Here is a 45,499-nt window from a genome sequence, read left to right as displayed (position 1 = left end):
CCTTCACGCCAACTCATGGTTTTTTTTTTCTTTTTTGCCCCCTCCCCCCCGGGGGACGGGTCTGTTTCTCCCCCCCCCCCCAGCCCGTTTCCCCGCTCCCCCGCGCCCGGGAATTCCCCGCGCCCGGACCGCGGGCGGACCGCGCGCAGGCGGACGCGGCGGAGTCGCTCGACCCCGCTGTCCGGCGCACGGAGCAGCCCTGCTGTCCGGACCCGTGCCTCGGTCCGGTCGGTCGGCCTTGTCGAGCGGTCCGAGCGTGCGGCTCTGTCAATCGGCGTGGTCGTGCGGCCCCGTCAGTCGGCGTGGTCGACCGGCCCCGTCAATCGGCTCCCTCAATCGGCGTCCGGGAAGTGGCAGGCGACCTGTCGGCGCGGCGGACCGGCCAGTTCGGGGCGGGTGACGCCGCAGATCTCCTGTGCTTTGTGGCAGCGCGGGTGAAAGGCGCAGCCCGACGGCGGCGCCGCGGGACTGGGCGGATCGCCGCGCAGCACGATCCGCTGCCGCACGCGTTCCACCGCCGGGTCGGGTACCGGCACCGCCGACAGCAGCGCCGCGGTGTACGGGTGCGCGGGGCGCTCGTACACCTGGGACTTGTCACCGATCTCGACGACACGGCCGAGGTACATCACCGCCACCCGGTCGCAGACCCGCTTGACGACCGAGAGATCGTGGGCCACGAACACGTAGGCCAGGCCGAGTTCGTCCTGGAGACGTTCCATCAGGTTGACGATCTGCGCCTGCACCGAGACGTCGAGCGCCGAGACGGGTTCGTCCGCGATGACCAGCCGCGGTTCGGTGGCCAGGGCGCGGGCGATGCCGATCCGCTGCGCCTGCCCGCCGGAGAACTCGTGCGGATACCTGTCGAGGTGTTCGGGCAACAGGCCGACGAGGTCGAGCAGTTCGGCGGCGCGGATCCTGGCCCGGCCGGCCGACGTGCCCTGCGCCAGGAGCGGGTCGGTGACGATACGGGCCACGGTCTGCCGAGGGTTGAGCGAGGAGTACGGGTCCTGGAAGACCATCTGGATGTGCCGCCGCAGCGGCCGGAGCCGCCGCTGGCCCAGATGCGTGATGTCCTGTCCCGCGAACCGGATACTGCCGGCCGTGGGTTCGAGCAGCCGCACCACCATCCGTCCGGTGGTGGACTTGCCGCATCCCGACTCGCCGACCAGCCCCAGCGTCTCACCGGCCGCCAGGTCGAAGCCGACCCCGTCCACCGCGCGCACCGGGGCCGTCGCCCTGCCCAGCCGCCGTCGTCCGGGAAAGGTCTTGACCAGGCCGCGGACCGACAGCAACGGCGGGTCGCCGCCCGGTTCCAGGGCGGGCGGCGGTCCGCCGTCCGCGGCGGCGACGGGTTCGAGGTGCCGTCGCCGGTCGGGGGCGGTCCCGGCGCGCTGTCCGTTCGTATCGGCGACGGCCGCCCCCGTACCGGGGCCTGATCCCGTCGCCGGTCGTGCTCGGTCCGTGCGCTTCATCGCGTTTCCTTGACGGTGAGGGGCGGCCCGCTCCGGGCGTCCGCGGGCGGATCGGCGGCGGACCGCGCCGCCGTCGTCAGATGACAGGCGGTCAGATGCGCCGGGCCGGGCGGGGCCGCGGCGGCCTCTCCCCCGTCGCCGGAGACCCGTGGGACCCCGGCGACCTCTCCCCCGCCGCCCTTCCCCGGCGGGGCCGACCCCGCGCCGCGCACCGCCTCCAGGGCCGGGCGCCGGGTGGCACACCGCTCCCGCTCCGGCTCGGACGCGACCGCCGCCCGGGGGCAGCGGGGCAGGAAGGCGCAGCCCTCGGACAGGCTGAGCAGCGAGGGCGGTGAGCCCGGGACGGTACGCAGCGGCGCGTCGTCCGCGTCGTCCAGCCGGGGCAGCGAGTCGAGCAGCCCGCGGGTGTACGGGTGGGCGGGCTCGGCGAACAGCGCGTCCACCGTGGCCTGTTCGGCCGCCCTGCCGCCGTACATCACCAGCACCTCGTGGGCGACGCGGGCCACCACTCCCAGGTCGTGGGTGATCATCACCACCCCCAGACCGCGTTCCTGCTGGATGCGGGCGATGAGTTCGAGGATCTGCGCCTGCACGGTGACGTCCAGCGCGGTGGTCGGCTCGTCGGCGATGAGCAGGTCCGGCTCGCAGGCCAGGGCCATGGCGATCATCACGCGCTGCCGCATGCCGCCGGAGAACTGGTGCGGGTACTCCGCGACCCGCCGGGCGGGTTCGGGGATGCCGACCTCGCCGAGCATCTCCACCGCGCGGCGCCGGGCGACCGCCCGGCCGGAGCGGAAGTGCCGCCGGTGCGCCTCGGCGATCTGCTCCCCCACCGTGTAGTAGGGGTGCAGGCTGGACAGCGGGTCCTGGAAGACCATCGCCATCCGGCGCCCGCGCAGCGCGCTCAGTTGCGCACCGCTCAGACCGGTCAGCTCCCGGCCGCCCAGCGCGATGGAACCGGTGACCTCGGCGTCCTCGTGCAGTCCCATGACCGCGAGCGAGGTGACGGACTTCCCGGAGCCCGACTCCCCGACCAGGCCGAGGGTCCGCCCCTGCTCGACGGTGAAGCCGATGCCGTCGACGGCCCGTACCGGACCGCGCTTGGTGCGGAAGGAGACGGTGAGGCCGTCCACGCGCAGCAGCGGCGGCGTGGCCGCATCGGCGGTGTCCTGGTCCATCTCAGTACCTCACCCTCGGGTCGATGACGGCGTAGAGCAGGTCCACGACGAGGTTCGCGCCGACGATGAAGAAGGCGGCCAGCAGCGTGACGCCGAGGATCACCGGCTGGTCGGAACGCCGGAGCGCGTCGAAGAAGAGCTGGCCGACACCGGGAATGCCGAAGATGCTCTCGGTGATCACGGCGCCCGCCAGCAGGCCGCCGAGGTCCATGCCGAAGAGGGTCAGGACCGGTGTCATCCCGGAGCGCAGCCCGTGCTTGAGCACGACCGTGCGCTCGGGCATGCCCTTGGCCCGCGCGGTCCTGATGTACGGCTGGGCCATCGCCTCGATCATCGAACTGCGGCTCTGGCGTGCGTACATGGCCGCGTACAGCAGGGCCAGGGCGATCCAGGGCAGCAGCAGGTTGGACGCCCAGTGCGCGGGGTCGCGGGTGAGGGCCACGTAGGACGGATAGGGCAGCACCCCGGCGATGCGGACCGCTCCCCAGATCAGCACCATGGCGGTGAAGTAGACGGGAAGCGAGGCGGTGGCGACCGCGCCGACCATCAGTCCGCGGTCGGTGAGCGACCCCTTCTTCAGGGCGGCGGTGACTCCCGCGCCCAGCCCGAGGACGAGCCACAGCACGGCCGAGCCGACCGCGAGCGAGACGGACACCGGCAGCCGGTCGGTGAGCAGGCTCCACACCGGCAGCGAGTTCTCGTAGGAGTAGCCGAAGCAGGGGAAGCCGCAGTGCACGGCGTGCGGGCCGCTGCCCAGGTCGCGGCCCGCGAAGATACCGGTGAGGTAGTCCGCGAACTGCCGCCAGACCGGCCGGTCGAGGCCCATCATGTGGCGGACCTGCTCGACGCGTTCGGTGCTGCAGGACTTTCCGCAGGCCGCCGTGGCCGGGTCGGCGGGCAGCAGATAGAAGATGGTGAAGGTGATGGCGCAGACGGCGAGCAGCACGCCCGTCACGCCGATCAGCCGGCGGATCACGTAGAGCGTCACGACCGCCCTCCCCGCGGGTCGAGGATGTCGCGCAGGGCGTCGCCCAGGACGGTGAAGGCGAGGACCGCCAGGAAGAGGAAGACGCTGGGGATCACGAAGAACATCGGGTCCGTGTCGTAGTAGACGACGGCCTGGGAGATCATCTGCCCCCAGGACGAGGTGGGGGGCCGCACACCCACACCCAGGAAGCTGAGCGCCGCCTCGGTGCTGATCATGCCGGGGACGAGCAGGGTGGTGTACGCGATGACCGGCCCCGACACGTTGGGCAGAACCTCGCGGGCCAGGATGCGCGGCGCCGTGGAGCCGCCGACCCGTGCCGCGTCGACGTACTCGCGGTGCCGGAGCGACAGCGTCTCGCCGCGGACGATGCGCGCGATACCGGGCCAGCCGAACAGGCCGATGACGCCGGTCATCAGCGCGACGCGGTTGACGTCCTGGGCCACCGACATCATGGCGATCATGAAGATGAGGGAGGGGAAGGACATGGTCAGGTCCATCAGCCTGCTCAGGACGCTGTCCACCCGCCCGCCGAAGTAACCGGCGGTGATGCCCGCGGCGGTGCCGACGACCACCACGATGGCCGTGGCGGCGAAGGCGATCATCAGCGACACCTGCGCGCCGTACACGACGCGGGCGAACAGGTCGCGTCCGGTGGCGGGTTCGACGCCCAGCCAGTGGTCGGCGCTCATCCCGCCGAACGAACCGCGGGGCATGCCGCCGAGGTAGGGGTCGATGGCGCTCTCGTCGAACTCGTCGGGGCGCCAACCGCCCAGTCGGGCCAGGAGCGGCGCCGCGACGGACACGACGACCAGCACGACGACCACGACGAGGGAGCAGCGGGCGGCGGGCTCGTGCCACAACTGCCGCCAGGCACGCCGCCACGGGCCGCCGCTGGTGTCAACTAAGCCGCCGGACAGGTGACGTGATGCTTCGTCAGATTCATTCGGATCGGTCGGATGGATCGGATTCGGCAGGTCGGTGGAGCCGCTGGGCCGCGACCGCCCGGCGCGCCGACGCCGGGCGGTCTTCCGCTCTGTGGTCATGCTGGTGGCGCCCTTCACCCCTGGCTCTTAGCGGGGTCCTTGAGACCGATGACCGCGAAGTCGAACTGCCCGGTCCACGCCGAGTGGCCGAACGCGCCCGCCACGTTGGTGCCGACCAGCAGCGGCTTGCGCTGCCACAGCAGCGGTACGGCGGGCGACTTGTGCATGATCGTCGCGTCGAGGCCGATCCAGGCGACCTTGGTCTGGTTGGCGTTGGACATCGCGGCGATCTGGTCCATCCGCCGCTCCACCGCGCTGTCGCGGAACTGCGAGAAGTTGCCCTGGTTGCCCTTGGCCTTGATGGTGCGCCCGTCGAACACGAAGGGCAGGAAGGTCGAACCCGAGGGGTAGTCGGGACACCAGCCGCTGAGCGTCATGTCGGGTGCGTGGGCGGTGTCACCGACCGTGTCGTAGAAGACGGACGGGTCCACGACGTCGATCCTCACCTTCACCCCGGCCTTGGACAGCGACGCCTGAAGCGCTTCGGCCCTGGTCTTGTCCCCGGTGGCGACGGTGAGCGTGGCGTCCAAGGACGGCTTGCCCGCCTTGGCCAGCAGCTCCTTGGCGCGCGCCGGGTCGCCGGACGGCGGCACGTTGTACACCGGGGCGACGAACCCGCCGGTCAGCAGCGGCGGCAGGTAGTGGGTGGCGATGTCGTTGAGCGCCGGTCCGCCGTCCGCGGTGACCTGCGCCGACCTGTCGACGGCGTACTGCATGGCCTCGCGGACGGTGGGATCGGTGAACGGCCCGCGCGCGGTGTTGAGATAGAGCATGTCCGTGCAGCCGGTCGGCTCGGCGGACAGCCGCTCCCGCACCGAGCGGTTCGGCAGCACCTTGGCGACGCTGGCCGCACTGAGATTGGCCCATTCGACGGCCGAGGCGTCCGCGCCCGAGCTCGCGATCAGCCGGTCGTCGATCTGTCCGCCCTGCAGACCCATCGTGACCACGATGCGGTCCGGGTACGCCTTGCGCACCTGGTCGGTCCCGGGGCTCCACCGCGCGTTGCGGACCAGCACCATCTCCTTGCCCCGCTTGTAGCTCTCGATCTTGTACGGGCCGGAGGAGAACGGCCGCAGGTCGTACCGCACCCCGGTCTCGCGGGCCTTCGGGACCGGCGAGAAGGTCGGCAGGGTGACGGTGTACGAGAATTCGGCGACCGGCCGCTTGAGGTGGAAGACGATGGTCCGGTCGTCCGGCGTCCGGATGGAGTCCAACTCCTTGCCGGTCAGCGGCCCGGTGTAGCCGTCGGTGTCCGCCAGGTACTGCCGGGCGTAGTCGGGGCCGCCGGTCAGGTCCGGCGAGAACGACCTCTCGACGTTGTACTTCACGTCCTGCGCCCTGATCGGGGTGCCGTCCTCGTACGTCAGGCCGGGTTTGAGGGTGAAGGTCCACACCCGCCCGTACTCCGAGGAGCGTCCGAGGTCGGTCGCGAGGTCCGGCACGATCGTGCCGCCGGCGGTTCCGGGCGCCGCCTTGAAGGTGGTGAGCGTCCGGTAGAGCAGCCGGGTGCCGAAGTCCATGGTCGGCATGACCCAGTTGCGGGCGGGGTCCAGGTGGTCGAAGTCCTGATTGGACAGCACGGTGAGGGTGCCGCCGCGCTCGGGAGTACCGCCGATGACGGTGCCGGTGGCCACTCCCGGGGCCTTGTGCTCTCCGTCCCTGCTCTTGGTGTCGGCCGAGCAGGACGTCGCGGCGAGGGCCAGCGAGGTCGTTATGCCGATCGCCAACGCGACGCTGATGCGCTTGGTCATGGTGTGTCACTCCGTTGTGAGTTCCCGGCACCGCGACCGCCTTCAAGGGGTGAGAAAAGGGCGGCCGCCAGGACACCTGTGCGATGTGACTCGTAACATAGTAATGTGACATTGCATTGACAAGCCGTCAGCTCTCTCGTTACCGATCCGTGCCTCACCCTCCTCGTTCGCCCTGTTCGGCCGCTTTCCCCGTTCGCGCACCGACCCGAAGGAGTCGCGCACCGATGACCGAACCCACCACCCCACCGCACACCGGCAGCCACGATCTGCCGGTGTCCTCCGCTCTGGGCGACTTCATGGCCACCGCCTGGGCGCCCAGCCCTCTCCCGCCGGAAACCCGGCTGCCCGCAGAGGAGTTGACGACCGGTCGCCGCGCCCGGCTGTCCGCCCGGTTCCCCGGCGAGCGGCTGATCATTCCGGCGGGACGGCTCGCCGTACGGTCCAACGACACCGACTACCGCTTCCGCCCGCACACGGCGTACGCCTGGCTGACCGGCTTCACCGGCGAGGACCAGCCGGGGAACGTCCTGCTGATGGAGCCGGCGGGCAGCGGCCATCAGGCCGTGCTGTACCTGCGGCCCCGCTCGCCCCGTACCGGCCAGGAGTTCTACCGGGACCGCCGTTACGGCGAGTTCTGGGTCGGCCGACGTCCCGACCTCGACGAGGCCGCCGCGCTCAGCGGGCTGCGCTGCGAGCACCTGGACGACCTGGTCAAGCCGCTGACCGGAGCCTCCCCTCCGGTCCGGCTGCTGACCGGAGTGGACCCGGCCGTCGAGGAGTTGGTCGGCTCCGGGAACCACCAGCCCACCGGTGACGCGGAGTTGGCGACCGTCCTCGCCGAACTCCGGCTGGTCAAGGACCCCTGGGAAGTCAGCCAACTGCAACTCGCCGTCCACCACACGACGAGCGGCTTCGAGGACGTGGTCAGGGCGCTGCCCCAGGCGCTGCGGCACCCGCGCGGCGAGCGCTGGATCGAGGGAGTGTTCGCCCTGCGGGCGCGCGCCGAGGGCAACGGGGTCGGCTACGAGACCATCGCCGCCTCCGGCGCGCACGCCTGCGTCCTGCACTGGATACGCAACGACGGCCCGCTGGACCCCGCGGGACTGCTGCTCCTGGACGCGGGAGTGGAGACCGACACCCTCTACACCGCCGACATCACCCGCACCCTGCCGCTGTCCGGCCGCTACTCACCGGCCCAGCGCACCGCGTACGAACTGGTGCTGGCGGCGCAGGAGGCGGGCATCGCCGCGCTGCGCCCAGGGGCGCGCTTCCGCGACTTCCACCTGGCCGCGATGCGGGTCATCGCCGAGGGGCTGTACGACTGGGGCGTCCTGAAGATCCCGCCGGAACAGGCGTTGAGCCCCGACAGCGGCGTGTACCGCCGCTGGACGCTGTGCAGCAGTGGTCACATGCTCGGCATGGACGTGCACGACTGCGCGCGCGCACGGGCCGAGACGTATCTCGACGGGGTTCTGGAGGAGGGGCAGGTGCTCACCGTCGAGCCCGGACTGTATCTCCAGCCGGACGACGAGACGCTGCCGCGCGAACTGCGCGGCATGGGCCTGCGGATCGAGGACGACCTGGTGATCACCGCCGACGGCGCGAGGCTCATGTCCGGTGCGCTGCCACGGACCCCCGACGCGATCGAGGAGTGGATGGGCGGCCTCCTCAACCCCTGAGCGGTCGGGGTCGGCGTCCGGCGGCGACGGCCGCCGGACGCTCCCGTCGGTGACGGCCTCGTCCGCTGCCGGGCGACGCCCCGGACCGTACGTCAGGCCATCCCGTACGTCTGGCCATCCCGTACGTCAGGCGGTCCCGAGCTGGAGTCCGTTGGGCGCGGTCGCCGCCCCCTCGGCGCCGTCCGCCCACAGTGAGCGAACGTGGCCCAGGTGGCGGCTGATGCACTCCTGTGCGCCCTCGGAGTCGCGGGCGAGCATGAGGTCGAGCAGTTCGATGTGCTCCTGGGCGGACGCCACCAGTCGACCGGTCTCGTCGAGCCAGTTCAGCCCGTACAGCCGAGAACGTTTCCGTAGGTCGCTCACGACCTCCACCAGATGGCCGTTGCCGGCCAGGGCGAGCAGTCCGAGATGGAACCGGCGGTCGGCCTCCAGGTAACCGATCAGGTCGTGTCCCCGGGCCGTCTCCACGATCTCCAGGGCGAGCGGTCGCAGCGCTTCCAGTTGCTCGGGGGTGGCCACCGCGGTGGCCCGCCCGATGGTGGGGACCTCGATCAGCGCGCGGATCTCGGTGTACTCGTCGAGATCGCGTTCGGTGATCTCGGTGATACGGAAGCCCTTGTTCCGCACCGCCTCGACGAGTCCTTCCTTGGCGAGGTCGAGCATCGCCTCGCGGACTGGGGTGGCCGAGACGCCCAACTCGGCGGCCAGAATGGGCGCGGAATACACCGCACCGGGCCGCAGTTCGCCCGCGATGAGAGCGGCACGCAGAGCGTTGGCCACCTGGTCGCGCAAGTGCTCCCGTACGGGAATGACGCCGCGCGACGACAAATGAGCCATGACCGATCCTCCAGACACACGAACTCCCAGCATACAATGTGACGTTGCCCCACAGGGAGGGAGCGGGGTTCCGGATCCGGAGTCCCGCCGGGCCGTGAGCCCGGCGGGGACGGGCGTCGCGGCAGCGGTCAGACGCCGACGGTCCGCCAGAAGCCGCACTGGTGTTCCTGGGCGAGGTCGACCGGCTCCGTCTTCCCCGCTTGCAGGGACTGGACGTGCCGACCGGTGCCGAAGCGGGGCCAGGGCGCCGTGCCGGGGCCGTTCGGATCGCCCGTGTGGGCGAACTGGGCCCAGTAGCGGATCATCGTGTCGGCGAGTCGGCGCTGGGCGGGGGTGGCCGGACCGGGGAGCTGCTCGTCGGCGAAGAGATACTGCAACTCGCTGCCGTGGAACGCTCCGGTGGGGAAGTCGGGCTTCTTGAGGGTGCTGAACCAGGGTGCCTCGTCGTCGGCGAACTCGTAGGCGTAGGTCGGCACGTGCTGATCCAGGGCCCGGTCCCGGTCGAGGACGGTGCACCCCCAGGCCCAGTCGGTGACGACGGCGGACAGCGCCTCGCCGGGGGACGTGAAGCGGTCGGCGGGGTAGCGGGCCAGGACGCGGGCCGCGTCGGACGGGGTGAACAGTGTCCGGATCTGCTGCCGGTAGTCGGCGTCGGTCGTCGTCCGGCCGGTCACGGCTTCGATGGCCGCGGTGAACAGCCGGTGTTCGTCCCGGGTCGTTCCCTGGATGACGGGGACCCGGTTGAAGTGGCCGGTGGCGAACGCCTGTTCCGGGCTCACGGGCAGTACGCCGCCGCCGACCGTCGGCCCTGATCCGACTCCGTCGTCGGACCACTTGAGGAGTTCCTTCACGGGTGCGGCGCGCAGACAGGCCGCCGCTGCCCGGAGGTCGGAGCAGCCGACCTTTGCCGCGACGTCGAGTCCGTGCCGCTCGCGCTCCGCGCGCGGCAGCGGGAACCAGGTGGGCGGGCCCGGTGACCAGTGGCGTCCCGTGCACTCGGCGCTTTGCAGGATCGCCCTCTGGAACAGGCCCGTTGACCCCGGCGCGACGAGATGCGCGCAGACGCTGGTGCCGCCGGCCGACTCGCCGAAGAGCGTGACGTTCGCCGGGTCGCCGCCGAATGCCGCCGCGTTGCGCCTCACCCAGCGCAACGCCGCCTGCTGGTCCTCCAGTCCGAAGTTGCCCGACAGGTGCGCGGCCGGGCCCTGGTCGAGGGCGGGATGGTCGAGGAATCCGAAGACACCGAGCCGGTAGTTGACGCTGACCACGACCACCTTGCCCAGACTGGCCAGGCGCTGTGCGTCGTAGAGGCTTCCGGCGCCGTTGATGAAGCCGTTGCCGTGGATCCACACCATCACCGGCAGCTCGCGGGCGCCGCCGCCCGCGGGCGTGGTGACGTTCAGGTAGAGGCAGTCCTCGCTGTTGCTCTGCTCGTCGATGAGCCCCGCCGACTGTGCGCATCGGTTGCCGGGCTCGGTCGCGGTCCGTATGCCGGGCCAGGACGCGGCCGGTTGGGGCGACGCCCAGCGCAACCGCCCGACCGGCGGGGCGGCGTAAGGAATCCCCTGGAACATCCGGGTGTCCGCGCCGAGGCGGCCTTCGACCAGGCCGGTGTCCGTCCTGACCACGGTGGCGGGACCGCCTCGGCCGCCCTCCGCACGCTGGGCCGGCCGCGCGTGTCCGGCGGCGCAGCCGGTCATGGCGCCGCCGATCATGACGGCGCCGACCAGAGCGGTCAGCAGGGCCCGCAGGCGCGGTCGCGCCCTGACCTGTGGCCTGCGACGTCCTGGGGCGCGGTTCTGACCTGGGGGATTCATCGGCGTTCACATCCTCAAACAATTCGTGTGTGGTCCACACTAATATAAAGTGTGAGGCGCCCACAAAGTCAATTTCCCCCGGGGACGAGACATGGAGATGAGCCCGATGACGACCGGTGACGACGAGGCGCTGCCGCCCGGCCTCGCCCAGGCGTGGGGACTGGCCCCCAAGACGGGACGGCTGGGCCGGAAGCCCTCGCAGAGCGTGGAGGGAATCGTCGAAGCGACGGTCGCGCTGGCCGACGCGGAAGGCTTCGCGGCCCTGTCCATGCCGAACATCGCCAGGCGGGTGGGACTCACCGCCAACGCGGTCTACCGGTACGTCAGCTCGCGGGACGAGCTGCTGGTGCTCGTCGCTGAGACCGCGTGGGGCCCGGCGCCGGAGCTGGAAACCGGCGCGGACCAGTGGCGAGCGGCTGCCGCCCGTTGGACCAGGGCGATGATCGGGCGTTGCGACACGCACCCGTGGCTGCCCGACCTGCCCATCCGCGGGGCGCCCGCGACCCCGAACCTGCTGCGCTGGACGGAAGTGCTGCTCGAAGCGCTCACCGGGGCCGGGCTGAGCACCGCCGAATCGCTAGGGTGCGCGCTGCTGCTCGACGGCTACGCGCGGCGCATCGCCGCCGCCCGCCGCGACGTGCGCGACAGCACCGCGGCGCCGGTGCAGTCGGCCGCCGTGGCGCGCTTCCTTCAGCCGCTCCTGCACGAGCACGGATATCCCATCCTCGCGGCCATGATGGAGCGCGAGGAATACGACGACGACATCGCTGACGACGACGTGGACTTCGGCCTGACCCGGATCCTGGACGGAATCGAGGCCCTGATCACCCGGCGGACGACGGCCCGCTGAACGTCAGCGCGGCTGCGCGCCGGGGGCGCGGGGCGCGAGGGCGGGGCGGGGCGCCGCGGACGGGGCAGCGGCGGCGGCCTCGCGGTCGGCCTGTTCGGGGTGACGGCTGCGCCAGTACGGGTTGTCATGCGGGAGGCGGCTGCTGACGCGGCCGTACATCCCGAACGTGATGATGAGCAGGCCCATCACGAAGCTGAAGATGACATTGGGCATACGGAAGTTCAGCACGTTCGCCGACCGGTCCAGGACGGCGAGATTGACGAAGCCGCTCAAGAGGAACAGGGCGCCGACGGTCATGTTCAAGGTGGAGGCGAAGTTACCGCCGACGATGCCGCCGAGGATCAGGGCGGCGCCCACCACCAGGGAGATCACGCTCAGCGCGCCGTTGGTGCTCAGACCGGCGACTTTGGACCCGTGGGTGTCGAAGAAGCCCAGCGCGTCAGCGAACCCGAGTGCTCCGAAGACGATCAGCACCAGGCCGCAGAAGGCGGCGCCGAAGCGGTAGACGGTGGCCAGGTGGTGATCGTGCGGGAGTTCGTCCTGCAGCTTCATCGCCGTCTCCTCTGTGGGGCGGGCAGATCCGTATGTCGCGGATGTACTGCTTTCACACTCTCCAGGGTGGCCCTTTTGTCCGGATCTCTCATCTCGCAGCGTTTTTGCAGCGTGCCGTGTCATGGGCGCTACGGCCTCCGGGGCCGCCCCGCATCAGCCGAGCGCGGCGTCCGCCTGGAGGAGCGCCCGCAGTCTGAGCAGCCCGCGGCGCGAATGGCTCTTGACCGTGCCCAGCGGCAGACCGGTGCGCTCGGAGATCTCGGCGTGGGTGAGGTCCCAGTAGAAGGCCATGCACAGCACCTGCTTCTGGGCGGCGGGCAGCTTGGCCAGCTCACGGGTCACGAAGACCCGGTGGAGCGCGGCGTCGGGCTGAGCGTCAGCGTCCGGCTCGGGCGGCAGGGCGGAACCGGCGTTGGCCACGAGTACCGAGCGGCGGGTGCGGGCGGAGAGCGCGTCGGCGATCTTCCGGTGCGCGATGCCGATCAGCCATCCGGCCAGGGACCCGCGGTCCGGCCGGTAGCCGTGCCGGCCGCGCCACGCGGCGAGGAAGACCTGCTGGGTGACGTCCTCGGCCTCGCGTGCGTCGCCGAGCGACCGGCGGGCGAGCGCGTGGATCAGACCGCCCCAGCGGTGGTAGGCGGCGGCCACGCAGTCCTCGTTGCCCCGCACCAGACCGGCCGCCAGCTCCGAGTCGGCCAGGCCCAGCTCGGCCGGTTCCCACAGCGGCGCGTCGGACCCGCCCCGGCCGTCGGCGGAGCGGGCGGGCGCCGGTACGGCGGGGGGAGCGGGTGCGGCGGCAGCGGATGCGGACGCGGGCTCGTGCGCGGGTTCCGCGACGGTGCGTACGGTCATGGAGCTGCCCTTCTTCGGTCGGGTTCCTGCCGGGCGGGTCGCGAGCCGCCGGGAAGCCCGGCGCGCGGGGCCGCTTGCCGCCGATGCGGCGGGGTCGGCTCGTCCTAGCGTGCGAATCACCGGCCAGGTGGAGCAACTCGCACCGTTTCTGCGTCGTATATTGAAGAGATGAGCGAGGAGACGGGTGGGACGCAGGGGGCGTCGGGAGCGCGGGAGCCTGTCGAGGCCGGGATCGCCACGGGTGCGCTGGCGCGGCGGCTCGGGGTGTCCGCCACGACGGTGCGGTCGTGGGACCGGCGGTACGGGATCGGCCCGGCGGTCCGTTCGGACGGTCGGCACCGGCGCTGGGCCCCGCGGGACGTGGCCGTTCTGGAGGAGATGTGCCGGCTCACCGCCTCGGGCGTGCCGCCCGCGGAGGCGGCCCGCGCCGCTCAGGCCGCCGCCGGCACCGCGCCCGCGCCCACGAGCCCGGCGTCGGCCGGGCCGCCCCGGCGCGCCACTCGGCAACCGGCCGCCGGGAGCGGCCTGCCGCTCGGGGATGTCCGGCAGGAGTGCCGCGGGCTCGCGCGGGCCGCGGTGCGGCTGGACGGCCCGGCGGTGGACGCCCTGCTGACCGACCTGGTCGAGCGGCACGGGCTGGTCGTCGCCTGGGAGGAGGTGATGGCGCCGACCCTGCGCGCCGTCGGCCGCAAGTGGCAGACCTCCGGGGAGCGGTACGTGGAGGTCGAGCACCTGCTGTCCTGGCACGTCTCGTCGGCGCTACGGCGGGTCCGCGCGGCGCCGACCGTCACCGGGGCGGCGCCCGTACTGCTCGCGTGCGTGCCCGGCGACCACCACACGCTTCCGCTGGAGGCGCTCACCGCGGGGCTCGGAGAGCTCGGCCTGTCGACCCGGATGTTCGGCGGGGCGGTGCCGGTCGACGCCCTGGACGAGGCGGTACGCCGGATCGGCCCGGCGGCTGTCGTGCTGTGGTCCCAGTCCCGCTCCACCGCCGACCGCCCGCTCGCCCGGCATGTCGCGGCCACTAGCTGGGGCGTCAAGGGCGCCCGTACCCATCCGATGGTCTTCCTCGCCGGTCCCGGCTGGGCCGGCCCCCTGATGCCCGGCATGCTCAGACCCCAGGGCCTGCGCGACGCCCTGTCCGCCCTGAGCCGCATCGGCTCCCCCACCCCACCACCCACCGCCGCCCCCTGACCCCCTCCGGGGGGGCACGCCCCGGCCAGTCCTCAGCCGAGGCCGAAGCAGGCTCAGCGGCAGCCCGTGGACGCCCCGGCCAGCAGCCGACACCGCCGCAGGCCGACGCGCACGCACCGGAAGCCCCGGGACGCCGTCCGGGTGGCCCTCAGCCGACATCGCCGCAGGCCGGTGGGCGGCTCGCCTCCAACCCGGCGGTACGACCTCGCGTCGCGGCTCGGGCGTCAGCCGGGGGTTCCGGGCGGGGTGGTGGCCAGGTATTCCTCGACCAAGGCGGCAGCCGTGGAGGTGAGGGTGTAGCCGGAGGTGACCGTGGCGCGGCCCCGCGCGGCGAGGGCGCGGGCGGCGGAGGGCGGCATGTCCAGCATCCGTTCGAGGCCGAGGCCCAGGGCGGGTGCGCTGGAGGTGTCCAGCAGTACGCCGTTGTCGCCGTCGCGCAGATAGTGGCGTACTCCCCCGCGTTCGGGGGCGGCGGTCGGCAGTCCCGCGTCCATGGCTTCGAGCACCGCGATCCCGAACTCCTCCTTGGCGCTCGGGCAGACGTACCAGGCCCGCGCCCCCGACGCCGGGTCGGCCAGCGCCCGCTCCAGGCGGCGTACGCGGGTGTTGGACAGGGCCGTGAGCAGGACGAGCCGGTGGGCCGCGCCGGGGTGCCGGGCGAGCAGGCGGCCGATCCTGGCGCGCATCGCGGTCTCGGCGGCCGACGGACGGTCGGCGGCGCCGCCGATCAGCACGAGGGAGGACCGCCGGTACAGGCCCCGCTCCAGCCAGGCCCGTACCAGCATGTCCTGCTGCTTGACGGGGTGCAGCCGTCCCACGCAGAGCAGCAGCGGCTCCCGCAGGGCGTCCGGGCCGAGCGGCGCCCGCCGCGCGCCGCCGCTACCGCCCCCGCCGAGGACCATGCCCAGCAGATCCGCCCGGTCGGACGCCTCGGACGCGGCCGGCACGTACGGCTGGATGCCCTCCGGTGGTGCGGCCGGCCCCGCGCCGTCCCGTGCGGCGGCCAGTTGGGGGAAGTGGCGGACGAGTTCGGAGGCGTCGCCCTGCTGTCCGGGTATGGCGACCACGCGTGCGGCCCGTTCGACCAGCCGGTCGGCGACGAACACCCGGTGCAGGTCGTCGCGCAGGTCGTCGGAGGCGGCCGGGGCCCGGCCGTGGCGTGCGGTCATCTGCCGGTGCGGATCGGGCGTCGCGGTGAACACCAGCCGGGCTCCGAGGCGTTCCGCGGCCTGGGCCATGGCGAGCGAGCCGTCGTCGGCATAGCGCGCGTGCAGGACGTCCAGCCGTGCGCCGAGGCCGCCGAGCAGCCGTACGGCCCACCAGGCCAGCGCCTCTCGGTGGGCGCCCATCTCGTGCTGGCCGAGGGGATGTTCCGCGTCCACGGGGAGCCGCAGCACCCAGTGGCCGGGGCCCCGGGCGTGCAACAGGCTGTCGTCGCGCGCCAGTTCGCTGCGGCTGGCGGTGACCACCGTCACGACGGCGGCGACCGCGCCGGTGTCGGCCAGCGCGTCCCCGAGGCCGCTGAGCAGCACGCTCAGGCCGCCGCTCAGCCCCTCCCCCGGAGTGTCGAGGCCGCCGAGCAGCATCGGCTGGGCGACGAGCAGACCCGGCCTGCGCGCCGCCGCGGGCAGCAGCGGGTCCTGGCCGGGGAGCAGCATCAGCCGCTCGTACGGGTCTTCCGCCTCGGCGGAGACCGGCAGCAGGGACGCGCCGCCCGGCACACCGGCGAGGTAGCGCCAGGCCGCGTGGCGGGTCGCGCGGTCACCGGCCGCCGCGAGTTCGGCCGCCTCCTCCGGCTCCAGCGGCCGCAGGCCCCGGGCCGTGGCGACGTCCAGCAGGGCCGCCGTCGCGGCCCCGGCCGGGCGGTGGCGCAGCGCCTCGCGCAGCGCGTCGCGCGCGCTGTCCGCGCCGTGCACCCGCAGCGCGTCCGGCCACGCCTCGGCCGCGGCGGCCCGCAGCCGGTCCGAGCCACCGGCGTGGCCGGTCAGCGTCTCGGGGCTGTGGGCCAGGCCCATCCGGCAGGCGCGGCGGAGTCGCGCCAGTGACAGGTCCTCCGCCTCCCAGGCGATGCCCTCGGGGAACGGCCAGCCGTACTCCGCCTGCGTGAGGTTCAGCAGCGCCCCGGCGCCCGCGCCCGCGGCGGCGGGCCGGATCCGACCGGTCCAGAAGGTCGAACGGAGGTCGACGAAGACGTCGTCGTCCGGCGCGGGCCCCGTGCGAGCGCCCGGACCGGCGAAGACGTTCCCGGTGACCGTCCCGTCGCCGGCCGGTCCCGTGGCGGAGCCCGCCGCGGGGGCGGTCGGCAGTGCGATGTCTTCCATGGCGGCCTCTCCCGTGCGAATGGGGCTGCGGATCGTGCACAGTCATCGCTTCCGTACGGCCGAGCGGATTGGATGCACTTCGGGCGCCGGTTCTGCCTCACAGCGCGCACGCCCCTGACCTGGCAGGATCTGCCGTCGCAGCCGCGCCGCACGCCGTCGTGGAGTTCCGCGGGGGCCGCGTCGGCGTACGCGGACACCGCTCGTCCGAAGGAGTCCCATGGCCCGGATCGTGGTGGTCAGCCCGCCCTTCCAGTCGCACGCCCGGCCGCTGTCGGTCCTGGCGGGAGCCCTGCGGCGGGCGGGCGACGAGGTGCACTTCGCGTGCGCGCCCGCCTTCGAGGAGCTGGCGCGGGAGGCGGACATCGGTTTCGTGCCGCTCACGGTGACGCGGAACGCCAATACGGGGATCGCGGAGACGACCGAGCAGGACACGGCGGAGGCGGCGCGTCTCACCGAGTTCCTGGACGCCACCAGGGCGGGCGCGGTGCCCGCGCTGCTCGCCCAGGCCCGGCACCGAGGCGCCGACATGCTCGCCGACCCGGAGCGGATCCTGGCGGACCTGCGGATGCTGCACGACCGGCTGCGGCCGGACTGGTACCTGGTGGACCAGCTCAATTACCCGGTGACGCTCGCCCTGCACTGCCTCGGTCTGTCGTACGCCTCCTACTGTCCCGGACATCCCGGCTACCTGCCAGCGGGCCCCGACGCCTTCTTCGGCGAACCCTGTGCCTGGCCCGCCGGGATCCGGCCGCGCCCCGCCGAGCGGGCGGCGCTGCGCACCGCGGTACGGGCGAACGACGCGGCCTTCACCTCGCTGTTCGCGGACTTCGCCGCACTCCACGCCCCGCACCGGCCGCCGCCCGGCCGGGCGTTCGCGCTGACCTCACCGCACGCGGTCGTCTACTGCTACCCGCCGCTTCCCGGCCTGCCCGTACCGCCCGAGGGGCGCGAAGCCCTCTACGCCGGTCACTGCACCGCGCAGGACGCGCCGGTCCTGGACCCGTACTGGCGCGGTGCGGCCGACCGGCTGCGGGCGGCGGCGGGGAAGGTCGTCCTGGTCGCCTTCGGCACCTTCCTGTCGGCCAGGGACGACGTGCTGCGGACCGTGGCGCGCGGCGTGCTGGAGCGCTGTCCGGACGCGGCGGTCGTCCTGGCGGCCGGGGACCGTACGGCGGCGCTCGCGGATCTGGCGGGCCCGCGGGTGTGCGTCGCGGCCTCCGTGCCGCAGCGCGCGCTGCTGGCGGAGGTGGACGCGATGGTGCACCACGGCGGCAACAACTCCTTCACCGAGTGCGTCGCCGCGGGCGTCCCGGCGCTCGTCCTGCCGTTCTCCAGCGACCAGTTCGCCGTCGCCCACGACGCCGAGCGGGCCGGGGCGGCCGTCGTCCTGGACCCGGCCGCGGCGACCGGGCGGGAGATCGGGGACGCCGTGGCCTCACTGCTCACCGCGCCGCCGCCCGGACTCGGGCGGCTGTCCGCCCGGGTCCGCGAGCGGGGCCCTGACTGGGCGGCCGTCCGGCTGCGGGCCGTGATGGCCGCCCGCCGGGAGCGGCCGGTCGCACCGTAGCGGTCAGTGGGTGGTGACCGGCCGCGGGCTCGGGGCGGACCTGCCCTGTTCCGCCGCCTTGGCGATGTTGCGTGCCATGCCGCCGAAGACGAACGCGTGGAAGGGCGAGATGCTCCACCAGTACGCGTGGCCGAGCAGCCCGCGCGGGTGGAACAGCGCCCGCTGCCAGTACAGGGTGCGGCCCTGGTCGTCCCGGTCGGCGTGCAGCTCCAGCCAGGCCAGGCCCGGCAGTCGCATCTCGGCGCGCAGCCGGAGCATCCTGCCCCGGTCGATCTCCTCGACCCGCCAGAAGTCCAGGGAGTCCCCGTTCCGCAGATGAACGGCGTCACGGCGTCCGCGGCGCAGCCCGACACCGCCCGCGAGGCGGTCGAGCCAGCCGCGCACCGCCCAGGCCAGGCCGAAGGAGTACCAGCCGTTCGTGCCGCCGATGCCCTCGATCACGCGCCACAGCGCCTCGGGTGAGGCGTCGACCACCTGCTCGCGGCGGTCGGTGTAGAGGCTGCCGCCGGACCAGTCGGGGTCGGTGGGCAGCGGGTCGCTGGGCGCGCCGGGCAGCGAGGCGGAGGACCAGCGGGTCGTGACCTGTGCGTCCTGGACCCGCCGCAGGGCCAGGGCCAGGGCGCGGCGCAGCGGGAAGGGCTGCCCCTCGCCGTCCGGCACGTAGCGGGCGATGTCGTGCTCGGAGCAGACCACCTCGTGCCGCAGGGACTCCGCGAGCGGGCGCGCGATCGACCGGGGCACCGGGGTGACCAGTCCGATCCAGTGGCTGGACAGCCGTGGGGTGAGGACGGGGACCGGGACGATCAGGCGTTTGGGCAGACCGGCGATCGCCGCGTAGCCCTGCATCATCTCCCGGTAGGTGACGACGTCCGGGCCGCCGATGTCGAAGGGGCGGCTGACCTCCGGCGGCATGGCGGCGCTCCCGACGAGGTAGCGGAGCACGTCGCGGACGGCGATGGGCTGGATCCGGGTACGGACCCAGCTCGGGGTGACCATCACCGGCAGCCGTTCCGTGAGGTAGCGCAGCATCTCGAACGACGCGGAGCCCGATCCGATGATCACCGCGGCGCGCAGCGCGGTGGTGGGCACCCCCGAGTCCAGCAGGATGCGGCCGACCTCGGCGCGCGAGCGCAGGTGCGGCGAGAGTTCGGCCTCCGGTACTCCGCCGGGGGTCAGGCCGCCGAGGTAGACGATGCGTCCCACCCCTGCGGCGCGGGCCTGCTCGCCGAAGACCCGGGCCGCCTCCCGGTCGGTCTTCTCGAAGCCGGAGCCGGTGCCCAGCGCGTGCACGAGGTAGTACGCCACGTCCACGTCGCGCATCGCCGCCGCCACCGAGTCGGGATCGGTGACATCGCCCTGGACCACCTCGGTGTCGTGCACCCATGGGTGGTCGCGGAGCTTTCCGGGTGAGCGGGCCAGGCACCGGACCCGGTACCCGGCGGCCAGCAGTTCGGGCACCAGGCGTCCGCCGATGTAGCCCGAGGCCCCGGTGACCAGGCACAGCGGCCCGGGTTCGGTGGCATCGCTGATCATGAGCAGCTCCGTTCCGCGCGTTGTGTTCCCCCCACCGTCCCCCTTCACGGTCTCTTCCGCGCGGCCCGGTCGGCCGGATGCGGGCCGGACCACCCGCATGCGGAGATTCGTCGACAGTGACCCGATGTGGCGGCGTGATCACGATGGGTCACTCGTGGTGAGGTGTTTTCGCCCCTCCCGGCAGCAGTGGACGTCCGCTGCATCCGCGGGGGCGTCCCGGACGGAATGACCGAAGACGAAGCCGAACGACGCGAGGAGAGGAAGTCGATGAGGCGCATCGCGGCGGACGAGCACCCCTCCCCCGGTGAGCAGGCGGCCCGGGGCGCCCCGTACGACGCTTCCGCACGCGTCCTTGTCCCCCGCCCGCCGGACCCCGCGGCCGTGGACGCGGACGTCGCGGACCACGTCGGGCGGGTGCTGGCCCATGAGCTCGGCGAGCGGGTGGCGGCAGCGGCGGCGATCGACGCGGTCTTCGCGCGGGACCTCGCCGAGCGGGTCGCCGGGTTCACCCTGGGCGGCGGCAAGCGCACCCGGTCGCAGTTCCTGTGGTGGGGGCTGCGGGCCGCGGGCGGCGGCGGGTCCGCCGAACAGGTGCACGCGGCGCTGCGGATCGCCGCCGCGGTGGAGCTCGTCCAGACCTGCGCGCTGGTGCACGACGACGTGATGGACGGCTCCGCGCTGCGGCGCGGACAGCCCGCGGTCCATCTCGACCTCGACGCGCAGTACCCCTGCGCGCGCCGCTCCGGCCCCGCCGAGCCCTTCGGCCGGGCGGCAGCCGTCCTGGTCGGCGACCTCGCGCTGGCCTGGGCCGACGACACCGTCGCGGCCACCGCCCTGCCCGGCGACACCTCCCGCAGGGTGCGCGTGCTGTGGCAGGCCATGCGCACCGAGATGGTGGCCGGGCAGTACCTGGATCTGCACGGGCAGACCACCGGTGCGCGGTCGGCCGCGCGGGCGCTGCGCACGGCCCGGCTGAAGAGCGCGCTGTACTCCGTCGAGCGCCCGCTGGCGCTCGGGGCCGCTCTGGCCCGCGCGGACGAGGAGACCACCCGGGCGCTGTGCGCGGCGGGCCGACAGGCGGGCATCGCCTTCCAGTTGCGCGACGACCTGCACGGGGTGTTCGGCGACTCCGCGTACACGGGCAAGCCGACGGGCGAGGACATCCGCGACGGGAAGCCCAACTACCTGATCGCGGTGGCCCGCGACCACGCCGAGGCCGCGGACGACCGGCGGGCCCTCGCCCTGCTGGACACGGCCGTCGGCGACCCGCGGTTGTCCGACGGCGATCTGGACCGGGTACGGGACCTGCTCGTCTCGACCGGCGCGCGGGCCGCCGTCGAGCACCGGATCGAGAAACTGGCCGCCGACAGCGCCCGGTTCCTGGCGGGCGCGACGCGCGTCGGACCGGTTGCCAGGGCCCGGCTCCTCGACCTCTTCCAACGCGCCGCGGGCGTATGCCCGGACGGGCGGTCCGTACACCACGCCCCGCACCCGCAGGACCGACCGGCAGCCGCCGGACCGGGCCCGCGGGAAGCCGCTGCCGCAGGAGACCACCGATGAGAACAGTGACGGGACGCACCGACCATGTCGTGGTGGTCGGGGCCGGGCTGTCCGGGCTGTCCGCCGCGCTGCACCTGCTGGGCGCGGGACGCCGGGTGACGGTTGTGGAGCGCGCCGCGCTGCCCGGCGGCCGGGCGGGCAGGATCGAGCGGGGCGGCTACCGGATCGACACGGGGCCGACCGTGCTCACCATGCCCGACCTGGTCGCGGAGGCGTTCGCGGCCGTCGGCGAGACGATGACCGACCGGCTGGACCTGATCGCGCTGCACCCGGCCTACCGGGCCTTGTTCGCCGACGGCAGCCGCCTCGACGTGCACACCGGCGCCGAGGCCATGGAGGCGGAGATCGAACGCTTCGCCGGTCCGGCGGACGCGGCGGGCTACCGGCGGCTGCGCCGCTGGCTCACCGACCTCTACGCGGTCCAGATGCGGCGGTTCATCGACGCCAACTTCGACTCGCCGCTCCAGCTCGTCCACCCGGACCTGGCCCGGCTCGCGGCGCTCGGCGGCTTCGGCCGACTCGACGCCCGCATCGGCGACTTCGTCTCCGACGAGCGGCTGCGCCGGGTCTTCACCTTCCAGGCGCTGTACGCGGGCGTACCGCCGGCCCGCGCGCTCGCCGCCTACGCGGTGATCGCCTACATGGACACCGTCGCGGGCGTCTACTTCCCGCGCGGCGGCATGCACGCGCTGCCGCGGGCGATGGCGGACGCGGCGGCCGACGCGGGGGCCGACTTCCGGTACGGGCAGGACGTCACCCGGCTGGAGCGGTCCGGCGACCGGATCACCGCCGTCGTCACGGACCAGGACAGGATCGCCTGCGACGCGGTGGTCCTCACCCCCGATCTGCCGGTCGCCTACCGGCTGCTCGGCCGGACCCCGCGCCGGGCGGTCCCGCTGCGGCACTCGCCCTCCGCGGTGATCCTGCACGCGGGCACCGACCGCACCTGGCCGGAGCTGGCGCACCACACGATCTCCTTCGGCGCCGCGTGGAAGGACACCTTCCACGAACTGACCCGCGCCGGGACCCTGATGTCCGACCCGTCGCTGCTGATCACCCGGCCGACGGCGACCGACCCGCGACTGGCCCCGCCCGGCAAGCATCTGCACTACGTCCTGGCGCCGTGCCCCAACACCGCCATCGGGCCGGACGCGCGCGCATGGGGAGAGCTCTCGCCGCGCTACCGCGACAGCCTCCTCGCCGAGCTGGAGCGGCGCGGCCTGACCGGGATCGGCGCCGCCATCGAGGAGGAGTCCCTGGTGACGCCCGCGGACTGGACGGCGGACGGGCACGCGGCCGGTACGCCGTTCTCCGCGGCCCACACCTTCGCGCAGACCGGCCCGTTCCGTCCCCGGAACCTGGTGCGAGGCACCGAGAACGCGGTGCTGGCCGGCTGCGGCACCACGCCGGGCGTGGGCGTGCCGACCGTGCTCATCTCCGGCAAGCTCGCCGCGGCCCGCGTCACCGGGCCGCGCCCGCGGCGGCCGTCCCCGCCCGCCCGGACCCGGCTCGCGACGGAAGGCACCCCGGCGTGACCGCGCGCGAGCTGGACGCGGCCGGGATCGACGCGCCCGCGCTGCGCGCCGCGTACGCGCGCTGCCGACAGCTCAACGCCCGGCACGGCAAGACGTACTTCCTCGCCACCCGGCTGCTCCCGGTCGAGCGGCGACCGGCCGTGCACGCGCTGTACGGCTTCGCCCGCTGGGCCGACGACATCGTCGACAGCCTCGACCGGACGCGGACCCTCCAGGAGCGGGCCGCCGCGCTCGACGCGCTCCAGGAGGAGCTGGCGGCCGGGCTGCGGCACGGGAACAGCAAGGAGCCGGTGGTGCGGGCGCTCGCGCACACGGCCGCCGTGTACGACATCGACCACCGGCACTTCACCGACTTCATGGCGGCGATGCGCAGCGACCTCGAGGTGCGCGACTATCCGACGTACGCCGACCTGCGCGGCTACATGCACGGGTCGGCTGCGGTGATCGGCCTCCAGATGCTGCCGGTGCTGGGCACGGTCGTCCCCCGCGCGGAGGCCGCCCCGCACGCCGCGGCACTCGGTGTCGCCTTCCAGCTCAGCAACTTCCTGCGGGACGTCGGCGAGGACCTGGACCGCGGCCGGGTCTATCTGCCCGCGGACCTGCTCGCCGCGCACGGCGTGGACCGCGGCCTGCTGCTGTGGAGCCGGACGACCGGCGCCCGCGACGCACGGATCACCGAGGCGCTGCGGGCCGCCGCAGAACTGACCCGCGGCGTCTACCGGGAAGCGGCGCCCGGCCTGCCGATGCTCGACCCGGTGGCCAGGCCGTGCATCCGTACCGCTCTCGTGCTCTACGGCGGGATCCTGGACGCGATCGAGGACGACGGGTACGCGGTCCTGCACCGCCGTGCGGTGGTACCGCGCGAGCGGCGCGCGGCGGTGGCGCTCGACGGGCTGGTCCGGCTGGGCGCGGCGCGGCTGCGCGCCCGGGGCGGCGCGACGGCACCGGAGCCGGAGGACCGAGGGCAGGCTTCACGGACGCAGGGGCGGCCACGTCAACCACCGCGTGAACGGCCGTCGTCGGTGGGCCCGTCGTGGTCCCGCTGGGAGAAGGAGAACATGTCGTGACCGATCACCGGCCCGGCCGCTTTCCGCTGCGGCTGCGCCGCGACCCGGCCGGCTGGGCGCAGCAGCGGCCGACCTGGCGCGACGCGGCGCCGCGGCTGATCGGCGACGCCCTGAAGCGGGCCCTGGCGCGGCCGTCCGGCAACTGGTTCGTCGTCGGCGGCTCCCGCGCCGTCAAGGACGGCCGCCCGTACGGCAGGACCGTCGGCGGCACCGAGGTGGTGCTGTGGCGGGACGCGGCGGGCACACTGCGCGGCGGCCCCGGCGCCTGCCCGCACCTGGGCGCGCCGCTCAAGGACAGCTCGGTGCGCTGCGGGACGCTGATCTGCCACTGGCACGGCCTGTCCCTCAAGGGCGCGCCGTTCGCGGGCTGGGAGCCGTACCCCGTGCACGACGACGGGCTGCTGGTCTGGGTGCGGCTGGACGGGGTGGGCGGCGAGGAGCCGACGGCCGCCCCGCTGGTGCCGGTCCGGCCGGAGCCCGCGGGCGCCCTGGCCGCGGTCTATACGGGTTTCGGGGTGTGCGAACCGGAGGACGTGGTCGCCAACCGGCTCGACCCGTGGCACGGCGGATGGCTGCACCCGTACTCGTTCGTGGACCTCACGGTGGTCGGCACACCCACTGGCGATGCCGACGCGGCGCACGACGCCTTCGCGGTGGACGTCTCCTTCAAGGTCGCCGGGCGGGCGGTGGTGCCGGTGCGCGCGGTGTTCACGGCGCCGGAGCCCAGGACCGTGGTCATGCACATCACCGAGGGCGAGGGGCGGGGTTCCGTGGTCGAGACGCACGCCACGCCGCTCGGCCCCGACCGGTCGGGGCGTCCGCGGACCGCGGTGGTGGAGGCGGTGGTCGCCGCGTCGGACCGCCGCGGGTTCGCGGTCGCGCGGGCCGCCGCCCCGGTGCTGCGCCCGCTGATGCGCGGGGCCGCCGGGCGGCTGTGGCGCGACGACCTGGCGTACGCGGAGCGGCGGTGGGCGCTGCGCGCCGCCGGCCGCTTCCCGGGCTGACGGCGCGCGGCCCGTCACGTGTCCCCGAGGGCCGCCAGCGCCCGCAGTACGGCTGAGCGGCCCCGCTCCGGGACCGTCCAGAGCGTCTGGCCGCGCACGCCCCACCGCTCCAACAGGGCGTTGGCGGCCAGGAAGCCGGTGGTCGCCGCGCGTTCCATGAGGGCGACCGGGAGGTCGGTGCGGACCGCGTCGCCCGCCACCGTGACGGTCGGGTGCGGGGTGCGGACGGTGGGCCGGTCGTGGAAGCCGCCCACCGGGAACAACGGGCAGTCCGCGCGCCATTCGTGCCGCTGGTCGACGATCGAGGCGTGCGCCGTCTCGGGATACACCCGGTGCATCTGCCGCACCAGCCGGCCCTGGGCGGCGGGCAGGTCGTCGGAAGCGTAGGCGTACGCGTGCAGTTCGATCACCGAGCCGCCGGTCCTGGCCGCCCAGCGCGCCGCCTCGCCCTCCCAGCGCTCCAGCACGCTGATGTTGTCGAGCGGGCCGAAGCCGCTGGTGCCGAGGAAACCCGGCCGGTCGGCGGCGACCGGGCGGTCCAGCCAGAGCCGGGAGACGAGGAACGGCGGCGCGGTGCGCAGCCGTTCGGCCCGCTCCCGCCACGGCGCGTCGCACAGGCCGGGCGAGGCGGCGGCCAGGCGGCGCAGGCCGCCGCTGTCCAGGGCGAGGACGAGGGCGTCGAAGCGCCGCGTCCTGCCGTCGGCGGTGACCGTCGGGCCGTCGGGCCCCGACGACCCGGCCGCGCTCACTTCGGTGCCGGTGCGCACGTCCGCGCCGTGGCCTTCCAGGTAGCGGCCGAGCGGCTCCCAGAGCGCCCGGGGGTACGGCTCGTCGGGGACGTCGAAGAGCAGGCCCTCGCTGGAACCGAGGAAGTAGATGTGGAACATCAGGACCAGCTCCGCGGCCGAGAGTTCACGCGGGTCGGCGAAGAAGCTGCGGGAGAACACCTCGAAGGCGAGGTGCTGCGCGGCGTCGGGGAAGCGGATACGGGCCAGGAAGTCGGCGGCGCTGACCGTGTCGAGGCGTGCGTAGACCTGCGGCACGCGCACGTCCAGCAGGGGCAGGGCGGCGGCCGGGTTCATCCGAAGCAGGTCCCGCCAGCCGAAGGCGGGGCTGAGGGCGACGAAGCCGAGGGCGCTCCACGGCGGGGTGCGCGGGACGCGCGCGAAGCTGTCGTACAGGCCGCTGCTGTGCCGCAGCGGGTAGTCGGGCAGCGCGGTGAGCATGCCGAGGGAAGGGTCGGCGCGGCGGAGCAGGCCGCGCAGGTTGTAGTACTGGCGGAAGAAGGCGTGGAAGCCACGGCTCATGGTGACCGGTGAGCCGTCGGCCAAGTCGGTGGACCAGCCCGCCAAGCGTCCGCCGAGGGCGCCCTCGCGCTCGTACAAGGTGACCCGGGCGCCGCGCTCCGCCAGGCCGGTGGCGGCGGCGAGCCCGGCGATGCCGCCTCCGATGACGGCGACCTCGGGGGCGTCGGCGCCGAAGCGGGGGCGGCCGGGCGGCGCGGGAATCGTCCGGGCGCGCCGGTCGCGGCCACGGCGGGGCGCGGCGGGGCGCCCGGTCACCGCGGGTCCCCGTGCTGGTTGCGGAGCTGCGGCTGCGGCTGCGGCTGCGGCTGCGGCTGCGGCTGCGGCTGGGCCAGACTTCGGGGCGGGTGGGGTGGTCCCTGTTCCGGCTCGGCGCGCGGCGGGTCCTGGGGTACGCGGCCGAGCACGGTGTGGGTGATGCCGGTCTGCCAGCCGGGCAGCGGCAGGACACGGACGGAGCCGAATCCGGCGCGGCGCACCCGGTCGCCGAGGGCGGCGGCCGTGTCGAACGCGACGACGCTGGTGTAGAGGTGGCGGTAGAGACCGGCGTCGCCGGTGAGCCGTCCTGCGGGCAGCACGACGCCCTTGCACACCCCCGCCCAGACCGCCCGGTGCGCGGCGCTCCCGCCGAGCGCGTACTCGTGCACGGCCAGTCGGCCGCCGGGGCGGAGCCGGTCGCGGACGGCGGTGAGGACGCGGTCAGGGTCGGCGACGTTGCGCACGAGATACGCGGCGAACGCGGCGTCGAACCGCCCGGTGACGAAGCCCCCTTCGGCCAGCTTCTCCACGGGCGCGTGGAGGAAGGAGACGGTGGCGGGCCAGCGTTTGGCGGCTGCCCGCTCCAGCATCCCGGCGGAGGCGTCCACCGCCGTGATCTCGGCGTGCGGAGCGGCGGCGAGCAGCGCGGCGGTCGAGGAGCCGGTGCCGCAGCCGAGGTCGAGCAGGCGCAGCCCGGCCCCGCCGTGCGGCAGCCGCAGCCGCCGGGCGGAGCGGCGCAGGTGCGCGTGGTAGCCGGGGTTCATCGCGGTCAGCCGGTCGTAGCGGGCGGAGCCGTGGTCGAACGCCGACGACAGCTCGTCGTCTCGCAGCAGGGGCATGGGGTGGACTTCCTGTTGGGGGGCGGCATCGGGGCGGGCGGCGTCGGGGCGGGGCGGCATCAAGGGGCCGCGCCGGGGCGGCGGCTCACGGGCGCGACAGGGGGCGGGTCGGGTCTGCGGGCGACAGATTCGCCGGGCTCGCGCCTGCGCAGGAAGGGCAGTTCGGCCACGGTCCGCAGCATCGGGGCGACCGGGGTGCTCAGGCCGATCAGGAAGTCCTCCCCCGGTCCTGAGCCGCCGTCGAGGAAGCGCAGCAGACGCTCGGTCGGCACCCGGCGGAACAGCCCGGTGAAGAAGTCCGCGCCGTCCACCCGCCCGGTGTCCAGGGCCCGCAGCATGACGGCGTCCATCGCCCGGGAGCGGCGCGAGTGCGGGGAGGGCGGTACGGGGGCGCGGCGCCGCCGGCCGCCGACCGTGGGGTCGCCGGTCAGGAGGGCGTCGGCGACGGCCCGGGTCTGCCGCTGGACGGCGGCGAAGGTGTAACCGGTCGACGCGCGGGTCGCGCCGCCCGCCGTGCCGATCCGGAACACCGAACGCCCGGCGCGCGGGGTGAACCGTCCGTCGGTCATCGGGATCACGCCCTGCTCCACGCCGGTCACCTCGAACCGGCCGAGCCTCAGCACGTCGTCGGTGTAGTGCCGCAGCGCCGCGTCGTACCGCGCCGTGTCCAGGACCCCGGCGGAGAATTCCGTGTACTCCACGAGCGCCTGCCGTGGTCCGAGCGGCAGCACGTAGCCGAAGGACAGCCCGTGCGCGGGACGCGGTGTGCGGAAGTCCATCAGGTCGGCGACCGAGGGGGCGAAGGCGTCGTCCGCGGTCCGGACGAACCAGCCCCTGAAGTGCTGGAGCAGCGTCGTGCGGGCCGCGGGGAGCCGTGGGAGCGGGCGGGAGTCGAAGACCCAGCGGGCGTTCAGCTCCAGGGGCCGACCTGCCGTGTCGTGCCCGGAGACCCGCGCGCCGGTGGCCGTGTCCTGCACGGACTCGACCGTCGCCTCGATCCGGCGGCAGCCGTCCGGTCCCGACAGGCCCTCGCCCACCAGCCGTTCGAAGGCGCCCGACCGCAGCATCTTGTAGCGGAACGGCGCGGGATCCGCCACGGTGGCCGAGCCGTCGGGTCCCCGGACCCGCAACCGGTCCCAGGAGGCGGCCAGGACCGCGTCGTACGGGCCGCCAGGCGGCTCCCAGAAGCACCAGGTGCGCTCGGGCGGTCGCAGCGGACCGGACGGCGCGTCGACCAGCACCACGGTGGGCCGGTGCCGGGCGGCCGAGGGCGCGCACAGCCGGTGGGCCAGCGAGAGCCCGGCGGCGCCCGCACCCACGATCACGACGTCCGCGTCCCGCACTCGTGCTCCTCCCGGCGCGACGAACACCTGGCCGTCCGGGCCCGGCTGCCGCGTTGCAGATCTTTCCGCAGCGAAGGCCCGGTTGGATGCACGCGGGGCGCGCGGCGAGCGGCGATCACGCGAACGGGGACGTCTACGAGGAGCGATCCCCCGGTACCGGCCGCCCTGGGAATCGCGCAAGACAGCTGTGGGGGGCGGGTGTTGGGCGCGGCTGTTGGCGGCGGGCCTCACACGAGCCGCGCGATGGAGTCCGCGAGCGACGCCGCCCGGTCGGCCGCTTCACCGGCCGGGACGGCGACGAGTTCGCGGCCGAAGCGCCGACAGCTCTCTTCGTGGATCTCCCCGAAGACCGGCGACTCCCGGCAGGCGATCCGGCGCGCACGTCCTGGGGGTCGCGCGCACCATGCCCGCCGCCACCCGTCGTTGACGGCCGCGCCCGCTGTGCGCGCTCTCGGGGGCCGCTGGGGCCCGTCTCAGGCGTGGGCCCGCGCCGGAGACGGGCCCCGGCGGCCCGCGCGGTGGGCAGCCGCCGCGACGATCCGGCTTCCCCCACCGCGCAGGGCAGCTGCGGGCCCGCGCCGGTCGCGGCCGTCTCAGACGGACGGGCTCTGGGCCGCCACCAGGTCGAGCGCGATGTCCACGATCATGTCCTCCTGGCCGCCGACCAGGCGTCGGCTGCCGCACTCCATGAGGATGGTCCGGACGTCCACGTCGTAGCGGGCGGCGGCGGCCTCGGCGTGCCGGAGGAACGAGGAGTACACACCGGCGTATCCGAGGGTCAGGGTCTCCCGGTCCACGCGCACCGGGCGGTCCTGCAAGGGCCTGACGATGTCGTCGGCGGCGTCCTGGAGCCGGAACAGGTCGCAGCGGTGCTGGTATCCGGAGATGTTGGCGACGGCGATGAAGGCTTCGAGCGGGCAGTTGCCCGCTCCCGCGCCGTGGCCCGCAAGCGAGGCGTCCACGCGCCGGACGCCGTTCTCCACCGCGACGACGGAATTGGCGACCGACAGCGACAGATTCTCGTGTGCGTGGATGCCGATCTCGGTGCCGTCGTCGAGGACGTCCCGGTAGGCCCTTACCCGGGCGGCGACATCGGCCATCGTGAGCCGCCCGCCGGAGTCGGTGACGTAGACGCACTGCGCACCGTAGGACTCCATCAACTTGGCCTGCCGCGCGAGCTGTTCGGGCGGGGCCAGGTGCGAGAGCATCAGGAAGCCCGAGACGTCCATGCCGAGTTCGCGCGCAGCGGCGATGTGCTGCGCGGAGATGTCCGCCTCGGTGCAGTGCGTCGCGATGCGCACGGACCGCACACCGAGTTCGTACGCCCGCTTGAGCTCGTGGATCGTTCCGACGCCCGGGAGCAGCAAGGTGGTCAGGCGGGCGTGCCGCAGGACGTCCGCGGCGGCCTCGATCCACTCCCAGTCGGTGTGGGATCCGGGACCGTAGTTCACCGATCCCCCGGCGAGTCCGTCGCCGTGCGCCACCTCGATCGCGTCGACTCCGGCGGCGTCGAGGGCGGTGACGACGCGTCGCACGTCCTCGGGGGTGATGCGGTGGCGTACGGCGTGCATGCCGTCCCGCAGTGTCACGTCCTGTACGAATATCGCAGCCGACATCTCAGACTCCTGCCTTCGCCGCGGCGATCCGCTCGGCGACCCGCAGGGCCGCCGAGGTCATGATGTCGAGATTCCCGGCGTAGGCCGGGAGATAGTGCGCCGCTCCCTCGACCTCCAGGAAGACCGACACCTGGTGGGTGGGGCTGTCGGCCGCGGCGTCCAGCAGGCTGTGCACGGGCTGCCCGGCCGGAATGCGGTCGATCTGCACCCGCTGCTTCAATCGGTAGCCGGGCACGTAGGCGGCGACGTCGGCGACCATCCGCTCCACCGACGCGCTGATCCGTTCCCGGTCCTCGGCATCGGGCGCCCGGACGAGGGCGAAGACGGTGTCGCGCATCATGAGCGGCGGTTCCGCGGGATTCAGGATGATGATCGCCTTGCCACGCCGCGCCCCGCCGACCCGCTCGATGGCGGCGGCCGTGGTCTCGGTGAACTCGTCGATGTTCGCCCGGGTGCCGGGCCCCGCGGACTTCGAGGAGATCGAGGCGACGATCTCCGCGTACGGCACCGGCACCACCCTGCTGATGGCGGCCACGACCGGGATGGTGGCCTGGCCGCCGCAGGTCACCATGTTCACGTTGGGCGCCGCGAGATGCTCGTCGAGGTTGACCGCCGGGACGACGTACGGCCCGATCGCCGCGGGCGTGAGGTCGATGAGCCGCTTGCCCAGCGGTGCCAGCTTGGCGGAGTTCGCTTCGTGGGCCTTGGCCGACGTGGCGTCGAAGACGATGGCGATGTCCTCGACGCCGGGCAGCCGCAGCAGACCGTCGACGCCTTCGTGGGTGGTCGCGACCCCGAGGCGGGCCGCACGCGCCAGCCCGTCGGAGGCGGGGTCGATGCCGACCATGGCCGCCATCTCCAGGTGCCGAGCGCTGCGCAGCACCTTGATCATGAGGTCGGTGCCGATGTTGCCCGATCCGATGACGGCGACTTTCGTCCTGGCCGCACCCGCCGTACGCGTCGCGCCCGTTGCCGCCGTCGCGTCCGTCGTACGTGTCGCGCCCGCTGTCTCCGTCGCGTCCGCCGTACGCGTCGCGCCCGCTGTCTTCGTCGCGTCCGTCGTACGCGGCGTGCCCGCTGTCTCCGTCATGCCCGCTCTCCCTTGCCGAACCGCACTTGCACCGCGCCGAGCCCGGACAGCCGGGCGACGACGACATCGCCTTCGACGACGGGACGCATCGGACCGAGCGCGCCGGACAGGACGAGCTGCCCCGCGCGCAGCGGATCGCCGAGTTCCCGCGCGGTCCGGGCGAGCCAGACGACCGCCGCGACGGGGTCGCCCAGGCACGCGGCGCCGGTGCCGGTGGAGACCTCGTCGCCGCCGATCGACATCGACATCCGCTGCTCCACCGGGCTGAACGCGTCGAGCGAGAGCCGCCGCGGGCCGATGACGTACGCCCCGGCCGAGGCGTTGTCGGCGACGGTGTCCGCGAAGCTGATGTCCCAGTCGGCGATCCGGCTCCCGCACACTTCGAGGGCCGCCGAACCCCAGGCGATCGCGCCCCGGACCTGAGCGTGGTCGAGCGGGCCTTCGGTCAGGTCGTCGCCGAGCATGAACGCGATCTCGGCCTCGACCCGCGGCTGTGTCACGCGGTCGATCGGGACGGTGTCACCGCCGAGGAACGCCATGTCGTCGAAGAGGACGCCGAAGTCCGGCCGGTCGACGCCGAGTTGCTCCTGGACCGCCGGTGAGGTGAGGCCGATCTTTCGCCCCACGACGCGGGCGCCCGCCCGCAGGCGGTGCGCGGCGACGGCGGCCTGTACGGCGTAGGCGCTCGGCAGGTCGTCCGCGCCGATCAGGTCGCGGACCGGTGCGCAGGGCACGCCGCGCGCCGCGGCGTCGATGAGCCGGGCCGCCGCGGCGGCGACGGCGGCCTCGTCGGCCGCGGCCGGCCGGCGGGGTGCGCCGGCCCCGTGCGGGCGTGTGGATGATCGGGAAGAAACCATGGTGGTGTGCCACCCAACAGAACAGGGGCCACCGGAGATCCGGTGGCGACGGCCGAATGATTGGCAGAGGTTGTCGTCGGTGCCTTTTCGCCGCGCATCCGACGCGGTGGTGACCGGCCGGGCCGGGCGGCAGCGTCGCCCGGCCCGGCCCCTCCTCAGGAAGTCAGGAAGTCAGGAAGTCAGGAGGTCAGTTGGTCGGCCGGTGCGCCGACGGACGGCTGCGCGGACGCGGGCACCCGTCCGCGGCGGGCGGAGTAGCAGATGAAGGCGACCAGGACGTCGCAGCAGCCCGCGACGAGCAGACAGATCCGGAACCGGTCCTCGGCCGGCACCCCGGGGACGGCGGCGACACTCTTCGACTGGAGGATGCTCGAATAGACCGCCGGGCCGAGCGACCCGGAGATCGTCATGATGATGCCGATCATGCCGATCCCCATTCCGGTGAGTTCCGCGCGGACGCTGCTCTGGATGGAGCTGAACAGTCCGACGCCCACCAGGCCGCTGCCGACGCCGTAGACGCACGCGGCGACCAGGAACGACGCCACGGAGGCGCCCCCGGACATGGCCAGGATCAAGGTCAGCGCGGCGGCGCAGTGACAGGTCGCGCCGACCCCCGCCACCAGCAGCGGCCTGGTACGAGCGCCGAGGACGCCCGCGCCGATACCGGCGAGCGCGCCGAGCAGCGAGTAGGGCAGCAGCAACAGCCCGGTGTCCAGGGCGTCGTACCCGAGGCCGTATCCCGCGGCGGAGGGCGTCTGGACGTAGAACGGGATGAGGAAGGTGACCGACTGGATCGCCATGCCGATCGTGAAGCCCGCCACGACCGTCCGCGCGACGGTCCCGGACCTCAGGAGCGCCAGATGGAACACCGGGGTCTTCGACCGCTTCTCCAGCGTCACCCATACGGCCCCGCCCGCGAGACCGGCAGCGGCGAAGCCGATCGCCTTCGCCGACGAGATGCCGTCGGATCCGGCTGTCTTGATGCCGTAGAGCAGCAGGACGATCCAGGCGACCAGGCCGATGACATTCCCGATGCCGAACGCGGCCGTGGCGTCGCGGGAACTCGACGGGATGACGGCCCAGACGCAGATCCCCACCACGACGTACACGACGGTCGCGCCCAGGAAGAAGTCCTGCATCGAGACCCGGCTCAGCGCCAGCCCCCCGGCGACGAGCCCGACTCCGGCCCCGACGGCCTGTGCGACCTGGCTGACGATCACCGCGGTGTGCACCGAGGAGCCCGCCAGGTGGCGGCGCAGGACGCCGACGCCGAGCTGACCGGCCGCGGAGCCGAGTCCCATGACCGCCGCGCCGATCAGCATCGCGGGGAAGGTGTGCGAGATGCCCGGCACGAGCATGCCGGTCGCGAGGAGCGCGGCGCCCAGTGTCGCGGCTCCGCGGTCGCCGAGCACGTCCGCCAGCCGCGGCAGCAGGATCGTGCTGACGCCGCCGCCTATCAGCAGCAAGGTGAGCACCCACGCGACGTCGCCGACCGTCAGGTGGAACTCGCGCTGCACCACGGGAAGCAGCGGGGTCAGCATGAAGGTCACCGCGGACGAGGTGAAGCCGAGCAGCGCGGCCACGGCGATCAGGGGATTCCTCCCGCGGGTACGGACGGGTCTCTCGACGCGCGGTCTTTCCTGGTGGTGTGTTTCGCTGTGCGTCATCGCACTGCCTCTCCTCATGTCATGAACGCCCCTGGGGCCATCCCCGCCGCGGTGTCGGCACCTGCGAGCGGAGGGCGGGCCGCTCGGCGAGCGACCGGTGACCGGAGTATGTGATTCGGCCAGGTGAGCGGCCAGCAATACGTTCTGCCTGGGGGAACGCGGCCGAAACACGTCACCGCCGGGAGCGGTGGGACGGCGCGCGGGACAGCGTTACGGCGCGGGGTCGGGGCGGCGCGGGGTGCCCACGGCGCTCACGTCGAGGACCGCGCCGGTCACGGTCGCGGACTCCTCGCGCGAGGCGAGCAGGACGTACGGGGCGACGTAGTCCTCGGCGCTGGGGGCCAGGTCGAGGGCGGAGTACCGACGGAGCCGGTCGCCGGTCGGCAGCATGTCGCTGATGGAGGTGTCGCCCAGCGCCATGGCGCGCGGCCCGCGCAGATCGGTCGCCATCCCGCCCGGCGCGACGGCGTTCACCCGCACGCGCGGCGCGAGTTCGTACGCCAACTGCGCGACCAGTCCGACTCCGGCGTGTTTGGACGCGGTGTAGAGCACGCCGCCACCGCGTGGGTACAGGGCGGCGTTGGACAGGGTGAAGATCATCGATCCCCGCCGCTCGGCGAGCGCCTGGGCCGCCGCCCGGGCGCCGAGCAGGTAGCCCTTGACGTTCACGCCGAACAATTCCTCGTAGCCGTTCTCCAGTTCGGCCATCGACATGTCGAGCGCCGCCCGGCCGAAGTCCCACAGGCCCGCGTTGCCGACGAACGTGTCGAGTCCTCCGAAGGCCGACACGGCCGCTTCGACGGCGGCGGTGTTGTCCTCTCCCGAGGTGACGTCACCGCGTACGCCGCGTACGCGGTCGCCGTGCGCCTCCCGCAGGTTGTCCAGTTTCTCCGGCGACCGTTCGAGCACCGTGGCCGTCGCGCCCTCGGCGACGAAGCGGTCGACGACGGCCCGGCCGAGTCCCGAGCCGCCACCGGTCACCAGCACCGACAGCCCGGCGAGACGCCCCTGTCCGGCGGCCATCAGTGGTGTTCCAGGAAGTGCTTGACCGTGGCGTTGAACTCGGTGGCGTGTTCGAGCTGCGCCCAGTGACCGCAGCGGCCGAACATCAGCAGCCGGGAGTCCGGGATGACCGCGTGCGCGCGCAGGCTGGTCTCGTAGTGCACCGTACGGTCGTCCCGGCCGTGGATGATCAGCGTCGGCACGTCGGACCGCGCCATCTTCTCCCCCGCCTGCGCGAAGCCGGTCGCGCCGACGCCCGCGCGCATCACCTCCAGCCAGTTGCGCAGGTGCTCCGGCCTGCTCACGGCGGTGCGCGAGCGTTCCTCGGCCAACTCGCGGGTGGCGTGGGCCGGATCGAAGCACATCACCTCGACCAGCTTCTGGAAGTTCTCCGGTGAGGGGTCCTCGTAGGTGTCGAAGATGATCCGGATGCCTTCGGACATGCCGTTCGGCGCCATCACGTTGACGCCCCAGATGCCCGAGCCCATGGTCACCAGGTGCGAGACCCGCTCGGGGTGCTCGGTGGCCATGACCATCCCGATCGCGCCGCCCATGGAGTTCCCGACGAAGGCGGCGCGGTCGATGCCCATGGCGTCCATCAACTGCGTGACGGCCGCGCCCTGGTCGCGTCCGGTAGCCACGCTCTGCGGGTTGGAGTCGCCCCAGCCCGGCATCGTGACGGCGACGCACCGGAAGTCGGCGGCGAGCGCGCGGATGTTGGCCTCGAAGTTCGACCAGCCGGTGGCGCCGGGCCCGGTGCCATGGATCAGGAACACGGGATCGCCGTCACCGGCTTCGTTGATCTGGATCTGGTAGTCGGCGGTGTCGACCAGCCGGTAGGTGGAGTCGTGGGTGATCTCTGAGGTGACGGTCGTCATTGCGCGCTCTTTCTCACGAGGTGCTGTTTGAGTGTTCCGCACAGGTCGAGGCCGGGGTCGGACAGCAGTCGGCTGTCGACCGGCACGTTTCCCGCGATGAGCCGCTTCACCACGCCGACCTCGCGGGCGGCGCCCATGCCCGCTGCCGCCGCGATCCGGCCGTGGCGCAGCCAGAAGGCGAGGAACCGGTCGGGTACCGCGCCCTCCCGGAGGACGAAGTCGTCGCTGCGCCGGGGCCGTCCGATGATCTGCAACGTGGTGTCGTACTGGTCCGACCACGCGTAGGGCGGTGCGGTGTACCGCACCGGGCTGCCGGCGATCGTGCTGCCCACCGCCGTACCGTGCCGCTGCGCCGCCTCCCAGTGCTCGAGCCGGCCGCGGGCGGTCAGGTGCGGGTGCGGCTGGCTCGCGACATCGCCGGTCGCGTAGATCCACGCCCGGCTGGTCTGGCCGAACTCGTTGACAGGGATGCCCCAGTCGTCGACGTCGATACGCGCCGTACGGGCCAGTTCCGTCCGCGGGCGTACGCCGATCCCGACGACGACCGTGGCGGCCGGTACGCGCTGGCCGTCCGACAGACGCACCGCCTCCACGCCCGCCGGGGAGCCGAGGAATTCCGTGACCGTGACGCCGGTCAGCAGCCGCACCCCGTGGTCGCGGTGCAGCCGCGTCATCAGGTGCGCCACGGCCGGTCCGAGCACGGAGGCCAGCGGATACGGCTGCGCTTCGACCACGGTCACCTCGATGCCGCGCCGACGGGCGACGGCGGCGAGTTCGAGGCCGATGAAGCCCGCGCCGATGATGACCAGCGGGCCGCCGCGGGCCAGCCGCGCGTGGAGCCGTACCGCGTCGGCGGCGTCCCGGAGCGACAGGACGTTGTCGGCGTCGGCGCCGGGCGTGGTGAGGCGGCGCGCCGCGACACCGGTCGCCAGCACCAGCCGCCCGCAGCCGAGGACGTCGCCGCCGCTCAGCCGTACGGTGAGCGCGGCCGGATCGATGCCGACGACGCGTTCGCCAAGCCGCAGCGCGATGTCGAGGTCCTGGTAGACCGACGGGGGCTGGATGGGCACGAGACCGGCCGACTCCCCGTCGAGCAGTCCTTTCGACAACGGCGGCCGTTCGTAGGGGAGGTTGGGGTCCGCGTCGACCAGCGTGACTCTGCCCCGGTAGCCGTGGCCGCGCAGGGCCACGGCCGCGCAGACTCCGGCGGCGCTGGCCCCGACGATGACGCAGCTCTGACCGGGGACGGCCGACGTGCTCAACTCCGCTCCGGTATCTCGACCATGACGTCGTCGCCGTCCAGCTTCACCTGGTAGGTGCACAGCGGGAGGGACGCGGGCGGGGACAGCACGGAACCGGTCCTGAGGTCGAACTTCGCGAAGTGCCAGGCGCATTCGACCTGGTCGCCGTCCACGTACCCGTCGGCAAGCGAGGACTGGCCGTGCGTACAGGTGTCGTTCAGGGCGAAGAATTCGCCGTCCGCCCTGAACACGGCGACGGGCGGCACCGTCGGCATCTGGAGTGCGTCACCGTCGTCGAGTTCGTCGACGGAACAGGCACGGATCCACGGCATTGCTGCACCTTTCGGTAGGCGCGGGACGGCGCGCGGGCGCGGGTCGGGGTCAGAAGAAGTTGCTGAGGTTGCCGGACTGGAGCACCGTCTGGTCGAGGTAGACGAACCGCTTGGCGATCGCGAGCCCGTTCTCCGTACGCCGCAGCGTGTCCTCGCGGCGGCCGACCCACTGGTCGGTGTCGCTCTTGAGCCGGGTGCGGTAGAGCAGGAAATTGCTCTGCACCACGAGTTCGTCGCCGCTGTCCTCGGTCACCCGGACGTTGGTGATGAGGTGCCGGGTACGGGACGGCGGGTCCTCGGCCCACGAGGTCCCGGTGGCGAACTTCTTGGCCCGCGTCCGGAGGAACTGCTTGTCCTCGTCGAAGTAGGCCATCTCGCCGGGCTTGGTGAACTCCAGGTGCAACTGCCGCCTGGTCATGGTCCGCCGCAGCGGCATGAAGTAGTGGGTGTCCTCGGTGAAGAGGCCGACCCACTCCTCGTACTGGTGGGCGTCGAGCAGCGCCGACTCGTAGGAGTAGAACTGCTCCACCTCGTGCTGCCGCAGCAGCGTGTCGAGGTCGACGGGGTGCGCGGCGGGCACCGCACGCGCTGCGGGTACGGCGTGGGTCGTCATCGCGGGCTCCTGGGCCTAGTAGCGGTCGTGGGGAACCGTGCTCTTGCGCAGCCCCTCCCACGTGGGGTTGCGGAGCCACTCGCGCCAGGAGTGGTAGGTCCACAACTGGGCGTGCTCGTTGATGGGCGCGTCGATGACGGCGAGGCCGTCGTCCTTGACGACCTCGGACGTGCCGAGACCCATCTTCAGAAGCTGGGGGATCTCGCGGCTCTTGGTGCCCTTGGTCTGGAGGGTGGACTGCGCCCAGTTCTCGCCGTCCTCCTGTTCGAGCATTCCTGCGGGCCCGAAGAAGTGGATCTGCGCGTGCAGCGCGGCGGCCTGCTCCTGCGGCGAGGCGTTCTTGTCGCGGAAGGAGTACCACCAGATCTCGGTGACGTCGGGGCTGCGCGGCACCCGCAGACTGAGCTGCGCGTTCGCCGTGACCCAGGCGGTCGGGAAGATGTGCGGGTGGCCGCCCACCCGGCTTCCGTGCCGCCCGAGCTTGGCCTGGGTCCGCGGTGTGTAGCGCCACTCGAACAGCTCCCGGCCCCCGGCTGTCACCTCCAGCGACTCCTGGTCGGGACCCGAGATCGCGTGCCCGTACTCGCCCACCATCACGACGTTGTGCAAGTCGCTGGGCAGGAAGGGGACTTCGAGGTCGGCGCCGGATTCGGTCCTGGCCCCGCCGTCGACGAACTCGTCCGGCGGGGCCGGGATGAGACCGACGGCGAAGGCCGACATGTGCGTGATCTGCGGGTGGTAGTAGTCGAAGACGTTGTCGACGGTGAACTTCCAGTTGGTCCTGACGGTGAACTTCTGGACGCCGGGAACGGCCTCCATGTCGCCGCGCTCGGCGAGCAGGTCCAGTCCGAGCCGGCCCGTCGCGCCGAGGTACTCCTCCAGGGGCGGCGCGTCCGCGTCCATGGTGGCGAACACGAAGCCGCGGTAGGAGTCGAGTTGGGCCACCTTGCGCAGCGGGTGCTTGGACAGGTCCAGCTTGTCCTTGTAGAAGAGGGACTTGCCGGGCACGCCGATGAGTTCGCCGTCCAGTCCGAAGGTCCACCCGTGGTACGTGCACATGAAATTGCGGACGTTTCCCTCCTCGGCCCGGCACACCGCGTTGCCGCGGTGCGAACAGGTGTTGAGGAAGGCGCGGATCGAGCCGTCCCGCTGCCGGACCACGAGGACGTTGTCCGATCCCATCGGGGCCTCGAAGAAGTCGCCGCGCTTGGGGATCTGCGTCTCGTGGCACAGGAAGAGCCAGGTCCGGCCGAATATCCGCGTCATCTCCAGATCGAAGATCTCCTGGTCGCTGAAGATGCGCCGGTCGATCTCGCCTCTTTCGAGCGAGACCAGGTCATCGAGCTGGTCCACCGCGCGTGGGGAGTCGTTCATGGTGTTCTCCTTGGCGTACACGTCACCGTCAGTGGGTGTGATTGCGGTCGTGGCCCCAGAACTGGGCGGCGTCCCAATTCGTGATCGTCCAGGTCTCGTCGTCGATCAATTTGCCGGCCGTTCCGTACTCCACGCCGATCCCGGACGGCGACTTCATGTAGAACGAGAGCATCTCGTCGTTCGTGTGACGGCCGAGCGTCGCGGTGAGGGAGATCTCCCTCGCGCGCACCCGGTCCAGTGCGCGGCCGACGCCGTCGACGCTGTCGACCTCGAGCATGAAGTGGTCGATGAAGGGTTTCCTGCCGTCCGGCGCGGGACCGAACGCGAGTGAGTGGTGCCGGGGATTGACGTGGGTGAACGTCAGGACCAGGGGCTTGAAGGTGATGTAGTCGCTCACCTTGAAACCGAGGACGTGGCGGTAGAAGGCGACCATCTCGTCCACGACGGACGAGACGAGCACGATGTGGCCGACCCCGAGGTCGTTGCCCTTGTCGTCGCGCGTCACGAACCGGACGCCGGTCGGCGAGACGAACGCGGAGGACACGGTGACGGCGCCGTAGAACAGCTCCAACCGGAAACCGGCCGGATCGGCGAACCGCACCAGTCGGCGGACTCCGCGCAGGTCGGCGAGGTGCGGATCCTCCGTGACGGCGACCCCGGCGCTCTCCAGGTCCCGCACCTGGGCGTCGAGGTCTTCCTCGGTCGCCACCTCCCATCCGACGTAGGACAGCGTGTCGTCCCCGGCGCGTACCGCGATGCGGTGGTGCCTGGCGTCCATCCGCAGAAACAGCGTTTCGACGTCGTCGGCGTCCCGTCCGCGGGTGACGTGCAGGCCCAGAATGTCGCCCGCGAAGTCCTCCCACGCGTCGAGGTCCTGCGCACCTATGCCGATGTAACCGAGCGCTTTGACATAACTCACGCGCGATTCCTCCGATTCCCAATGGATGACGCGGAAGCCCTCGGAAAACACACAGGGGAAGGGCCTGCGCATAACTGTATTGAGCGCCCGAAAAGAAGCCAGGATTCTGTTCCGTCAGACGGAAAGCAGTTGTTCCGGCGTGCTCCCCCGGGTCACTTGCGATGCAGCGCGGACGAGAGCTGCTGCGCGGTGTCGACGAGCACCGACTTGTAGCGGGCGGGGGTGCGGCCGAGCACCGGGCAGGAAAGCGAGACCGCGGCGACCGCACGGCTGTGATCAGCGGCCCAGACCGGCGCCGCGAGGCAGGCCACGCCGAGGAACGACTCCTCGTGATCCGTCGCGATACCGGTCTCGCGCACCCGGAGCAGTGAGAGCTTCATCCGCTGGGCGTCGGGAATGGTGTACGCGGTGAACCGCTTGAAGGATCCGTCGAGAACGGTCCTCAGATGCAGGGAGGGAGCGAAGGCGAGCAGCGCCTTCCCGAGCCCTGTGGCATAAGCGGGCCTGCGTCCGCCGATACGCGTGTCCATTCTCGGCGCGCCCAGCCCGGAGACTTTGTCGATGTACAGGATGTCCGCACCGCTGAGAATGGCGAGATGAATGGTCTGCCGGGTGAGGGCGAACAATTCCGCCAGATAGGGAGAGGCCAGTTCGCGCAGGTCCTTCGCGGCGCCGACCTGCACCCGGCTGCCCAGCTCGAAGACGCGCTCGGCGAGCAGATACCGCTCGCCTTCCTTGGCCACATAACCGTGCTCGATCATCGCGCTCAGCAGCCGGTGGACGGTCGACTTGGCCATCCCGGTGCGGGCGGCGATCTCCGAGACGCCCAGCGACTTCCGCGAACCGGACAGGGTGTCGAGCACGGCGAGCGCCTTGCCGACGGATGTGTCGCGCACTTCGCCGGCCGCCGCGGCGGCGTCGTGCACCCGCCGCGGGCTTTCCGGAGCAGGCATCGGGTTCCTCCTCAAGGTACGAGGTCACCAGCCGTTAAATGGGAGTAAACTCTCACTTAGCCGTCACAGTAGGCTGCCCGCAGTCGCATCGCAAGAGTGGGGAGCGGAGATTGCCGGACGAGTCCGCAGCACCGGTACCGGTACGCAAGCGCGCACCTCGCGCCGACTCCCGGCGGAACGTCGATCGCATCCTGGCGGCGGCCCAGACCCTGATCGAACGCGAGGGGCCCGACGTCACCCTCGACGAGATCGCCAAGGAGGCCGGGGTCGCGCCCGCCACCCTCTACCGGCATTTCCCGAGCAGAATGCATCTGTTCGAGGGCGTCTACCGCGGTCGCGTCGCGCGACTGGCCTCCATGGCAACGGAGTTGGCGCAGCGCGACGAGCCGACGGCGGCACTCCTGAACTGGCTGCGCCAGTTCGTCGATCTGGGAGTCGAGGCGCAGGGAGTCCTCGCCGGACTGCTCGCGCAGGGGCTCCGTGAGACCGACCCCGTCGCCAACACCGAGTGGGGTCAGTCGCTGCTGGTGTCGGCGGCGGATCTGCTGCTGCGGCCCGCCCAGGAGCTCGGCGCGATCCGCGACGACCTCACCGCCGGCCAGCTCGTGGCGCTGCTCACCGGCATCACCCTGGCCGTCCACACGCTCGGCGGCTCCGCGTCCGCGTCCGCTGCCCGGGCCCTGGACGCGCACCACGCGCTGAATCTGCTGCTCGAAGGTCTCACGCCGCGGGCGTGACCGCCGCCTTCACGGCCGGAGGCCCGCGGCGGCGCGCACCGGGCCGACGACGTGCCGCAGGCGTCAGCCCGTCAGCGTGTCGGCGGTCTTCGACGCTCCCGTCCCGTCCCGTTCGACATCGGTCGGCGCCCGCGTGCGCAGCATCACGGCCGGGACGATCGCGAGCACCGACAGGGCGACGGCCAGCCAGAACAACCCGCCGAAGGCGTCGGCCAGTTCGGGTGCCAGGCGCTGTCGTGCGGTGTCGCTCAGCGCGGCCAGGGACTGGACCCCGCCGCCGTCGGTGAAGCCGCTGAGCCGACGTTGGAGCAGAACCGCCGCCACAGCGGTGCCCATGGCCCCGGCGACGTACTGCACGATGCTCATCAGCGTCGACGCGCCGGGGATCTCGTGGCCGCGCAAACCGGCGTATCCGGCGGCGGTCAGCGGCGTGGCCGTGGCGCCGACCCCGACGCCGCGGACGAACCAGCACACCGACAGCCATACGTCGCTGGTGTCGGGCCCGATCATGGTGAGCGGAAGCACTCCGGCGGTCACCATGAGCAGGCCGAAGACGATCACTGCCCGGGGACCGCGCTTGTCCATCACCCGGCCGGCCGTCGTCAGCACCAGCATCGCGCCGAAGGCCGACGGCGCCACCAGCAGGCCCGCCTTGATGGCGCTGTCCCCCCGCGCGAACTGGTAGTAGAGCTGCACCAGGAACAGCACCGCGTTGGTGCCGGCGAGGTAGAGGAACATCGCGGTCTGGGCCGATCTGAGGGCCGGGTGCTTCCACAGCCGCAGGTCGAGCAGCGGATGAGCGGCCCGCAGCGCGTGTACGACGAACGCGGCGGTCAGGGCGATTCCCAGACCTCCGGTGAGCGCGACGGACGGGGACACGCGCCCGGCATCGCCGAAGTCGGAGATGCCGTAGACAAGCAGCGCGAGTCCCGGCGGTAGCAGGGCCAGTCCGATGAGATCGAGCTTCCGGGGCACGCCCAGTTCGCCGCGGTCGAGGACGACCCAGGCCAAGCCGATCCCGAGAGCGCCCAGCGGCAGATTGACGAAGAAGATCCACCGCCAGGACAGGCTGGAGAGGATCAGTCCGCCGAAGATCGGCCCCAACAGGGGCCCCAGCATGGACGGAATCCCCACCACGGCCATGACGCGTCCGAGGCGGCCGGGGCCCGCCTCCCTGGCGAGGATCGTCTGCCCGGTGGGCAGCAGCATCCCGCCGCCGATCCCTTGTACCGCGCGCGCGACGATGAGCAGCGCCATCGAGTTGGCGAGTCCGCACAGCAGCGAGCCGAACAGGAACATGGCCATGGACGCGATCCACACCCGTCTGGAGCCGAATCGGTCGTTGGCCCAGCCGGTGAGCGGCACCACCGTGGCGAGGGCGAGAAGGTAGACCGTGCTGACCCACTGGACGGTGGCGAGCGAGGTGTCGAAACTCCTCACCAACGACGGCACGGCCACCTGGACGATCGTCGTGTCGAAGATGGATATCAGGGAGCCGAGAATCGTGACCGTCGCGACCAGAGTCATGCGTCGGTCGAAGACCTTCACCTTTTGAGAGCCGACGTCGTTCAACGAGTCTCCGATCGCACCGCACACTTCTCGCGGCGCGTGTCATCCGAAAAGGCGCGGCCGCACCGCCTTCGGAGAGTGTCCGCTCTCCGATCCCGATGCGGTGCCGCGTCGTTCCGTCAGACAGAACCGGGCTGCCCGTGGTCCGACCGGGGACGTACGGGTGCCGGGTGGTGCGGGGTCGGCCGGTGGTGCCGGGTCAGACCGTGCGGATCTCGTTCACGAGCGTGCCGATCGCCTCGCACTCGATCGTTCGCGTCGCGCCGATCCGGTGTTGGTAGTCGATCTCCCGCAGCGTGTGCGTCCCCGTGATGTCGGTGCCCACGTGGATGATGTCGCCGGGGAACAGGGTGTGGTGGTCGCTGGCGTGCGCGATGACTTCCGCCACCGAATAGATCAGGCGCTCGGTCCGGCATTCGATCCGTACGTCGTCGCCGGTCGCCAGGGTGATGCCGAGCCGGTCGGGGTCGGGGATCTCGTCCCTGGTCACGATCCACGGTCCGCACGGCTTGAAGCTGTCGGTGCCCTTGGCCCGCAGGTGGTAGGTGACCCTCATGTCCCCGTGCTCGAAGCCGGACGCGGCCCGGGGCCGGCCGCTGTGCCGCCGGTCCAGCTCCCCCGCCATGGAGCCGGGTACCACCACCGTGTCACCGGCCCGCAGCCCGGGCGCGGACACGTCGTCGATCAGGGTGTATCCGAAGACGTGGTCCAGTGCCTCGGCCGGGTCGATCCGCGTGCCCTGCCGTCCGATCACCACGGCCAGCTCCGGCTCGGGATGGACGAGTCCGAACGACGGGCGCAGCCGGATCGGCTGCCGGTGTCCGACCAGTGCGGAACCGGGTGAGGAGAAGAACGGCGGATGGTCGGGGACGCTCGACGCGAACGCGGCGAACACCGGGCTGTTGAAACCGACGCCCAGGATCTTCCCCGGCCGCGGGACCGGCGGCAGCCAGGCGCCGAGCCGGTCGATCTCGGCCACGCTGGTGGCGGCCGGGGACCGGTCCGTCCCGAGCGCGCGGTCCAGGCGCGGGCGCAGGTCGTCCCAGCGTTCGATGAGCGTCAGCACGCCGTAGAGGCCGGGGCCGCCGACGAGGTCGCCGACCGGGACCGCCCGGCCGGCCGGATCGAACACGACCGGCTCGGGCCGGCCGTCGATCACGCATGTTCCTATCCGCATGGCAGCGCCTCTCCGTGGAGCGGCGCCGCCGCGTTCGGCACGGTCTCGGTTCCTCTCACCACGACAGCAGTCCGCCGTCCACCACGATCGCCTGACCGGTCACGTAACCGGCCGCCGGGGAGAGCAGGAAGTCGATCATCGCGGCCACCTCGTCGGGCTCGCCCTGGCGGCCGAGCGGGATCTTCGCCTCCAGCTCGCCGACCGCCGCGTCGCGGTCGGAGGAGTGCTTCCAGTGCTCGTCGTTGAACGGCGTGTCGATCCAGCCGGGGCACACGCAGTTGACGCAGACCTTCAGCGCGCCCCACTCGACCGCCATCGCCCGCGTCATGCTGACGAGGGCCCCCTTGGACGCGGCGTACGCGAAGGACCCGAAGCCGCCCCGGAACGCGGAGGTCGAGCCGGTGAAGACGATCCGCGGCGCGGCGGACCGGCTCAGCGGCCCGATCGCGGCCTGGGCCAGCAGGAACGCGGCGCGGACGTTCAGGTCCATCGTCGCGGTCCAGTCCTCCAGGGGGTACCGGGCGACGGGCGCCTCGCGCAGCAGCGCGGTGGTGATGAGGAGTCCGTCCAGGCCGCCGAACCGCGCGCAGGCCGCGTCGACCATGGCCCGGGCGGCGTCCACGTCGAACAGGTCGTGCTCGCCGATGACGAGGCGGCCGGGTGCTTCCTCGGCGGCCAGTTCACCGGCGGCCGCCATGTTGATGTCCGCGAGGTACACGTCGACACCACGGTTACGCAGGCGGCGTACGCAGGCGCGTCCGATTCCCGTGGCGCCTCCGGCGACAATGACGGCGGGCATGGTGATCTCCTCGGTGGAACGGGCTCGGGCTGATGGGCCTGGGGGGGGGGGGGGGGGGGGGGGGGGGGGGGGGGGGGGGGGGGGGGGGGGGGGGGGGGGGGGGGGGGGGGGGGGGGGGGGGGGGGGGGGTA

General features: G+C 72.8%; 38 protein-coding genes. 9 read left to right on the top strand and 29 right to left on the bottom strand.

Annotated elements, in window-relative coordinates:
- Window positions 1-332 precede the first annotated feature (332 nt).
- The 5 genes from ACZ37P_RS31510 to ACZ37P_RS31490 all read right to left on the bottom strand — a co-directional run bounded on the left by ACZ37P_RS31510 (window position 333) and on the right by ACZ37P_RS31490 (window position 6,432).
- Window positions 333-1,472 (bottom strand): ABC transporter ATP-binding protein, encoded by a 1,140-nt coding sequence (locus ACZ37P_RS31510; RefSeq protein WP_355335277.1) that lies wholly within the window; start codon window positions 1,470-1,472, stop codon window positions 333-335.
- Complete coding sequence (locus tag ACZ37P_RS31505) at window positions 1,469-2,650, bottom strand: ABC transporter ATP-binding protein (protein WP_467349727.1); 1,182 nt, start codon at window positions 2,648-2,650, stop codon at window positions 1,469-1,471. Before ACZ37P_RS31505 ends, ACZ37P_RS31510 begins: the two co-directional genes overlap by 4 nt.
- Window position 2,651: 1 nt before the next feature.
- Window positions 2,652-3,638, bottom strand: a complete 987-nt coding sequence (locus tag ACZ37P_RS31500) for an ABC transporter permease (RefSeq protein WP_467349725.1) — start codon at window positions 3,636-3,638, stop codon at window positions 2,652-2,654.
- Entirely contained in the window at window positions 3,635-4,612 is a 978-nt protein-coding gene (locus ACZ37P_RS31495; RefSeq protein ID WP_467349857.1) for an ABC transporter permease, read from the bottom strand. Before ACZ37P_RS31495 ends, ACZ37P_RS31500 begins: the two co-directional genes overlap by 4 nt.
- A gap of 83 nt (window positions 4,613-4,695) precedes the next feature.
- On the bottom strand, window positions 4,696-6,432 hold the full coding sequence (locus ACZ37P_RS31490) for an ABC transporter substrate-binding protein (RefSeq protein WP_391162807.1): 1,737 nt from the start codon (window positions 6,430-6,432) through the stop codon (window positions 4,696-4,698).
- Between the two features lie 224 nt (window positions 6,433-6,656).
- Between ACZ37P_RS31490 and ACZ37P_RS31485 the strand changes: the two genes are divergently transcribed.
- Window positions 6,657-8,111, top strand: a complete 1,455-nt coding sequence (locus ACZ37P_RS31485; protein WP_401307788.1) for an aminopeptidase P family protein — start codon at window positions 6,657-6,659, stop codon at window positions 8,109-8,111.
- A 126-nt stretch (window positions 8,112-8,237) separates the two neighbouring features.
- Here the strand turns inward: ACZ37P_RS31485 and ACZ37P_RS31480 are convergent, their stop codons facing one another.
- Both ACZ37P_RS31480 and ACZ37P_RS31475 read right to left on the bottom strand, forming a co-directional pair.
- On the bottom strand, window positions 8,238-8,948 hold the full coding sequence (locus tag ACZ37P_RS31480; RefSeq protein ID WP_355335293.1) for a GntR family transcriptional regulator: 711 nt from the start codon (window positions 8,946-8,948) through the stop codon (window positions 8,238-8,240).
- Between the two features lie 128 nt (window positions 8,949-9,076).
- The gene (locus ACZ37P_RS31475) at window positions 9,077-10,765 is read right to left on the bottom strand and encodes a carboxylesterase/lipase family protein (RefSeq protein WP_467349723.1); all 1,689 of its coding nucleotides are present in this window, start codon (window positions 10,763-10,765) and stop codon (window positions 9,077-9,079) included.
- 106 nt (window positions 10,766-10,871) lie between these two features.
- On the opposite strand from ACZ37P_RS31475, the gene ACZ37P_RS31470 reads away from it, so the two are divergent.
- Window positions 10,872-11,615, top strand: coding sequence for a TetR/AcrR family transcriptional regulator (locus ACZ37P_RS31470; protein ID WP_467349721.1), 744 nt, complete (start codon window positions 10,872-10,874; stop codon window positions 11,613-11,615).
- Between the two features lie 3 nt (window positions 11,616-11,618).
- Here the strand turns inward: ACZ37P_RS31470 and ACZ37P_RS31465 are convergent, their stop codons facing one another.
- Together ACZ37P_RS31465 and ACZ37P_RS31460 are read right to left on the bottom strand one after the other, a co-directional pair.
- On the bottom strand, window positions 11,619-12,167 hold the full coding sequence (locus ACZ37P_RS31465) for a DUF4383 domain-containing protein (protein ID WP_391162812.1): 549 nt from the start codon (window positions 12,165-12,167) through the stop codon (window positions 11,619-11,621).
- Window positions 12,168-12,320: 153 nt separating this feature from the next.
- Window positions 12,321-13,019 carry an RNA polymerase sigma factor gene (locus ACZ37P_RS31460; RefSeq protein WP_401720096.1) on the bottom strand — a complete coding sequence of 233 codons (699 nt, stop codon included), beginning with the start codon at window positions 13,017-13,019 and terminating at the stop codon, window positions 12,321-12,323.
- A 168-nt stretch (window positions 13,020-13,187) separates the two neighbouring features.
- Between ACZ37P_RS31460 and ACZ37P_RS31455 the strand changes: the two genes are divergently transcribed.
- Window positions 13,188-14,213 (top strand): MerR family transcriptional regulator, encoded by a 1,026-nt coding sequence (locus ACZ37P_RS31455; RefSeq protein ID WP_401854640.1) that lies wholly within the window; start codon window positions 13,188-13,190, stop codon window positions 14,211-14,213.
- Between the two features lie 224 nt (window positions 14,214-14,437).
- Here the strand turns inward: ACZ37P_RS31455 and ACZ37P_RS31450 are convergent, their stop codons facing one another.
- Entirely contained in the window at window positions 14,438-16,534 is a 2,097-nt protein-coding gene (locus ACZ37P_RS31450) for a glycosyltransferase (RefSeq protein WP_467349718.1), read from the bottom strand.
- 217 nt (window positions 16,535-16,751) lie between these two features.
- On the opposite strand from ACZ37P_RS31450, the gene ACZ37P_RS31445 reads away from it, so the two are divergent.
- A complete protein-coding gene (locus ACZ37P_RS31445) occupies window positions 16,752-18,101 on the top strand; it encodes a glycosyltransferase (protein WP_467349717.1) in 1,350 nt (449 codons plus the stop codon).
- Window positions 18,102-18,104: 3 nt separating this feature from the next.
- On the opposite strand, the gene ACZ37P_RS31440 is transcribed toward ACZ37P_RS31445, so the two are convergent.
- A complete protein-coding gene (locus ACZ37P_RS31440) occupies window positions 18,105-19,634 on the bottom strand; it encodes an SDR family oxidoreductase (RefSeq protein WP_391048129.1) in 1,530 nt (509 codons plus the stop codon).
- Between the two features lie 267 nt (window positions 19,635-19,901).
- On the opposite strand from ACZ37P_RS31440, the gene ACZ37P_RS31435 reads away from it, so the two are divergent.
- From ACZ37P_RS31435 to ACZ37P_RS31420, 4 genes are read left to right on the top strand one after another with little or no spacing between them, the layout of a single operon-like run.
- A complete protein-coding gene (locus tag ACZ37P_RS31435) occupies window positions 19,902-21,194 on the top strand; it encodes a polyprenyl synthetase family protein (protein ID WP_355335318.1) in 1,293 nt (430 codons plus the stop codon).
- Window positions 21,191-22,729, top strand: a complete 1,539-nt coding sequence (locus ACZ37P_RS31430; RefSeq protein WP_355335320.1) for a phytoene desaturase — start codon at window positions 21,191-21,193, stop codon at window positions 22,727-22,729. The genes ACZ37P_RS31435 and ACZ37P_RS31430 overlap by 4 nt, the downstream gene beginning before the upstream one ends.
- Window positions 22,726-23,796: a phytoene/squalene synthase family protein gene (locus ACZ37P_RS31425; RefSeq protein ID WP_402713261.1), complete on the top strand. Its 1,071-nt coding sequence runs from the start codon at window positions 22,726-22,728 to the stop codon at window positions 23,794-23,796. Before ACZ37P_RS31430 ends, ACZ37P_RS31425 begins: the two co-directional genes overlap by 4 nt.
- Window positions 23,793-24,800, top strand: a complete 1,008-nt coding sequence (locus tag ACZ37P_RS31420) for a DUF5914 domain-containing protein (RefSeq protein ID WP_402713262.1) — start codon at window positions 23,793-23,795, stop codon at window positions 24,798-24,800. The genes ACZ37P_RS31425 and ACZ37P_RS31420 overlap by 4 nt, the downstream gene beginning before the upstream one ends.
- A gap of 14 nt (window positions 24,801-24,814) precedes the next feature.
- On the opposite strand, the gene ACZ37P_RS31415 is transcribed toward ACZ37P_RS31420, so the two are convergent.
- The 15 genes from ACZ37P_RS31415 to ACZ37P_RS31345 all read right to left on the bottom strand — a co-directional run bounded on the left by ACZ37P_RS31415 (window position 24,815) and on the right by ACZ37P_RS31345 (window position 41,086).
- Window positions 24,815-26,362 carry an FAD-dependent oxidoreductase gene (locus tag ACZ37P_RS31415; protein ID WP_467349715.1) on the bottom strand — a complete coding sequence of 516 codons (1,548 nt, stop codon included), beginning with the start codon at window positions 26,360-26,362 and terminating at the stop codon, window positions 24,815-24,817.
- Complete coding sequence (locus tag ACZ37P_RS31410; protein ID WP_467349714.1) at window positions 26,359-27,201, bottom strand: class I SAM-dependent methyltransferase; 843 nt, start codon at window positions 27,199-27,201, stop codon at window positions 26,359-26,361. Before ACZ37P_RS31410 ends, ACZ37P_RS31415 begins: the two co-directional genes overlap by 4 nt.
- A 59-nt stretch (window positions 27,202-27,260) precedes the next feature.
- Complete coding sequence (locus ACZ37P_RS31405) at window positions 27,261-28,544, bottom strand: lycopene cyclase family protein (protein WP_467349712.1); 1,284 nt, start codon at window positions 28,542-28,544, stop codon at window positions 27,261-27,263.
- A 593-nt stretch (window positions 28,545-29,137) separates the two neighbouring features.
- On the bottom strand, window positions 29,138-30,160 hold the full coding sequence (dmpG, locus tag ACZ37P_RS31400) for a 4-hydroxy-2-oxovalerate aldolase (protein WP_355335334.1): 1,023 nt from the start codon (window positions 30,158-30,160) through the stop codon (window positions 29,138-29,140).
- 1 nt (window position 30,161) lies between these two features.
- Window positions 30,162-31,250: an acetaldehyde dehydrogenase (acetylating) gene (locus ACZ37P_RS31395; protein ID WP_467349711.1), complete on the bottom strand. Its 1,089-nt coding sequence runs from the start codon at window positions 31,248-31,250 to the stop codon at window positions 30,162-30,164.
- The gene (locus tag ACZ37P_RS31390) at window positions 31,247-32,107 is read right to left on the bottom strand and encodes a 2-keto-4-pentenoate hydratase (RefSeq protein ID WP_401720060.1); all 861 of its coding nucleotides are present in this window, start codon (window positions 32,105-32,107) and stop codon (window positions 31,247-31,249) included. The genes ACZ37P_RS31395 and ACZ37P_RS31390 overlap by 4 nt, the downstream gene beginning before the upstream one ends.
- 179 nt (window positions 32,108-32,286) lie before the next feature.
- The gene (locus ACZ37P_RS31385) at window positions 32,287-33,774 is read right to left on the bottom strand and encodes an MFS transporter (RefSeq protein WP_467349709.1); all 1,488 of its coding nucleotides are present in this window, start codon (window positions 33,772-33,774) and stop codon (window positions 32,287-32,289) included.
- Between the two features lie 210 nt (window positions 33,775-33,984).
- Window positions 33,985-34,797, bottom strand: coding sequence for a 3-(cis-5,6-dihydroxycyclohexa-1,3-dien-1-yl)propanoate dehydrogenase (gene hcaB / locus ACZ37P_RS31380; protein WP_391162832.1), 813 nt, complete (start codon window positions 34,795-34,797; stop codon window positions 33,985-33,987).
- Window positions 34,797-35,654 (bottom strand): alpha/beta fold hydrolase, encoded by an 858-nt coding sequence (locus ACZ37P_RS31375; protein ID WP_355335344.1) that lies wholly within the window; start codon window positions 35,652-35,654, stop codon window positions 34,797-34,799. Before ACZ37P_RS31375 ends, hcaB begins: the two co-directional genes overlap by 1 nt.
- Complete coding sequence (locus ACZ37P_RS31370) at window positions 35,651-36,916, bottom strand: NAD(P)/FAD-dependent oxidoreductase (RefSeq protein WP_467349706.1); 1,266 nt, start codon at window positions 36,914-36,916, stop codon at window positions 35,651-35,653. Before ACZ37P_RS31370 ends, ACZ37P_RS31375 begins: the two co-directional genes overlap by 4 nt.
- Window positions 36,913-37,227, bottom strand: a complete 315-nt coding sequence (locus ACZ37P_RS31365; RefSeq protein WP_355335349.1) for a bifunctional 3-phenylpropionate/cinnamic acid dioxygenase ferredoxin subunit — start codon at window positions 37,225-37,227, stop codon at window positions 36,913-36,915. Before ACZ37P_RS31365 ends, ACZ37P_RS31370 begins: the two co-directional genes overlap by 4 nt.
- Before the next feature lie 49 nt (window positions 37,228-37,276).
- Entirely contained in the window at window positions 37,277-37,840 is a 564-nt protein-coding gene (locus tag ACZ37P_RS31360) for an aromatic-ring-hydroxylating dioxygenase subunit beta (protein ID WP_391162834.1), read from the bottom strand.
- 15 nt (window positions 37,841-37,855) lie between these two features.
- Complete coding sequence (locus ACZ37P_RS31355) at window positions 37,856-39,214, bottom strand: aromatic ring-hydroxylating oxygenase subunit alpha (protein WP_467349703.1); 1,359 nt, start codon at window positions 39,212-39,214, stop codon at window positions 37,856-37,858.
- 28 nt (window positions 39,215-39,242) lie between these two features.
- A complete protein-coding gene (locus ACZ37P_RS31350) occupies window positions 39,243-40,133 on the bottom strand; it encodes a VOC family protein (protein ID WP_355335357.1) in 891 nt (296 codons plus the stop codon).
- A 152-nt stretch (window positions 40,134-40,285) separates the two neighbouring features.
- Window positions 40,286-41,086, bottom strand: coding sequence for an IclR family transcriptional regulator (locus ACZ37P_RS31345; RefSeq protein WP_391048163.1), 801 nt, complete (start codon window positions 41,084-41,086; stop codon window positions 40,286-40,288).
- 110 nt (window positions 41,087-41,196) lie between these two features.
- On the opposite strand from ACZ37P_RS31345, the gene ACZ37P_RS31340 reads away from it, so the two are divergent.
- Window positions 41,197-41,823, top strand: a complete 627-nt coding sequence (locus ACZ37P_RS31340) for a TetR/AcrR family transcriptional regulator (RefSeq protein ID WP_467349700.1) — start codon at window positions 41,197-41,199, stop codon at window positions 41,821-41,823.
- Window positions 41,824-41,886: 63 nt separating this feature from the next.
- On the opposite strand, the gene ACZ37P_RS31335 is transcribed toward ACZ37P_RS31340, so the two are convergent.
- The 3 genes from ACZ37P_RS31335 to ACZ37P_RS31325 form a co-directional block, all read right to left on the bottom strand.
- A complete protein-coding gene (locus ACZ37P_RS31335; RefSeq protein WP_467349699.1) occupies window positions 41,887-43,350 on the bottom strand; it encodes an MDR family MFS transporter in 1,464 nt (487 codons plus the stop codon).
- Window positions 43,351-43,591: 241 nt separating this feature from the next.
- The gene (locus tag ACZ37P_RS31330; RefSeq protein ID WP_467349697.1) at window positions 43,592-44,569 is read right to left on the bottom strand and encodes a fumarylacetoacetate hydrolase family protein; all 978 of its coding nucleotides are present in this window, start codon (window positions 44,567-44,569) and stop codon (window positions 43,592-43,594) included.
- Window positions 44,570-44,624: 55 nt separating this feature from the next.
- On the bottom strand, window positions 44,625-45,368 hold the full coding sequence (locus ACZ37P_RS31325) for an SDR family NAD(P)-dependent oxidoreductase (protein ID WP_401307864.1): 744 nt from the start codon (window positions 45,366-45,368) through the stop codon (window positions 44,625-44,627).
- Between the last annotated feature and the right edge of the window lie 131 nt (window positions 45,369-45,499).

It is taken from the genome of Streptomyces sp. NPDC024632, from assembly GCF_055559175.1.
The sequence above is the reverse complement of the archived record's forward strand: the minus strand, read 5'-3'. Positions and strand labels throughout refer to the sequence as shown.

Bases quoted from the DNA above. Each gene is read 5' to 3' on its own strand.
- ACZ37P_RS31510 (WP_355335277.1), bottom strand. From the start codon at position 1,472: ATGAAGCGCACGGACCGAGCACGACCGGCGACGGGATCAGGCCCCGGT.
- ACZ37P_RS31505 (WP_467349727.1), bottom strand. From the start codon at position 2,650: ATGGACCAGGACACCGCCGATGCGGCCACGCCGCCGCTGCTGCGCGTG.
- ACZ37P_RS31490 (WP_391162807.1), bottom strand. From the start codon at position 6,432: ATGACCAAGCGCATCAGCGTCGCGTTGGCGATCGGCATAACGACCTCG.
- ACZ37P_RS31485 (WP_401307788.1), top strand. From the start codon at position 6,657: ATGACCGAACCCACCACCCCACCGCACACCGGCAGCCACGATCTGCCG.
- ACZ37P_RS31480 (WP_355335293.1), bottom strand. From the start codon at position 8,948: ATGGCTCATTTGTCGTCGCGCGGCGTCATTCCCGTACGGGAGCACTTG.
- ACZ37P_RS31475 (WP_467349723.1), bottom strand. From the start codon at position 10,765: ATGAATCCCCCAGGTCAGAACCGCGCCCCAGGACGTCGCAGGCCACAG.
- ACZ37P_RS31470 (WP_467349721.1), top strand. From the start codon at position 10,872: ATGACGACCGGTGACGACGAGGCGCTGCCGCCCGGCCTCGCCCAGGCG.
- ACZ37P_RS31465 (WP_391162812.1), bottom strand. From the start codon at position 12,167: ATGAAGCTGCAGGACGAACTCCCGCACGATCACCACCTGGCCACCGTC.
- ACZ37P_RS31460 (WP_401720096.1), bottom strand. From the start codon at position 13,019: ATGACCGTACGCACCGTCGCGGAACCCGCGCACGAGCCCGCGTCCGCA.
- ACZ37P_RS31455 (WP_401854640.1), top strand. From the start codon at position 13,188: ATGAGCGAGGAGACGGGTGGGACGCAGGGGGCGTCGGGAGCGCGGGAG.
- ACZ37P_RS31450 (WP_467349718.1), bottom strand. From the start codon at position 16,534: ATGGAAGACATCGCACTGCCGACCGCCCCCGCGGCGGGCTCCGCCACG.
- ACZ37P_RS31445 (WP_467349717.1), top strand. From the start codon at position 16,752: ATGGCCCGGATCGTGGTGGTCAGCCCGCCCTTCCAGTCGCACGCCCGG.
- ACZ37P_RS31440 (WP_391048129.1), bottom strand. From the start codon at position 19,634: ATGATCAGCGATGCCACCGAACCCGGGCCGCTGTGCCTGGTCACCGGG.
- ACZ37P_RS31435 (WP_355335318.1), top strand. From the start codon at position 19,902: ATGAGGCGCATCGCGGCGGACGAGCACCCCTCCCCCGGTGAGCAGGCG.
- ACZ37P_RS31430 (WP_355335320.1), top strand. From the start codon at position 21,191: ATGAGAACAGTGACGGGACGCACCGACCATGTCGTGGTGGTCGGGGCC.
- ACZ37P_RS31410 (WP_467349714.1), bottom strand. From the start codon at position 27,201: ATGCCCCTGCTGCGAGACGACGAGCTGTCGTCGGCGTTCGACCACGGC.
- dmpG (WP_355335334.1), bottom strand. From the start codon at position 30,160: ATGTCGGCTGCGATATTCGTACAGGACGTGACACTGCGGGACGGCATG.
- ACZ37P_RS31395 (WP_467349711.1), bottom strand. From the start codon at position 31,250: ATGACGGAGACAGCGGGCACGCCGCGTACGACGGACGCGACGAAGACA.
- ACZ37P_RS31390 (WP_401720060.1), bottom strand. From the start codon at position 32,107: ATGGTTTCTTCCCGATCATCCACACGCCCGCACGGGGCCGGCGCACCC.
- ACZ37P_RS31385 (WP_467349709.1), bottom strand. From the start codon at position 33,774: ATGACGCACAGCGAAACACACCACCAGGAAAGACCGCGCGTCGAGAGA.
- hcaB (WP_391162832.1), bottom strand. From the start codon at position 34,797: ATGGCCGCCGGACAGGGGCGTCTCGCCGGGCTGTCGGTGCTGGTGACC.
- ACZ37P_RS31375 (WP_355335344.1), bottom strand. From the start codon at position 35,654: ATGACGACCGTCACCTCAGAGATCACCCACGACTCCACCTACCGGCTG.
- ACZ37P_RS31365 (WP_355335349.1), bottom strand. From the start codon at position 37,227: ATGCCGTGGATCCGTGCCTGTTCCGTCGACGAACTCGACGACGGTGAC.
- ACZ37P_RS31360 (WP_391162834.1), bottom strand. From the start codon at position 37,840: ATGACGACCCACGCCGTACCCGCAGCGCGTGCGGTGCCCGCCGCGCAC.
- ACZ37P_RS31355 (WP_467349703.1), bottom strand. From the start codon at position 39,214: ATGAACGACTCCCCACGCGCGGTGGACCAGCTCGATGACCTGGTCTCG.
- ACZ37P_RS31345 (WP_391048163.1), bottom strand. From the start codon at position 41,086: ATGCCTGCTCCGGAAAGCCCGCGGCGGGTGCACGACGCCGCCGCGGCG.
- ACZ37P_RS31335 (WP_467349699.1), bottom strand. From the start codon at position 43,350: ATGACTCTGGTCGCGACGGTCACGATTCTCGGCTCCCTGATATCCATC.
- ACZ37P_RS31330 (WP_467349697.1), bottom strand. From the start codon at position 44,569: ATGCGGATAGGAACATGCGTGATCGACGGCCGGCCCGAGCCGGTCGTG.
- ACZ37P_RS31325 (WP_401307864.1), bottom strand. From the start codon at position 45,368: ATGCCCGCCGTCATTGTCGCCGGAGGCGCCACGGGAATCGGACGCGCC.